51 protein-coding genes, 1 other RNA gene and 1 pseudogene (2 of these 53 running past the window's edge) are annotated in these 57,301 nt (G+C 63.8%); 24 read left to right on the top strand and 29 right to left on the bottom strand.

The genetic code is table 11. The features are described 5' to 3' along the window. The 6 genes from UP09_RS00690 to UP09_RS00715 form a co-directional block, all read right to left on the bottom strand. Window positions 1–116, bottom strand: the 5' portion of a protein-coding gene (locus UP09_RS00690; protein ID WP_044536073.1) for an ABC transporter permease. 646 nt of this gene lie to the left of the window's left edge; 116 of the gene's 762 nt are visible here — the first part of the coding sequence; it begins with the start codon at window positions 114–116; its stop codon lies beyond the left edge, outside the window. Next, window positions 113–1,036: an ABC transporter ATP-binding protein gene (locus UP09_RS00695; protein ID WP_044536074.1), complete on the bottom strand. Its 924-nt coding sequence runs from the start codon at window positions 1,034–1,036 to the stop codon at window positions 113–115. The genes UP09_RS00690 and UP09_RS00695 overlap by 4 nt, the downstream gene beginning before the upstream one ends. A gap of 108 nt (window positions 1,037–1,144) precedes the next feature. After that, window positions 1,145–1,435, bottom strand: a complete 291-nt coding sequence (locus UP09_RS00700; RefSeq protein ID WP_044536198.1) for a type II toxin-antitoxin system HicB family antitoxin — start codon at window positions 1,433–1,435, stop codon at window positions 1,145–1,147. Window positions 1,436–1,468: 33 nt separating this feature from the next. Continuing rightward, window positions 1,469–2,143, bottom strand: a complete 675-nt coding sequence (locus UP09_RS00705; protein ID WP_044536075.1) for an OmpA family protein — start codon at window positions 2,141–2,143, stop codon at window positions 1,469–1,471. After that, window positions 2,143–2,556 carry a hypothetical protein gene (locus tag UP09_RS00710; protein WP_044536076.1) on the bottom strand — a complete coding sequence of 138 codons (414 nt, stop codon included), beginning with the start codon at window positions 2,554–2,556 and terminating at the stop codon, window positions 2,143–2,145. Before UP09_RS00710 ends, UP09_RS00705 begins: the two co-directional genes overlap by 1 nt. 63 nt (window positions 2,557–2,619) lie before the next feature. Beyond that, window positions 2,620–5,259: an ATP-dependent helicase gene (locus UP09_RS00715; protein WP_044536077.1), complete on the bottom strand. Its 2,640-nt coding sequence runs from the start codon at window positions 5,257–5,259 to the stop codon at window positions 2,620–2,622. A 270-nt stretch (window positions 5,260–5,529) separates the two neighbouring features. On the opposite strand from UP09_RS00715, the gene UP09_RS36695 reads away from it, so the two are divergent. After that, entirely contained in the window at window positions 5,530–5,703 is a 174-nt protein-coding gene (locus UP09_RS36695; protein WP_044536078.1) for a DUF1328 domain-containing protein, read from the top strand. Between the two features lie 345 nt (window positions 5,704–6,048). Here the strand turns inward: UP09_RS36695 and UP09_RS00725 are convergent, their stop codons facing one another. Then, window positions 6,049–6,534 (bottom strand): thioesterase family protein, encoded by a 486-nt coding sequence (locus UP09_RS00725; protein WP_156164386.1) that lies wholly within the window; start codon window positions 6,532–6,534, stop codon window positions 6,049–6,051. Window positions 6,535–6,643: 109 nt separating this feature from the next. On the opposite strand from UP09_RS00725, the gene UP09_RS00730 reads away from it, so the two are divergent. Both UP09_RS00730 and UP09_RS00735 read left to right on the top strand, forming a co-directional pair. Then, on the top strand, window positions 6,644–8,068 hold the full coding sequence (locus UP09_RS00730) for an FAD-binding oxidoreductase (RefSeq protein WP_044536080.1): 1,425 nt from the start codon (window positions 6,644–6,646) through the stop codon (window positions 8,066–8,068). Between the two features lie 34 nt (window positions 8,069–8,102). Continuing rightward, window positions 8,103–8,495 carry a hypothetical protein gene (locus tag UP09_RS00735; RefSeq protein ID WP_044536081.1) on the top strand — a complete coding sequence of 131 codons (393 nt, stop codon included), beginning with the start codon at window positions 8,103–8,105 and terminating at the stop codon, window positions 8,493–8,495. Window positions 8,496–8,610: 115 nt separating this feature from the next. Here UP09_RS00735 and UP09_RS00740 read toward each other — a convergent pair whose 3' ends face one another. From UP09_RS00740 to UP09_RS00790, 11 genes are all read right to left on the bottom strand, one after another. Continuing rightward, complete coding sequence (locus UP09_RS00740) at window positions 8,611–10,560, bottom strand: potassium transporter Kup (protein ID WP_245301721.1); 1,950 nt, start codon at window positions 10,558–10,560, stop codon at window positions 8,611–8,613. A gap of 301 nt (window positions 10,561–10,861) precedes the next feature. Next, window positions 10,862–12,550 carry a SulP family inorganic anion transporter gene (locus UP09_RS00745; protein ID WP_044536082.1) on the bottom strand — a complete coding sequence of 563 codons (1,689 nt, stop codon included), beginning with the start codon at window positions 12,548–12,550 and terminating at the stop codon, window positions 10,862–10,864. Window positions 12,551–12,908: 358 nt separating this feature from the next. Continuing rightward, window positions 12,909–13,898: a M1 aminopeptidase family protein gene (locus tag UP09_RS00750; protein WP_245301722.1), complete on the bottom strand. Its 990-nt coding sequence runs from the start codon at window positions 13,896–13,898 to the stop codon at window positions 12,909–12,911. Then, window positions 13,895–14,671, bottom strand: coding sequence for a creatininase family protein (locus tag UP09_RS00755; RefSeq protein WP_044536083.1), 777 nt, complete (start codon window positions 14,669–14,671; stop codon window positions 13,895–13,897). The genes UP09_RS00750 and UP09_RS00755 overlap by 4 nt, the downstream gene beginning before the upstream one ends. 10 nt (window positions 14,672–14,681) lie before the next feature. Next, window positions 14,682–15,467, bottom strand: coding sequence for an HvfC/BufC N-terminal domain-containing protein (locus UP09_RS36165; RefSeq protein ID WP_052832905.1), 786 nt, complete (start codon window positions 15,465–15,467; stop codon window positions 14,682–14,684). Next, entirely contained in the window at window positions 15,464–16,312 is an 849-nt protein-coding gene (gene bufB / locus UP09_RS00765) for an MNIO family bufferin maturase (RefSeq protein ID WP_044536202.1), read from the bottom strand. The genes UP09_RS36165 and bufB overlap by 4 nt, the downstream gene beginning before the upstream one ends. 171 nt (window positions 16,313–16,483) lie before the next feature. Continuing rightward, a complete protein-coding gene (gene bufA2 / locus UP09_RS00770) occupies window positions 16,484–16,741 on the bottom strand; it encodes a BufA2 family periplasmic bufferin-type metallophore (protein ID WP_197082577.1) in 258 nt (85 codons plus the stop codon). Between the two features lie 208 nt (window positions 16,742–16,949). Further along, a complete protein-coding gene (gene bufA2 / locus UP09_RS00775) occupies window positions 16,950–17,213 on the bottom strand; it encodes a BufA2 family periplasmic bufferin-type metallophore (protein WP_044536085.1) in 264 nt (87 codons plus the stop codon). A 313-nt stretch (window positions 17,214–17,526) separates the two neighbouring features. Beyond that, window positions 17,527–19,317: a DUF255 domain-containing protein gene (locus UP09_RS00780; RefSeq protein ID WP_044536086.1), complete on the bottom strand. Its 1,791-nt coding sequence runs from the start codon at window positions 19,315–19,317 to the stop codon at window positions 17,527–17,529. Between the two features lie 100 nt (window positions 19,318–19,417). Beyond that, window positions 19,418–19,882: a DoxX family protein gene (locus tag UP09_RS00785; RefSeq protein WP_044536087.1), complete on the bottom strand. Its 465-nt coding sequence runs from the start codon at window positions 19,880–19,882 to the stop codon at window positions 19,418–19,420. A gap of 137 nt (window positions 19,883–20,019) precedes the next feature. Next, entirely contained in the window at window positions 20,020–20,751 is a 732-nt protein-coding gene (locus UP09_RS00790; RefSeq protein WP_082069915.1) for a cytochrome c biogenesis CcdA family protein, read from the bottom strand. Window positions 20,752–20,953: 202 nt separating this feature from the next. On the opposite strand from UP09_RS00790, the gene UP09_RS00795 reads away from it, so the two are divergent. Further along, window positions 20,954–23,014, top strand: coding sequence for an adenylate/guanylate cyclase domain-containing protein (locus tag UP09_RS00795; RefSeq protein WP_044536089.1), 2,061 nt, complete (start codon window positions 20,954–20,956; stop codon window positions 23,012–23,014). Between the two features lie 110 nt (window positions 23,015–23,124). Further along, window positions 23,125–24,498, top strand: coding sequence for a serine hydrolase (locus UP09_RS00800; protein ID WP_044536090.1), 1,374 nt, complete (start codon window positions 23,125–23,127; stop codon window positions 24,496–24,498). Between the two features lie 253 nt (window positions 24,499–24,751). Here UP09_RS00800 and UP09_RS00805 read toward each other — a convergent pair whose 3' ends face one another. Continuing rightward, a complete protein-coding gene (locus UP09_RS00805) occupies window positions 24,752–25,498 on the bottom strand; it encodes a FadR/GntR family transcriptional regulator (RefSeq protein WP_044536091.1) in 747 nt (248 codons plus the stop codon). Between the two features lie 172 nt (window positions 25,499–25,670). On the opposite strand from UP09_RS00805, the gene UP09_RS00810 reads away from it, so the two are divergent. The 8 genes from UP09_RS00810 (at window position 25,671) to UP09_RS00845 (ending at window position 37,621) form a co-directional block, all read left to right on the top strand. Then, window positions 25,671–26,702 carry a TRAP transporter substrate-binding protein gene (locus tag UP09_RS00810; RefSeq protein WP_044536092.1) on the top strand — a complete coding sequence of 344 codons (1,032 nt, stop codon included), beginning with the start codon at window positions 25,671–25,673 and terminating at the stop codon, window positions 26,700–26,702. A gap of 10 nt (window positions 26,703–26,712) precedes the next feature. Next, entirely contained in the window at window positions 26,713–28,566 is a 1,854-nt protein-coding gene (locus UP09_RS00815) for a TRAP transporter large permease (RefSeq protein WP_044536093.1), read from the top strand. A gap of 12 nt (window positions 28,567–28,578) precedes the next feature. Continuing rightward, window positions 28,579–29,559 (top strand): NAD(P)-dependent oxidoreductase, encoded by a 981-nt coding sequence (locus UP09_RS00820; RefSeq protein WP_044536094.1) that lies wholly within the window; start codon window positions 28,579–28,581, stop codon window positions 29,557–29,559. 161 nt (window positions 29,560–29,720) lie between these two features. Then, window positions 29,721–30,917: an ABC transporter substrate-binding protein gene (locus UP09_RS00825; protein WP_044536203.1), complete on the top strand. Its 1,197-nt coding sequence runs from the start codon at window positions 29,721–29,723 to the stop codon at window positions 30,915–30,917. Window positions 30,918–30,938: 21 nt separating this feature from the next. Further along, window positions 30,939–31,808 carry a branched-chain amino acid ABC transporter permease gene (locus UP09_RS00830; protein WP_052832906.1) on the top strand — a complete coding sequence of 290 codons (870 nt, stop codon included), beginning with the start codon at window positions 30,939–30,941 and terminating at the stop codon, window positions 31,806–31,808. Continuing rightward, window positions 31,808–33,607 carry a branched-chain amino acid ABC transporter ATP-binding protein/permease gene (locus UP09_RS00835; RefSeq protein WP_044536095.1) on the top strand — a complete coding sequence of 600 codons (1,800 nt, stop codon included), beginning with the start codon at window positions 31,808–31,810 and terminating at the stop codon, window positions 33,605–33,607. Before UP09_RS00830 ends, UP09_RS00835 begins: the two co-directional genes overlap by 1 nt. Beyond that, window positions 33,588–34,334 carry an ABC transporter ATP-binding protein gene (locus UP09_RS00840; protein ID WP_052832907.1) on the top strand — a complete coding sequence of 249 codons (747 nt, stop codon included), beginning with the start codon at window positions 33,588–33,590 and terminating at the stop codon, window positions 34,332–34,334. Before UP09_RS00835 ends, UP09_RS00840 begins: the two co-directional genes overlap by 20 nt. 227 nt (window positions 34,335–34,561) lie before the next feature. Further along, window positions 34,562–37,621, top strand: coding sequence for an adenylate/guanylate cyclase domain-containing protein (locus UP09_RS00845; RefSeq protein ID WP_052832908.1), 3,060 nt, complete (start codon window positions 34,562–34,564; stop codon window positions 37,619–37,621). On the opposite strand, the gene UP09_RS00850 is transcribed toward UP09_RS00845, so the two are convergent. From UP09_RS00850 to UP09_RS00860, 3 genes are all read right to left on the bottom strand, one after another. Further along, entirely contained in the window at window positions 37,536–38,213 is a 678-nt protein-coding gene (locus tag UP09_RS00850) for a class I SAM-dependent methyltransferase (protein ID WP_044536096.1), read from the bottom strand. The two genes, UP09_RS00845 and UP09_RS00850, sit on opposite strands and share 86 nt — an antisense overlap. A 15-nt stretch (window positions 38,214–38,228) precedes the next feature. Then, window positions 38,229–38,705, bottom strand: a complete 477-nt coding sequence (locus UP09_RS00855) for a hypothetical protein (RefSeq protein ID WP_044536097.1) — start codon at window positions 38,703–38,705, stop codon at window positions 38,229–38,231. Between the two features lie 304 nt (window positions 38,706–39,009). Beyond that, the gene (locus UP09_RS00860; protein WP_044536098.1) at window positions 39,010–39,540 is read right to left on the bottom strand and encodes a hypothetical protein; all 531 of its coding nucleotides are present in this window, start codon (window positions 39,538–39,540) and stop codon (window positions 39,010–39,012) included. Window positions 39,541–39,721: 181 nt separating this feature from the next. On the opposite strand from UP09_RS00860, the pseudogene UP09_RS00865 reads away from it, so the two are divergent. Then, window positions 39,722–41,021 (top strand): annotated as a pseudogene (locus UP09_RS00865) (MFS transporter). 157 nt (window positions 41,022–41,178) lie between these two features. Next, the gene (locus UP09_RS00870) at window positions 41,179–42,471 is read left to right on the top strand and encodes an MFS transporter (RefSeq protein ID WP_044536099.1); all 1,293 of its coding nucleotides are present in this window, start codon (window positions 41,179–41,181) and stop codon (window positions 42,469–42,471) included. A 6-nt stretch (window positions 42,472–42,477) separates the two neighbouring features. On the opposite strand, the gene UP09_RS00875 is transcribed toward UP09_RS00870, so the two are convergent. Next, window positions 42,478–43,089: a TetR/AcrR family transcriptional regulator gene (locus UP09_RS00875; RefSeq protein WP_044536100.1), complete on the bottom strand. Its 612-nt coding sequence runs from the start codon at window positions 43,087–43,089 to the stop codon at window positions 42,478–42,480. Window positions 43,090–43,245: 156 nt separating this feature from the next. On the opposite strand from UP09_RS00875, the gene UP09_RS00880 reads away from it, so the two are divergent. Both UP09_RS00880 and UP09_RS00885 read left to right on the top strand, forming a co-directional pair. Next, window positions 43,246–44,478: a cytochrome P450 gene (locus tag UP09_RS00880; protein ID WP_044536101.1), complete on the top strand. Its 1,233-nt coding sequence runs from the start codon at window positions 43,246–43,248 to the stop codon at window positions 44,476–44,478. A 188-nt stretch (window positions 44,479–44,666) separates the two neighbouring features. Then, a complete protein-coding gene (locus tag UP09_RS00885; protein ID WP_044536102.1) occupies window positions 44,667–48,398 on the top strand; it encodes an AsmA family protein in 3,732 nt (1,243 codons plus the stop codon). 1 nt (window position 48,399) lies between these two features. On the opposite strand, the gene UP09_RS00890 is transcribed toward UP09_RS00885, so the two are convergent. From UP09_RS00890 to ssrA, 6 genes are all read right to left on the bottom strand, one after another. Then, window positions 48,400–48,753, bottom strand: a complete 354-nt coding sequence (locus UP09_RS00890) for a VOC family protein (RefSeq protein WP_044536103.1) — start codon at window positions 48,751–48,753, stop codon at window positions 48,400–48,402. Window positions 48,754–48,929: 176 nt separating this feature from the next. Beyond that, window positions 48,930–49,202 carry a ribbon-helix-helix domain-containing protein gene (locus UP09_RS00895; protein WP_044536104.1) on the bottom strand — a complete coding sequence of 91 codons (273 nt, stop codon included), beginning with the start codon at window positions 49,200–49,202 and terminating at the stop codon, window positions 48,930–48,932. Continuing rightward, on the bottom strand, window positions 49,199–49,387 hold the full coding sequence (locus UP09_RS00900) for a DUF4169 family protein (RefSeq protein ID WP_044536105.1): 189 nt from the start codon (window positions 49,385–49,387) through the stop codon (window positions 49,199–49,201). Before UP09_RS00900 ends, UP09_RS00895 begins: the two co-directional genes overlap by 4 nt. A gap of 280 nt (window positions 49,388–49,667) precedes the next feature. Next, window positions 49,668–51,107 carry a class II fumarate hydratase gene (fumC, locus tag UP09_RS00905; protein ID WP_044536106.1) on the bottom strand — a complete coding sequence of 480 codons (1,440 nt, stop codon included), beginning with the start codon at window positions 51,105–51,107 and terminating at the stop codon, window positions 49,668–49,670. 165 nt (window positions 51,108–51,272) lie between these two features. Next, a complete protein-coding gene (locus UP09_RS00910; RefSeq protein WP_044536107.1) occupies window positions 51,273–51,803 on the bottom strand; it encodes an SspB family protein in 531 nt (176 codons plus the stop codon). A 162-nt stretch (window positions 51,804–51,965) separates the two neighbouring features. Beyond that, window positions 51,966–52,335, bottom strand: a transfer-messenger RNA (tmRNA) gene (ssrA, locus tag UP09_RS36565). A 77-nt stretch (window positions 52,336–52,412) separates the two neighbouring features. Here ssrA and UP09_RS00915 point away from each other — a divergent pair. The 7 genes from UP09_RS00915 to UP09_RS00945 form a co-directional block, all read left to right on the top strand. Beyond that, window positions 52,413–53,024, top strand: a complete 612-nt coding sequence (locus tag UP09_RS00915; RefSeq protein ID WP_044536108.1) for a chromate transporter — start codon at window positions 52,413–52,415, stop codon at window positions 53,022–53,024. Next, entirely contained in the window at window positions 53,021–53,554 is a 534-nt protein-coding gene (locus tag UP09_RS00920; RefSeq protein ID WP_044536109.1) for a chromate transporter, read from the top strand. Before UP09_RS00915 ends, UP09_RS00920 begins: the two co-directional genes overlap by 4 nt. 86 nt (window positions 53,555–53,640) lie before the next feature. Continuing rightward, a complete protein-coding gene (locus UP09_RS00925; RefSeq protein WP_044536110.1) occupies window positions 53,641–54,141 on the top strand; it encodes a tripartite tricarboxylate transporter TctB family protein in 501 nt (166 codons plus the stop codon). Window positions 54,142–54,148: 7 nt separating this feature from the next. Beyond that, window positions 54,149–55,663, top strand: coding sequence for a tripartite tricarboxylate transporter permease (locus UP09_RS00930; RefSeq protein WP_044536111.1), 1,515 nt, complete (start codon window positions 54,149–54,151; stop codon window positions 55,661–55,663). A gap of 196 nt (window positions 55,664–55,859) precedes the next feature. Beyond that, window positions 55,860–56,654: a thymidylate synthase gene (locus UP09_RS00935; protein ID WP_044536112.1), complete on the top strand. Its 795-nt coding sequence runs from the start codon at window positions 55,860–55,862 to the stop codon at window positions 56,652–56,654. Window positions 56,655–56,661: 7 nt separating this feature from the next. Then, the gene (locus UP09_RS00940) at window positions 56,662–57,147 is read left to right on the top strand and encodes a GNAT family N-acetyltransferase (RefSeq protein WP_044536113.1); all 486 of its coding nucleotides are present in this window, start codon (window positions 56,662–56,664) and stop codon (window positions 57,145–57,147) included. Beyond that, window positions 57,147–57,301, top strand: the 5' portion of a protein-coding gene (locus UP09_RS00945) for a dihydrofolate reductase (protein ID WP_044536114.1). 358 nt of this gene lie beyond the right edge of the window; only the first 155 of its 513 coding nucleotides appear in the window; it begins with the start codon at window positions 57,147–57,149; the stop codon falls past the right edge of the window. Before UP09_RS00940 ends, UP09_RS00945 begins: the two co-directional genes overlap by 1 nt.

Consider the following 57,301-nt stretch of genomic DNA (forward strand, 5'->3'; position numbering starts at 1 on the left):
AACACCACGAAATACAGCGAGGTCGACACCACGGGCGAGACGATGCTCTGCAGCAGCGTGCGCCAGGTGCGCGCCATTTCGAACAGATAGATGGCCCGGATTGCGCGGTAGTTCATGGCGCCCTCACCAGGCTGACGAAGATATCCTCAAGCGAGGATTGCTTGGTATCGAGGTCCGAAATCCGGATGCCGGCGTTGCGGAGATCGCTGAGCAGGCTGGTGATGCCGGTGCGGTCCCCCTTGGTGTCGTAGTCATAGGTCACTGCGCGGCCGTCGCCGGACAGTTCGAGATTGTAGGCGGCCAACGCCGGCGGCACGGCGTCGAGCTTGCTCTGCAGGTGCAGCGTCAGCTGCTTCTTGCCGAGCTTCTGCATCAGCGACGCCTTGTTCTCGATCAGGACGATCTCGCCCTTGTTGATGACGCCGATGCGGTCCGCCATCTCTTCGGCTTCCTCGATGTAATGCGTGGTCAGGATGATGGTGACGCCGGCGGCCTGTAAGCCGCGCACCACTTCCCACATGCCCTTGCGCAGCTCGACGTCGACGCCGGCGGTGGGCTCGTCGAGGAACAGGATTTGCGGCTCGTGCGACAGCGCCTTGGCGATCATCACGCGGCGCTTCATGCCGCCGGACAACGTGACGATCTTGTTGTCCTTCTTGTCCCACAGCGACAGGTCCTTGAGCACCTTCTCGATATGGGCGGGGTTCTTCGGCTTGCCGAACAGGCCGCGGCTGAAGCTGACGGTGGCCCATACGGTCTCGAATGCGTCGGTGTGCAGTTCCTGCGGCACCAGCCCGATCATCGATCGCGCCGCGCGATAGTCGCTGGCGATGTCGTGGCCATCGACCAGGATCTTGCCCTGACTCGGATTGGCGATGCCGCAGATGATGCTGATCAGCGTGGTCTTGCCGGCGCCGTTCGGCCCCAGCAGCGCAAAGATCTCGCCTTTGACGATGTCGAGATTGATGTTGTTCAGCGCCTTGAAGCCGGAGCCGTAGGTTTTCGAGAGATTGGAAACGGAGATGATCGGCGACATGGGTGGTCAATGATGTGGGGGATGGGCGCGCGCGGAACCGCGGGCCGGGGGTTTACGGCAAATAGGGACGGTCGATCCGTTCTGCAATCACCCGGTTGAATAGAAAATCTATTCTGCGGCGTGAGCTCTGACCGGCAATTCGACCAGTGCGACCATGTTGGTCTTCAGGTCACCAGCGACTTCAGGATCGGCTTTCAGCTCCGTCAGTGTTCTCGGGCGTGGCAACTGCTTGCCATCTTGCTCGATGCCTTCGGCATAGAGTTCCAAGGCCTCGGGGGCATTGCGCAGCGCCCCGTCGACGTCATCTCCGGCGGATATGCAGCCGGGTAGGTCCGGGAACCACACGCCGACGGCGTAGTCCGGTCCGGTATCCTCAATGATGGCGACGTAGTGAGCCAAGGTCTGCCTCAATCGGGTTTCCAGCCCGCTCTCTCAGTGCTTCTTCTTCGCCGGCTTCTTGGCCGCGGCGGCCGGTGCCGGATGCGCGGCTGGCTCGGTCTCGGCCACCTTGGCGACGGTCATGATCTGCAGCTGGTTGTTGACCGGCGCGTTGATATGCGCGGGGTCGAGCAATTGTTCCTCGCCGAGCCCGACCGACTGCAGGCGTTTCGGGGCGACCTTGAAAGTGTTGACGAGGATGTCCCTGATGGCATCGGCGCGGCGCTGGCTCAGCAGCACGTTGTTCTCGCGCCGGCCGGTCGATTCGATGTGGCCGACAATCAGGAACGTGTAAGGCAACAGCGATGCATGGTTCAGGGCATCGGCGATCCGCCCGACGGTCTGGTAGGACCCCGGCAGCACGATCGGCGTGTCGACGTCGAACTGGATGTCGACATTGAAGGTCGGCAGATTGGCCAGATCAGGTGCGATCGGCGGTCGTTTTTGCGGCGGCGGCTCGTTCTTCCCGCGGGACTTCGAGCGTTCGGCTGTCTGCTGACGCAGCGCGGGGATGTCGATATCGGCGGCCGTCTCGAAATGGTCCAGCTTGGCGATGACGTCGTCGCGCGTCACCGCCGTTTGCGCATGCGCCGGAACGAGCGGCGTCGCCAGCAGCAGGAGCGTGCCGAGCATGCCGACCTCGCGCAGGCCTCGGATCAGCCTACGCATTACTGATACCCCGCATCGATGATCGCCTGGGTGCAGTTGCGGCTCGCGCCCTTTGCGGTCACGAGGCAGGGCACCGACTTGCTGGTCTCCTTGGTCGAGCCACCGCACACCTTGACGATCTCGCGGGCGCAGGCGTTGGCAACCGTGACGCGCGCCGCGATCCGCTTCTGGATCGCATCGAGCGTCGAGGGATAGCTCGCCTTGCAATCGGCCGATATCACGTCGCGGTTGCGTGACAGGCATTCCTTGAGGCGGCTGGCGTCGAGGTTGACGCCGCGGCAATTGGCGGTGATGTCGGCGCCGCAGCTCTTGGCAAGCGCCGCTGCCGCATCGCCAAAGCTCATCGTCTCCGCGACCGCCAGCGACGGCGCAGTGAGCGCGACGACAAAAAGGAAAAAACCTCCCCGGACCATGCGGCCATCTGAACCCATGAAATCAGCGATGGTCAAGGGCTACGAAGAGAGGAGTGACTTTAGTCACGCCCGCTCCACGAAGCTGTCGACTACCTTCTTCTCGCCGGCCTTCTCGAAGGCGATGGTCAGCTTGTTGCCGTCGATCTTCACCACGTGGCCGTAGCCGAATTTCTGGTGGAACACGCGGTCCTCCAGCGAAAATTCTGACACCGTGCCGGTCGATTTGGCCACCAGCTCGCCCTCGATCACCATCGGGCCGCGCTTGGCCTGTCCGAAGCCGCCCGATGAGCCTGAGGCAGCATTACGCGAACCAGAGGTATCGCTTCGCGAACCCCGGAATGACGACGGCCGCTCCTCGAACCCGCTGCCACTGCCGCCGCGCGCCTGGCCGCGGTTGCGGTTGGCCTGGGCGCGCTGCCAGCCCGGGGTCGAATAGCTCGAGCCGAACGCCTCCATATCGTCGAACCGCGACGCGCCATAGCCGCCGCTGCCGCCCCAGCCGGAGCCGCCTTTCGACTCCGTGATCTCGACATTGTGCGCCGGCAGCTCGTCGAGGAAGCGTGAGGGGATCGTGGTCGACCAGGTGCCATGGATGCGGCGGTTGGTCGCGAAATAGATTTTTGCGCGGCGGCGGGCGCGGGTTATCCCGACATGGGCGAGCCGGCGCTCTTCCTCGAGCCCGGCACGGCCCTGCTCGTCCAGCGTGCGCTGGCTCGGGAACAGGCCTTCCTCCCAGCCCGGCAGGAACACATTGTCGAACTCCAGGCCCTTGGCCGAATGCAGCGTCATCAGCGACACCGCCTCCTCGTCGGCGCCGCCGTCGCGGTCCATCACCAGCGAGATGTGTTCGAGGAACCCTTGCAGGTTCTCGAACTCCTCCATCGAGCGCACCAGTTCCTTGAGGTTGTCCAGCCGGCCGGCAGCGTCCGCCGAGCGATCCTTCTGCCACATCTCGGTATAGCCGCTCTCGTCGAGCACGATTTCGGCGAGCTCGGTATGCGAGGTGACCTCGCGCTGGGCGCGCCAGCGGTCGAACTGCATGACGAGTTCGCGCAACGACCCGCGCGCCTTCGGCTTTAGTTCGTCGGTCTCGACCACGGCGCGCGCCGCCTCGAACAGCGGAATGCGGCGCTTGCGGGCATGGTCGTGCAGCATCTGCACGGTGGCATCGCCGAGCCCCCGTTTGGGCACGTTGACGATGCGCTCGAAGGCGAGATCGTCGGCCGGCGAGTTGATGGTGCGCAAATACGCCAGCGCGTCGCGGATCTCGGCGCGCTCATAGAATCGGGGGCCGCCGATCACGCGATAGGGCAGGCCGAGCGTGACGAAGCGATCTTCGAACTCGCGCATCTGGAACGAGGCGCGGACCAGAATGGCGACGTTGTTGAGGTTTTCGCCCGCGCGCTGCAGCTCCTCGAGCTCCTCACCGATCGCGCGCGCCTCCTCTTCCGAATCCCAGGAACCGGTGACTGTGACCTTCTCGCCGTCGACATCCTCGGTGCGCAGCGTCTTGCCGAGCCGTCCCTCATTGTGTGCGATCAGATGCGAGGCGGCGGCAAGGATGTGGCCGGTGGAACGGTAGTTGCGCTCGAGCCGGATCACCTTGGCGCCGGGGAAATCGTGATCGAAGCGCAAGATGTTGTCGACCTCGGCGCCGCGCCAGCCATAGATCGACTGGTCATCGTCACCGACGCAGCAGATGTTCTTGAGGGGAGCTTGCGACGCCGCATTCTCCGTCATTCCGGGATGCGCCGTAGGCGCAGACCCGGAATCTCGAGATGAGTCCTCTTTACCTCGAGATTCCGGGTTCACGCCTTCGGCGTGCCCCGGAATGACAGCAGAACTGATAGCGCCCGGAATCACCGCCGACAGCGGCACACCCGGCCGCGACGGCGCCTGCGACAGCAGCCTCAGCCACAGATACTGCGCGACGTTGGTGTCCTGATATTCGTCGACCAGGATGAACTTGAAGCGGTTCTGGTAACCCCGCAGCACATCGGGGTTCTCGCGGAACAGCCGGATATTCTCCAGCAGCAGATCGCCGAAATCCGCGGCGTTGAGGATTTTTAGCCGCTCCTGGTAGGTCGCGTAGATCTTGCCACCCTTGCCGTTGCCGAACGAGGCGGCCTCGCCGGCCGGCACCTGCGACGGCGATAGCCCGCGGTTTTTCCAGCTATCGATCAGGCCGGCCAGCATCCGCGCCGGCCAGCGCTTGTCGTCGATGTTCTCGGCCTTCAGCAACTGTTTCAACAGCCGCACCTGGTCGTCGACATCGAGCACCGTGAAGTTGGATTTGAGCTGCACCAGCTCGGCATTGATGCGCAGGATGCGGCCGCCGATCGAGTGGAAGGTGCCGAGCCACGGCATGCCCTCGACCGCCTGGCCCAGCATATGGCCGAGGCGCAGCTTCATCTCGCGCGCCGCCTTGTTGGTGAAGGTCACCGACAGGATTTCCTGCGGCCGCGCGCGACCCTGGCTCAGGATATGCGCGATGCGGGTGGTCAAGACCCGGGTCTTGCCGGTGCCGGCGCCGGCGAGCACCAGCACCGGGCCGTCGAGCGTCTCGACCGCCTCGCGCTGCTCCGGATTGAGGCCGGTCAGATATTGCGGACCCGCGGCCGCCCGCGCACGCGCGGCGATGCCGCCAGCCAGCGGCTGGTGCTCGGGAACGCCGTGACTAGGCAGTTTGCTCGGTTCCGTCATGCGCGAATCGTCTCGGCCCCACGATGGCACCGCGGGATGGTGAAAGGGAGCCTTCTTAGCAGGGATTGAAGGCCATATAGGGCCTCGCCGGCGGTTTTGACAGGTTTTATCCGGCGGCGCCGAACGGCCTTGGCCTGGAATTTGGTTCCTGATTTCAGTGAAAATTTCGCGGTTTCGCGGTCAGGAACCCGCGTTTCCGCTCTGGATTGTTTCAACAGGCAGTGCGCCGGGCATCAACCCGCGCGAGGCAACGAAGCGGAGGTTCTGGTCATGCTGAGCTGGGTCGTCACGTTCTTGGTCGTCGCCCTGATTGCGGGCATTCTGGGTTTCGGCGGTATCGCCGGCGCGTCCATTGAAATCGCCAAGGCGATCTTCTTCATCGCCATCCTGCTGTTCCTGGTGTCGGCGGTGGTCGGATTGGCGCGCGGCCGCACGAGGGTCTAGCGCGGGGCAGCGTGCTTGCGCTGTCTCCGTCATCCTGAGAGGAAGTGAATGTATGACTCAGTGGCTGCGCAACAGATTCAGTGTCGTCCCTGCGAAAGCAGGGACCCATAACCACCGAAGGTCATGGTTGCGCACCACTGGGACGACGAGTCCCTTTCATCACATCCGCCGCGGAGTATGGGTCCCTGCTTTCGCAGGGACGACAGTTGAACAAGCTGTTTGATAGGTGAATCAGAGCAACCCGTCCCCCTGAGGTGCTCGCCCAGCGGCGCAAGTGCGCCGCAAGGCTCGCACCTCCAGCGACAACGGCGAGGCCGTTGCGCGGGGATGACGGCGGTGGGTAAGCTACTTCGAGGGCATCGCCACGTTGCGGCCGATGCCCTCGGGACGCGGCACGGCCGCGTGGCTGCCCAAGATCGCCTGAGCGCGGGCGCGGATGTCCGGCGGAAACGGCGCCACCTTTCGCGCCTGCATGTCCATATGCAGGGACATGTTCTCCGAGGTCGCCGACAGCCAGCCTTCGGTGGCGTGGCGCATCTCCTGGAATGTGTGCAGCCGCTTCTCGTCGGCACCGAGCAGGATGATCGAAATCTGCACGGGATCGCCGAGGTGGATCTCCCTGATATAGCGAACATGGCATTCGGCGGTGAAGGTCGAGCAGTGCCGCTCCTTCATATAGGCCGGGCCGATGCCGAGCTGCAGCCACATCTCGTCGATGGCGCGGTCGAACATCACGTTGTAGTAGGCCATGTTGAGATGGCCGTTATAGTCGATCCATTGCGGCTCGATCTGCATCACCGAGGATTTGAACGGGGCTGATGGAAGCGGCATCTCCCTGGCGGCAGTCACGTCAGTCATTATCCGTCCCTGTTGGTTCGATAGGTTCTTGACCCCTTATACAAGCTTTGCCACGGTCGGTTAAAGCCGGAGGAAATTTGACGTGGCGACAACGATTTCGAGCAATCTGACACGACCTGAGCCGCAGGCCCTGAAGGGCGCCATCGATGCGCTGGCGGCGCGGTTCGGCAACCGGCTCGTGACGTCGCTGGCCGTGCGCGAGCAGCATGCCCATACCACCACATGGCTGCCGACCCAGCCGCCGGATGCCGTGGTGATGGCCCAGGACACCGCCGATATCCAGGACGTGGTGCGAATTTGTGCCAAGCACGGCGTGCCCGTGATCGCGTTCGGCACCGGAACCTCGCTGGAGGGGCAGGTCAACGCGCCCGCGGGCGGCGTCTGCATCGATCTGCGCGACATGAACAAGGTGCTCGAGGTCCATGCCGAGGATCTCGACTGCGTGATCCAGCCGGGCGTGACCCGGAAGGCGCTCAACGAGCATCTGCGCGACCAGGGCCTGTTCTTTCCGATCGATCCCGGCGCCGACGCCTCGCTCGGCGGCATGACCTCGACCCGCGCCTCCGGCACCAATGCAGTGCGCTACGGCACGATGCGCGAGAACGTGCTGGCGCTCAAGGTGGTGCGCGGCGACGGTGAGATCATCACCACGGGCACGCGGGCGAAGAAATCCTCGGCCGGCTATGATTTGACGCATCTGTTCGTCGGTGCCGAAGGCACGCTCGGCATCATCTGCGAACTCACCATCAAGCTGCGCGGCATCCCTGATACGATCGCGGCGGCGGCGTGTTCGTTCGAGACGGTGCGCGGCGCCTGCCAGGCCACCATCCTCGCCATTCAAACCGGAATTCCCGTCGCGCGGATCGAACTGCTCAACGCCGAGCAGGTGCGCGCCTGCAATGCCTATTCGAAATTGACGCTGCCGGAGACGCCGCTGCTGCTGCTGGAATTCCACGGCAGCGAGGTCGAGGTCGCCGAGCAGTCGAAGAATTTCCGGGACATCGCCGCCGAATGCGGCGGCGGCGACTTCAGCTGGACCACCAAGCCGGAAGACCGCACCAAACTGTGGCAAGCGCGGCACGACGCCTATTGGTCGGTGAAGGCGCTGCGCCCCGGTGACCGCATCGGCGTCGTCGCGACCGACGTCTGCGTGCCGATCTCGCGGCTTGCCGACTGCGTCACCGAGACCGAGGACGATCTGAAGCGGCTCAATCTGCTGTCGCCGATCGTCGGCCATGTCGGCGACGGCAATTTTCACTGCTCGCTGGTTTGCGACATCGACAACGCGGACGAGATGGCGCGCGGCGAGGAGTTCATGCACCGCCTGGTCGAGCGCGCCCAGGCGATGGGCGGCACCTGCACCGGCGAGCACGGCGTCGGCCAGGGCAAGCAGAAATATCTCAAGGCCGAACTCGGCCCTGAAGCACTCGACGCGATGCGGGCGCTGAAGCGCGCCCTCGATCCGCAGAATATTTTCAATCCCGGAAAGATCGTCTCTTCTCTCTGATTCATTTGCGATCTTCCGGCCACAGGACGTGGCGATGGTGTGGTTCAGCAAGGCCAAGCATATCGAGGTCTGGGACGAACCCGTCGCGGAACAACTCGGCGACATCGAGGCTGCGCAGAAGATCCGTGCGATCTGCCACACCGCCGCCGATAGCGCCGAGAAGGTCGGCACATCAGAGGGGCGCGCGCCGAAGAAACTTCAGGTCGACCGCGACCGCTACGAGCGCGCCGCCAAGGCCGCGATGGCGATCGCGATGAAGATTTCAGACGAACTGGTGCGCGACTCCGCGGTGCGCGAGATCGTCGGTCTCTGCATGAAGGCCCACAACATGAAGACGGCCCGGGCGCTGTTCCGTGCGATTCATTCTGGCTCAATCAAGGCCGAGGTGCTGAAGGAGCATCCGACGCTGGAGGGCGAGGCGGAGTGAGTTGGTCCGGCTATGGCGTGTACTCATGAATTCGTAACGTCCGTTTACCCTCGAAAGCGGAGGTTGAAGCCGACATGTGTGCATGTCGGCCCGGGCCACAAGCGATTCTTGCCGCTCAGGCCTCGACACGGAAACCGACTTCGATCACCGCATCGTGCGGGATTTTGAAGAAGTCGGGCGCGCGACTGGCGATCCTGTTAAGGAACGTGAACAGCGCAAAGGTGAAAGGATCCATCGACGATCCAGTTTCGCGGCGCACGATGGTCTCGTGCGCGAGATAGTAATTTTTGTGGTCGAGATCGCCGTCGAAGCCGAGCTTGTTGCAATTGATTAGGGTCAGCGGGATATCCGGCGTCTGCATGAAGCCGAGCCGGACCTGGATGCGATAGAAGCCGTGGCCGAGGCGATGCACGGAATGGCGTTCGCCGAAGGGCACGCGCGGCCGGCGATCAGAAGCAAAGGTGAGTAGCACCACCGTTTGGTGGAGCACGCGGTTATGCTCGATATGGCGGAGCAGCATCGGCGAAGCGCCATGCTCGACCTTAGTGAGCCAGACACCCATGCCGGGCGCGCGGCCGATCACCGCTTTGTCTGCATAGTCCAGAAATTCCTTCAGCGGCATCGACATCTCTTGCAGCCGGTGTCGTACTGCGGAGGAGCCCTTGCGCCATGACAGCATCAGCGCTGCGATCAGCGTGCCGACGAGCAGTGGAAACCAGCCGCCCTCGACGATCTTCAGCGAGTTGGACACGAGGAAAGTGGAGTCGATCGCACCGAAGATGGCGATGACGGGAATTGCGAAGCTTTGCGACCATTTCCAGCGCGATACCGCGACCCGATAGAGCAGGATTGTGGTGATTAGCATGGTGCCTGACACCGCGATGCCATAGGCCGCAGCAAGATTGTCCGACGAGCGGAACAACACCACCGTCAACAGCGTGCCAGTCATTAACAGCCAGTTGGCCGCGGGCACATAAACCTGGCCTGCCTCATCGAACGAGGTCGGGGTGATGCGCGCCCGCGGGCATAGCCCCATCTGCATCGCCTGGCGCGTCAGCGAAAACACGCCGGACACCAGCGCCTGCGAGGCGATGATGGTGGCGAGCGTCGCCAGCCCTACCATCGGGATCAGCGCCCAGCCAGGGACAAGCTTGTAAAAGGGATTATCGGCAGCGGATGGATCGGCGAGGATCAGCGCGCCCTGCCCAAAATAGTTCAGCAGCAGCGCCGGCAGCACCAGCGCAAACCATGCGCGCCGGATCGCAGCCGCTCCGACGTGGCCCATGTCGGCATAGAGTGCCTCGCCACCGGTGAGCGCGAGGAAGACGGCGCCGACAACGACAAAGGCGACCTTGGGATCCCCGAGCAGGAACTGCACTCCCTCAAGCGGATTGACGGCACGCAGGATTGCCGGTGCGGCGATGATGTTGACCACGCCAAGCAGGCCAATCACGGCGAACCATGCCACCATGACCGGGCCAAACAGCTTTCCGATGCTCTCGGTCCCGTGACGCTGAATCACGAACAGGCCGACCAGGATCGCGATCGTGGCCGGCAGGATGAAATGCTCGAAGCTGGGCGCGACTAGCTTAAGGCCTTCCATTGCCGAAAGTACGGAGATAGCTGGCGTTATGACGCCGTCCCCATAAAGAAGAGAAGCACCGATCACGCCGAGGAGGACCAACAAGGGAAGTTTCGCGCCGTCCCCAACCTTATCCGCCGCGACCAGTGACAGCAGCGATAAGATGCCGCCCTCGCCTTCATTATCGGCGCGCAGGATCAAGACGACGTATTTCAAGGAGACCATGGCGATCAGCGCCCAAAGAATGAGCGATACGATTCCGGTCACCTCGGCTGCGGCGGGAGCCGGGTGGCCGAGCCCAGTAAGCGCCATCTGGAAGGCATAAAGTGGGCTCGTTCCGATATCGCCGAAAACCACGCCAAGTGCGGTCAGGGCCAAAAACCATGGATTGCCCGCATGATGCAGGTCTTTCGCCTGGTCGAGCGTGGGCTCCGGATGGTCGAAACCGAGCCCTCTCACCGAACGATCGATCAAGTCGCTCAAGGCTGCACCTCGCACGGTGGACGGAATCTACCTCTGCAAAATGCAAGCGCCGTGCCGGAACACTCCTCAGGACTGGCAGTAACGGATCGAGCTCGAACAGTACGGCTTAGTCGATGTCCGCTTTCACGGCTTTCGGCCGAGAGTGGGTACGCATTTGCTCTGACGTGAAAGCGACCCAATCACGGCCTGGACGTCACTGAGATCGACACGCGAGTCGGCAACGGGTCAAAGCCAGAAAAATCCTAAGCGGAGCACAAGACGTGCGCTCTGCTCCCGAGAGCCGACGTTATGAGCACACGATCTAAGCCTGCCCGCCCAGCGCGCGCACGGCTTCATCGACGCTGTGGAAGACGTGGTCCCTTGGCAGAACCTCGTAGAGATTGAACCGCTCGAACGCATCCTGTGCGCGCGATGATTCGAGCCGCGCGACGGCGACCGTAACGCTGTCCTCGCGGCATTCGCGGAATAGGTCATGCAGGCACTGCGCCGCGGTGAAATCGATCTCGATCATGCCGCTGGCCTCGATCACCAGCAGCCGCGGTTTTGGCGTCGATGCGCCGATCGCCTTGAGCACTGCGCCGTGAAAGCCTTCGGCGTTGAGGAACGACAGCGGCGCCTGCAGGCCGACGACGGCGATGCCCGGTTTCGGCTCGCCTGATGTGTGCGGGCCCGACGGCCACCAGATCGTGGTGCCGGGGACATGGACGAACTCGACCACCCGGCCCCGCGTCGTGGTCCAGATGCCATGCAGCAGCGACAGCGCGATGCCGACGGCGACGCCCTGCTCGATCGGCAGCACGATGATTGCGGCTGCTGTCGCCACCACCAGCAGGAATTCGTAGAATGACTGGTGGAAGATCGCGACGATCTGCTTGACGCGGATGATGCGCAACGCGACGAACAGCAGGACACCGCCGAGCGCTGCGTCCGGCACGTGCTGCAGCAGCGTCGCGCCGAACGCCAGCAGCGCCAGCACGATTCCCGCAGCAACCAGCCCGCCAAGCTGGGTGCGGCCGCCGGTCTCCGACACGATGCCGGTGCGCGGGGGGCTGGCATTGACCGGGAAGGCGCCGAACAGGCCGGCGAGGAGACTGCCGGCGCCGGCGCCGAGGAAGTCGCGGTCGACATCGGCCGGCTTGTCCGGATCCGACAGGAACGACCGCGTCGTCGCCGCCGTCTGCACCATCACGACAACAGCGATCAGGATCGCGAGCGACGACAGCTTCACCCATCGCTCCGGGGCAACCACGGGAAGCGACGGCGTCGGCAGCGTCCCCGGCACGGTGCCGACCACTTTCACGCCCTTGCTTTCGAGATGCCAGGCGATCACAGCGATGGTGGCCGCGACCAGGCCGATCAGCGCGCCCGGAATCCGCGCGCTGATCTTTTCCGATCCGGCGACCAGCGCCAGCACGCCGAGGCCGATCACCAGCGTGTAGGGGTTGGTCTTGTCGATCTCGCCTGCGAGAACGCCGAGCTTGTAAAGCGTCGGCCCGTCCGGCGAGGCGAGGCCGAGCACGCCGGGCAGTTGCGAGACCAGGATGTGGACGGAGATGCCGGCGAGGAAGCCGACGGTGACCGGCGTCGACAGCAGATTGGCGATCCAGCCGAGCTTGAACAGGCTGCCGGCAACCATGATCGCGCCGACCATAAGCGCCAGCGCCATTGCCAGCGACTGATACTCGGGCGTGCCTGCGGTTGCCATCAGCGCTAGGCCGCCGGCGAAGATCGGCGTGATCGTGGAGTCAGCTCCGCAGGACAGGAAGCGGTTGGCGCCGAACATCGCAAAGCCGAGCGAGCCCGCCATGAAGGCGAAGAAGCCGATCTGCGGCGAGAAGCCGCCAAGCCGCGCGGTCGCCATCTGTTCGGGGATCGCAATCGCCGCCAGCGTCAGCCCGGCGATCAGGTCGCCCGGCAGGTCGCTCGGCCGGAAGCCGGCAAGCGAACGGAAGATCGGCCATTTGGCGCGCGGTGTATGATCCCTGGCCATCGATTTCGAATCTCTTTCGGCGTCTGCTGCGGTGAGAGGAAATAGTCCGCCATCGCACGGCCAAAATCCAGCTAAGTTCCGTGTGTGTGGCCGCGAAGGGCGGTGGCCAGAGCATGACGAGATTAGGTTGAAGAGCCGCCGCGAAGTCTGTGCTCCCTCTCCCGCTTGCGGGGGGGACGAGGGACGCCTGCATTATTTCGGAATAATGGAATAATACCGCTGAGTTGCCCGACGTGTCAAGTTGCCGTGTCGAACGCCGGCAGCGTGGCTACTTTGCATGGGGTTGTTTTCGATATTTTGGCAGCGCGCCCCTGCGATAGCCTGCCGCGAGACCGATTCAACCCGACTTCATCATGCTCTATCGCGCGCGCGGTTCGGTGATGGCCTTGCGGATCGCGGCGAGCGGCGCGCTGTCGTCGAACTCGAGGGTCTCGCCCTGCGTCTTCAGTCCGAGGTCACGCCACAGCGCGGCGAGATCGGGCGTCACCGGCTTTGGTCCCATTTCGTTGTGCATGCGCGTCAACACGTCGGCGCCGACAGCCTTGTCGGCGGTCGCAAGCACCCGATCGATCGACCAGTCCTTCTCGTGATTGCCGCCGGCGGCGAGCACGCCGCGCATCGCATCCTGCAGTCCGAGCCGGTTGCCGGTGCGTTTGCGGATCTCGATATCCGCGAGCAGGCAGAACATCGCGCCGCCCCAATATTTCCGGCCCCAGGTGTCGGTGTTGTCGAGCCCCTCATCGCCGGCCTGCGACAGGCCCTTCGGCATGTCGCGCATCATCGCCTGCCAGATCTCCCGTGCGGCGAGGTCGCCGGCCTGGACCCGCGCAATCGGCTCGATATAGACGGCGAGGCCTTCGGACAGCCAGCCGTAACGATCGTCGAGGTCGGGCAGGGCGGTGTGCACCATCTCATGCACCATCACCCAGTCGCGCTTCAAATCGTCCTCGTCGGAGGCGCGGCCAAGCATCACGCGGATCGCAGCGCCACGATAGCCCCAGGTGGTGCCGCCACGGACGCGCGGGCCGTCGACGGGCACGAGCAGCAATCGCAGTGAATCGACAGGGAACCGCCCGTAATAGGTCGACACGGCTTTCGCCGACATCTTCACCCAGTCCAGGATTTTCTCCTTCGGCAGCGCGATGTCGCCGGGTGCGAAGCCGACATGGATGGTCGCGCCTGACATGTCGAGGTCAGTCTTCGGCAGTCGGTCGAAGGCGTCGTAAGGCATGCGGTCGCCGCGCATGAATTCGGACTGCGCCTCGACGTGCCAGGACACCACGCCGATCAGCAGTGCGGCAATCAGCATGGCTGCGGCGATCACCCGATATGTTGGAATGCGCTTCATCGCGACACGCTGCGAGACGTCGGCGCCGCGCGCTCGGCCAGCGCCGCGGCGACCTGTTCGTGAAGATCGTCGAGCAACGCGGCCAGCAGAACCTCGCCCTTGGCCCGCGTCGCCAGCGTCGGATCGCCGTAGCTGCCGGAGCGGCTGTAGTTCGGCGAGTTTGTATCCGATGGCGTCAGGCGGCCGGGCACTTCATGCCGGATGGCAGGGCTTGCCTCGGCACGTGCCATCTCGACCATATCAGGGGCGATCGCGAGCATCAGCGAGGTCTCGAGCTCGTCGGCATGGCTGCCATAGCTCTGCTGGCAGAGCGTCTCCGCGGCGTGCACATAGCGCGGCCCTTCATAGATGCGCAAATGGTGCACCTTGCCGCTCTCGAGGCGGCTCAGCGCCCGTTCGGCCGGCGCCAGCGTGCTGATGCCGGTGTTGAGCACGAACAGGGCCTTGCAGCCGCTGCCCAGGATATCGGCGGCGATCTCGTGGATCACAGCCTCGAAGGTGGAGCCCGACAGGCTGGCGCTGCCGGCATATTCGACGAAGGCGGGATAGTAGCCGTAGGTGACGGTCGGCCAGATCAGCGCGTCGATGCGCTGGGCCAGCCGTGCGGCAAACCATTCGGCCTGCAGGCGGTCGGTGTTGAGCGGCAAATGAAAGCCGTGTTGTTTGGCTGCGGCGCCAATCGGCAGGATCGCCGGGTGACCTGCCGCTATCCGGCGCGCCACCTCGTCCCAGGTGAGGCGCTCGATGAAGTGGCTGCTGATGTCGGCGCCCATGCCGGGCCCTCTATTCGCGGACGGATGCTGCCGTCAGGAGTCCTGCCGTGATCCAGCCGTGCAGATAACCGGCGCCGCGCGCGGCCGCGCCGTCGGGATCGTCGTAGGTCGCAAGCATTTCGCAGAGCACACCGAACGGAATGCCGTTTGTGGCCTCGTCCCACATCATGGCTTCCTCGGTCGGCAGCTCGCGGAACATCGGCGTGGTGTCCTGGCGCCAGATCAGCGTGCGATACGGCTCCGCAAGCGTTTCGGCTTCAGGCGGCGCCTCGTCGTTCTTCAACGCCATCCAGACCGCGGCCGCATTGGTCGAGAGGTCGATCCTGGCCGCGCTCGGATGCGGTTCGAACACCAGATCGTTCCACATCTCGGGCGCGAAGCCGGCCATCGCTTCCAGCGCCAGCACGGTACCTTCCTTGGCATCGAAGGCATCGTTCAGCGCCTGCTCCAGCGCAGCGAGATCGGCCAGCACGGGATGATCGCTGTAGGGCGCGTTGGATCGCAGGAAGTCCGGCAACGCTTGCGAGAACCAGCGCAGGTTCGGATGCTGCGACGGCCGCGCCTTGACATAGGCATGGCCCATCTCGTCAAACGTCTCGTCGCCGAGATAAAGATGCAGCAGCTCGTGGTCGTTGCGCATGGCCTCGACCAGCCGCGAGCCATAGGCATAGCGATAGACGCCGAACAGCGTCCCGCGCTTCTCCCGGGGGCTGTCGAGGATTTCGGCCAGGATCTTGTCGTCGCCGGTCAGGATGCCGTGCTGGAAGTCGCTCTGCTGGCGTGCGAAGTCGCTCATCGCGCCGGCGCGCCCGCGGGCAGCACCTGCTCTGCGATCTCGCGCGTCCTGACGACTTCGACCATCAGCTCGTCGAGCGGCGGGATGTTGTCGTCGCGCTCGATCATGGTCGAGACTCGCCCGAACCGCTTCAGTGCCGCGACATAGAGATCCCAGACGTCCTCGCACACCGGATGATCGTGGGTGTCGATGATGTGCGTACCCATATGGCTGTGGCCGGCCATGTGGAATTGCACGACGCGGTCCGCAGGGATTCCGTTGAGGAAGGTCAGCGGATCATAGCCATGATTGAAGGCGCTGACATAGACATTGTTGATGTCGAACAAGAGCCAGCAGCCCGAGCGGCGCGACAGCTCGGAGAGGAATTCCCATTCCGTCATCTCGGAATTGTTGAACTGCACATAGGTCGAGACGTTCTCGAGCACGATGGCGCGGCCGAGAAAATCCTGCACCAGTTGCACCCGGCTCACGACATGATCGAGCGCTTCCTGCGTGTAGGGGATCGGCAGCAAATCGTGCAAATTCTTGCCGTGCACGCCGGTCCAGCACAGATGGTCTGAGACCCATTTCGGCTGCACGCGTTTCGCGAGGTCTTTCAGGCCCTGCAGATATTCGAAGTTCGGCGGCGCGGTGGAGGCGATCGACAGCGAGACGCCGTGCATCACGACCGGATAGCGCTCGCAGATCTGATCAAGGATGCGCAGCGGCTGGCCGCCCGGCAGCATGTAGTTCTCGCTGATCACCTCGAACCAGTCGATCGGCGGATTGCCGTTGAGGATCTCGTCGTAATGTTGCGCGCGCAGGCCGAGGCCGAAACCGAGGAACGGCGGCTTGGCTGATTGCATCGGACGCGCGCTGTGCGCCGTCGATGTGTCGGGCAATCGGCTTGCGACGTTCATGGCGTCTCCGCGCTGCGGGCGCCGTGACATCGGCGCCTGACTTGCAAAACGTTGATTGGTGAAACTATCACGGAAACGGGGCCCGGCCTACACCGGGCCCCGCTTGATCCGGTGCGTTTACGCGGGCTCGAACTTGCCCTTGGCGGCGTCGCACTTGTCCTTGGTCATGGCCGAGAAGCCCTGACCCTTGCAGGCGTTCTGACCCTTGCAGGCATGATTGCCGCCCTTGCAGGCGCTCTGGCCCTTGCAGGCATTGGCGCCGACGCAATGGCCTTCGCCGGCGGCATAGGCCGTGGTCAACATGGTGGCTCCGGCGAGGAACAGAGTGGCTGCAGCGGCGGCGATCGCGGCTCCAGACCTGGAAGTAACCTTCATGAGCATCTCCTCTGGAATAACATTGAAGGTGCGCCGCCCGCTGGCCGCGACAGTTCCGGCCAAAGGCTGCACCCAGCGTTAGCTACGCGCGCGGTGCGCATTGGTTACATCGCGGGCGAGCTTTATTTTAGAATTTATTTTCGTGGCGGCTCGCAAAGAAGAAGGCCCGGCGGCAGCGCCGGGCCTTCGTTGCATCGATCCGGGACAATCAGCCCTTGACGTAGGCGCCGCCCGACGCTGCGCACTTCTTCTCTGATGTCATCGAGAAGCCGGTGCCCTTGCAGGCGTTCTGGCCCTTGCAGGCATTGGCGCCGCCCTTGCAGGCGCTCTGGCCCTTGCAGGCGTTGCCGGCCATGCACTTGCCCTGGGCAGCGCTCGCTGAAGTCGTGGTGGTCGTGACCACCGCGCCGGCGAGGAACAGGGTGGCAGCAGCGGCTGCGAGCGTCGCACCGGACTTGGAATTCAACTTCATGACGATCTCCTCGATGGTTGTTTGAACACTGAGTGTGACGCTGTGGGCATCCGACGATCGTTCGATCCCAGACCACAACGAGTGGACATTCGGAAAACAATCAGATCGCAGCGGCGGTCGGAGGACGGTGCTTCCGCGGTCTGAATGCTCTTCCAAAAACAGCTACGGGACGTCAGGTGATTTGGTTACAGAGTTTCAAAAGAAAATTTTGTTTTGGCCGGTTGGACAACCCGTTCATGTTGAACCCCGCGGCGCCGGGAGTATTTCATTGCGTCCGGGCGATGTACATGCTGCGTTGCACAACCGGATTGAATCAGTTCTGGGCTGCGCGCGCCGGCTTCAGCTTGGCCATCTGCGCGACGTTCGCCTGCAGTTCTGCCGCATTGAACGAGGGAAACGAGCAGATGCGGTTGCTGCAGGCAAAGGCCGCGGGCTCGCCGAGGTCGGGATATTCGACATCGGGATTCGGCAACTTGCCTTCGCGCGGGTCGAACCAATCGAGCCGCTTGTAACGGTCGGGCAGGGCGCGGGCGATGGCGTGAAGCGCCTGCGCGCGGCTGTCATCCTTGTGTCCGACGATCGTCATATGCGTCGGCTCGACCGCCAGCTCCTCATCGGCGAGCAGCACGCCGGGCAGCGGCCGCTGCATGTCTGATGCCGCAGCGCTGAGGTAGCGCATCGCGTGCGCGGCCTGTTCGCGATAGGCCTCGGTGCCGTAGTAGCGATTGAGCATGTTCATGAAGCGCGCGAGAAGGATCTGGTCGTCGATCAGTTTTGCGGGTTTTGCAAACACGCCCGCTTTCCCCTCCGATGTCTTCGAGGTGAAGAAGCCGCCGGCCTCGTCGCGGAAGGTCGCGGCGAAATCCCCGGCCTTGGCGGCCGAGGTCAGCCAATCGCGGTTGCCGGTCGCGGCGTAGAGATCGAGGAAGGCCTGGCCCATCGCGACGCTGTCGCCGAGGAACGGGCCGCCGCGATCCTTGTCGCCGTGGCGGAAACCGCCATCCGGCAGCGCCCGATTGGCGAGCACCCATTTGGCCGACCGCTCGGCGATCGCCAACACCTTCGGATCGTTGGTGACGTCGTAATAGGCCGCCAGTCCCGAGATCGCCCAGCCGTTTTCGCGAGCATAGAGGTTGCTGTCGATGCGGGGCAGGCCGAGCTTGCGGCGCTCAGTGTCCGGCAGCGCGTAGTATGCGTGGCCGTCGACATCGTGGTTGAGATCGGCATCCTGGCTGACATAGAAGGCGCCGTCAGGGCTCAGGAGGAAACTCGTGAGATAGCGCTCGACGTTGCGCGCCGCCGCGAGATGTTTCGGGTCCTTCCACAGCGCATAGGCCTGGCTGTATTGCCGCAGATATTGCGACTGGAACGACATGATCTTCTCGAAATGCGGATGGCTCCAGCTGCCGGCCTCCGAGTACTGGAACACGCCGCCCCACACCGGATCGATCAGCGCCACCGCGGCGTCCAGCGTTTGCCGTGCGCGCTTGGCGGCAATGGCATCGCCGGCCTCGGCGCGGGTGAGCGAGAGGTCGAAACTGTCGGCGTCGATATATTTCTGGTTCTCGCCCCAGCCGCCGAGCTTGTCGTCATAGGACTCGTCGAAATTCTTCGTCAGCTCGGTGCGCTGCTCCTTGGTCAGGAAAGCGGACGTCGTCGGCTTGACCTCGAAGGCCTCGCCGACCGACGGGCCCGGCGAGGGATCGTCGATGATGGCCTTGAGCAGCGCCTGCATCCGCTCCGGCTCGATATAGCCCCTGATCTTCGCGATCTCGGTGCCATCAGGCGCGAACACGATGGTCGCCGGCCATCCCCAATCGCCATAGCGGCTCGACAGATCCGGATTGGCGTCCTGGTCGACGCGGACCGGGAGATACTTCGCCGACAGCAATTCCTGCACCGTCGGATCGGCGTAGGTGGTCTTCTCCATCACGTGGCACCAGTGACACCACACCGCCTCGAGATCGAGGATGACGAAGCGCTTTTTGGCCGTGGCGTGCGCGAACAGATCGTTGTTCCAGTCGCCCCATGCCGGCCCGTCGGCCCCGAACGCGGGCGAAGCGGTCAGCGCGGCGAGCATTGCGATGGTGCGGACGAGTTTCATGGCGGCTCCTGGAGCACGAGGCGTTGGGAGCTACGCGCCCGCCGGGATCGGGGCTCGCGATGTCACGGGATTGTGAGCCGCCGTCTCAGGTCGACTCCCCTCAGGTCGATTCCTTCGGATGCCCTGTTGCGTTCACCAGCAGGCGATCCAGCGAGGCGGCGCCGGGGCCTGCGATCGCCAGCCACATGAAGGCGGCGAAGTAGGTCATCTCCTCGAAGCCGAACAGCGTCTCCAGCGAATCGACGTCGCCCCATTTCGCCGACTTGATCGCGACGAGCATCACCACCGCCAGCATCGCGGCGGGGATGCGGGTGAACAGGCCGAGGATCAGCATCACGCCGCCGAAGCATTCGACGCCCGATACGAACGGCGTGAGGATGTGGGGGAAGGGAATGCCCCAGTCGACGAAGTTCGCGGTGACCTGCGCGAGGTTGGTGAGCTTGCCCCAGCCGGCCAGCATGAAGGTGTAGCCGACGATGATCCGCATGATCAGCGGCCCGGCCCAGGAGAAATACGCCGCGATCCGCGCCGGCAGCAAAATCAGCAGGTTGACGATGAAATTCATGGGAAACCCCTCTCGAACATGTCGTCACGCGGCCTGCGCCGGCGTTCAGGGCGAACGCGCGTCAATCGGCTCGAGCCGAAAGCTACGGCCGCGTCATGGGAGGAGTTTCGTTCAAGTGAGGCGCTTGTTACAGCGGCTTAGCCGATATTTTGCAGCGCCGGGAAGGTTTCCAATAGCCAAACGCTGACAGTCGACACGCTGCCGGTCAGGAAGGCGATGCCGGTGATCACCATCAGCACGCCCATCGCGCGCTCGACGTTGTGGAGCTGCCGCTTCATCCGGGCGAACAGCGAGGAGAACTGCTCGACCAGGAAGGCCGCCAGCAGGAACGGGATGCCGAGTCCCGCCGAATATACCGCAAGGAGCCCGGCGCCCCTGGTTACGGTGGCCTCTCCCGCGGCGATCGAGAGGATCGCGGCCAGGATCGGCCCGATGCACGGCGTCCAGCCGAACGCGAAGGCCAGGCCCATGACATAGGCGCCCCACAGCCCGATCGGCTTGGGCGCGGTCAGCCGCCCTTCGCGCATCAAGAGCCCGATCCGGGTCACGCCGAGGAAGTGCAGGCCCATGATGATGATGACGATCCCGGCCAGGATCGAGAGCTCGGCCGACCAGGCGCGGATCAGGCCGCCGACAAAGGACGCGCTGGCGCCGAGCGCGACGAACACGGTGGAGAAGCCGAGCACGAACATCAGCGCCGCAATCATCACCGCGCGCTTGGAGGCCGCCGTCGCCCCGTCCTGGTTGACCTGCTCGATGGTCGCACCGGTCAAATAGATCAAATAGGGCGGCACCAGCGGCAGCACGCAGGGCGACAGGAAGCTGACAAGGCCGGCGATCAAGGCCGCCGGGATCGAGACGTCGTGCATCAGTGAGCCTTTGAGGGTAACTGTCCTGTCTTGGCGTGTACGCAGTCAACAATCCAGAAGTTTCGTTATTGGTCGGTTCAACTATGGTCACAGGCCCGTGTCCGTAGTCCCGGCTTGAGTCCCGACTTGCGTCCGCGCCGGCGAAACAAAATGCGGATATGTTCCGTAATGCGGTAGAGATACCGCGAAACCGGGTTATCCAATGCGCATCGGCATCCGCAGTGCCATCTCCGCCCTCGTGCTGACCTCGATCGTGGTCAGCGCCGTCGGCGTGCATCTGCTGTGGTGGCGCACCGCACAACGGGTCAGCCAGACGTTGGCCGACACCATTAACGACCAGATCGTCTCCGCCGTAGGCGACGAGCTGCAGTCGATCACGACCGAAGCGCGATCGTCGATGATGGCCGTGCGCACGCTGCTGGCCGGAAAAGTGTTCGAGGCGCGTGACGCCGAAAAGCGCGAATTCGTCTTCAAATCGCAGTTGCTGTCTGAACCGACCATCTCCTGGGTCGCATTCGGATGGCCGGACGGATCGTTCTTTGCCGGACACAAGCTTGGCGACGCCGTGATCGAAATGTTCGAGATCACGCCCGACGCCAACACGTCTGATGCGAAGATGCGGCGCGACCGCTACGAATTTGTCGGCAATGACCTGCGGCTCAAGAGCAGCCAGATCGAGGACACCAAATATCGGGTCGCCGATCAGGAATGGTTTCGCGTATCCATGGAAACCAATGACGAGCACTGGTCCACGCTGACGACGCTTCCCAGCGGCGAGCGGCTGGCGGCGGCGTTTGCTGCGCCGATCGACGTCGATCAAAAGGCCACCGGCGTTCTGTCCATCATCATCGAACTGACGCGGGTTTCGAATTTCCTGTCGCAGCTCACGGTCGGAAAATCCGCCGGCGCCTTCATTCTGGAGCGCGACGGCAGCGCCGTGGCGTCCCCCGATCCGGACGCCAATGAACTCAACGCACTGAAAACCGATCATCCGCTGTTTCCCGTCGCAGTCGATGCAATGCGGCAGGCCGGGAGTGCCTACAATCCGAACGAAGGACAGCCGTTTCACACCCAGGTGACACGGGATGGCAAGGCCTACAAGGCCGTGCTGACGCCGATCTCGTTCCCGGGCTGGTCGCTGGTAACAGTGGTGCCGGAGTCGGAGTTTCTTGGTCCCGTACAATTGACCATTCGGAAATTGCTGATCGGCCTGGCGATCCTGATCGTCTTTGCCGGGCTGGTATCGGCATGGCTCGCCCAGCGCCTGATCGCGGCGCCCCTGATCAAGGTGATGGGCGAGATCAGGCATGTCGAACGCTTCGATCTGGACAAGGTGGAGCGGCACCCGTCGCGGCTGACCGAAATTGAAAACCTGTCGGGGGCGATCGGGGATATGGCGCAGGGGCTCGCCGCGTTCCGCAAATATATCCCGGCCGATCTGGTCCGGCGGCTGGTCAGCGACGGCAACGGTGCGCGGCTTGGCGGCGCGGTGCGGCCGATGAGTGTGATGTTCATCGATCTCGCCGGCTTCACCGGCATGTCGGAGCGGTCGGGCGACCGCATCATCCCGCTGCTGTCGCGCTATTTCGATGCCGTCTCGGGCGAGATCCAGAAGCAAGACGGCACCATCGACAAGTTCATCGGCGACGCCGTGATGGCGTTCTGGGGCGCGCCTTCGGAAAATCTCGGTCATGCCGTCGATTGCTGCCGGGCGGCGCTCGCCTGCCAGCGTGCGGTTGCACAGGCCGGCCTGGTCGACGACACCGGCGAGGCGATCAGGATCCGCATCGGCATCAATTCCGGCGACATGCTGGTCGGCAATATCGGCTCGGAGGTGCGGCTGAACTACACCGTGATCGGCGACGCCGTGAACATCGCAAGCCGCCTCGAGAGCACTAACAAAGTCTATGGCTCGACCATCATCATCGGCGAGGCGACGCGGCGGCTGGCGGGCGATCGCATTCTGGTCCGCGAGCTCGACCGGCTCGCGGTCTACGGCCGCGCCGGCGGCTTGCAGATCTTTGAACTGATCGGAATGGCCGATCAAAGCGCAACGCCTCCCGATTGGGTGACATCCTACGAAGCCGGCCTCGCAGCATGGCGCGCCGGTGATTTCACCGCGGCGATAACAGCGTTCGAGAAGACCCTGGCGCTGCGCGGCGGGGATGCCGCATCAACGCAGATGATCGCGCGCTGCCAGCATCAGCTCGCCAATCCCACGGATGCGGATTGGGACGGCACCAGTGTGGCGCGGACCAAGTAGGCCGTCGTCAAATCTGTCTCTTCAAGTGTTGTTGATAGCACGTCGCTCCCTTGCCACCACCGCGGACGGCCTTACAATTCGAGGCGGTGCATCCGCCTGCCGGGAGAGCCATGGTGATTGCGCGTCGGGACTTTCTTCTCGGAACGATCGCGAGCGCGGTCTGTTCGGTGCGGGCGTATGCCGGCTTCGCGCCGGATGAGGACATCAGAAATATCCTGCGGGATCGCGTCGATCGAGCCCGCCAAAGCCTCGGCATCGTCGCCAGCGTATTCGATTCCACCGGCCAGAAAACGGTGGCCCATGGCCACAGCGGCGCGGCCAACGATCGGGCGCTGGACGGCGACACCGTGTTCGAGATCGGCTCGATCACCAAGGTCTTCACGGCGTTGCTGCTGGCCGAGATGGTGACGCGTGGCGAGGTCGCCCTCGACGATCCGGCCGCGAAATTTCTTCCCACGGATGTGAAGATGCCGGCCCGCAGCGGAAAGCAGATCACATTGCTGGACCTTGCGACCTATTCATCCGGCCTGCCGCGCGTCCCCGACGGAATACCGGCCGACGGTGACAATCCCTATGCGGCCTACACCGTCGAACAGCTCTACGCGTTTCTCTCCGGCCACACCCTGCGCTTCGATCCGGGGACGCATTACGAATATTCCAATCTGGGATTCGGCCTGCTCGGGCATGTGCTCGCGCTGCGGGCCAACATGAGTTACGAGGACCTTGTGGTGTCGCGGGTCTGCGCGCCGCTGGGGCTGGCGGATACGCGGATATCGCTGACCGCCTCAATGCGCGAGCGCCTGGCGCAGGGGCATCTCTCCAATCTCAAGCCGGCCTCGAACTGGGATATTCCCACGCTTGCCGGTGCCGGCGCGCTGCGATCGACCGCCAACGACCTGGTCAAGTTCATGAATGCGACCTGCATGGCCGGCGCTGGCGCACCGCTGCGCCCGGCGATCGATCTGCTGCTGCAAACCCGCCGCCCAACGAACGTTCCGAGGTGGGAAGTCGGCCTTGGCTGGTTCATCCTGTCGGCCAACAAGGATGAGATCGTCTGGAAGGACGGCATGACCGGCGGATACGGCACCTTTGTCGGGTACTCCACCTCGCTGCGCTCCGGTGCGGTTGTGTTGTCCAACACGGCAAATTCCGTCAACGACATCGGGTTCAACCTGGCTAATCCTGCGAGCAAACTCGCCCAATATCCTCCGGAGGTGACGGTCGATCCTGCGATCCTTGCGGCCTACGCGGGCGTCTACCAGTTGGGACCGAATTTCGCGCTGACGATCCGCGCCGAGTCGGAAAGGCTGTTCGTGCGCGGGACCGGACAGCCCGAGTTTGAATTATTTGCCGAGAGCGAGAACCGCTTCTTCATGCGGATGGTCGACGCGCAGGGGATATTTCTGCGCGACAAGGATGGAAGGGTCGACCGGCTGCTCTGGCATCAGGGCGGCAGGTATCAGTATTGCCCGCGGACACCTTGACCGGGGTCGAGCACGATCATTGACGAAATGCAAAGCTCGGACAAATCAATGTCGCGAGAATGCGAGTGTATGACTCACAAGTGTTGCCACACACGCGCTGTCGTCCCGGGCTTGACCCGGGACCCATAACCACAAATGCTGATTGCTGCGCGACGCTGTGGCCCCAGCTCATCTAACAACCCAATCCTGTGGTTATGGGTCCCTGCTTCCGCAGGGACGACGGTGGGGGAGGGCAGTGCGCTTATCACGATCATCACCGCTTGCGCGCAGGCCGCGGCGCCGTCGTCTCGAATTCGCGGCCGCGAATCCGCACCAGATCGTCGGCGGAATGCGCCAGCAGCACGACCGTCGTCTCGCGCGCGGCGTCCGCGTCGCCCGCGGCAATCGCATCCAGCACGGCGCGGTGCTCGATCAGGGCGCGCGGACGGTGCGAGCCGGTCGCAGCGATTGCAAAGCTCTGGCGCAAGGTGATCTCGAACATCTGGGCGATCGGCCAGAAGAACTCGTTGCGGGTCGCGAAATAGATCGCCTGGTGAAAGGCGATGTCGGCGACGACGAACTCCTCGTTGATTTCAGCCGCGTCCATGCCGTCACAGCCGGCGCGGATGCGCGCGATATCCTCCTCGCTGGCCTGGACCGCGGCAAGCGCTGCGGCGGCCGGCTCGACCGCGGTGCGCAACTGAAACAGTTTTGCCAGATACTGATCCATATCCGATGTCTCGAGGTGCCAGCGCAGCACATCGGGATCGAGCTGATTCCACTGCTCGGCTGGACGGACACGCGTCCCGCTCTTCGGCCGCGACTCGATCAGGCCCTTGCCGGTGAGGGTGCGGATCGCCTCGCGCACCACGGTGCGGCTGACATCCATCATCTCGCAGATCTGCATTTCCGGCGGCAGCGTCTCGCCGATGCCGATCTCGCCGCGGACGATGCTGCCGCCGACCCGGTCGGTGACCTGGCTGTGCACGTTCCGACGCAACACGTTGGAGGTCTGGAACATCGGGGAGCCTCGTTGCGGTTGGTGCGTGCGTCGGCAGGCCGCGCCCTTGCACAATCCGGTTGCGGACTTGCGCAACCGGATTTGTTTTGTCATACATTATGACAAATAGCCTGCCAAGCTCGCTGCAATCAATGCGACGGGCAACAACAATGCGTTCCTGGGGAGGAGCACCATGATGTCGAAGCGCCTGAGCCGCCGAATTGTGTTGCAGTCGTCGGTCGGAGCCGGCGCGTGGCTTGCCGCCGCACCCGTGCTGATCGGGCGTGCCGAGGCTGCGACCATGAAGATGCGATGTTCGTCGTCGCTGCCCAACGATCTCAAATTCGCCAACGGCCGCGTCTACTACGACAATCTCGTCAAGCAGATCAAAGCGAACGGGCTCGGCGAGCAGATCGACGTCACCTTCTTCCCCGACAACCAACTCGGCCAGGAAATCGACGTCATCAATTCGGTGAAGCTCGGCGTGATCGACCTGATGGTCTCGGGCTCGTCGATCTCGGCCAACCTCGTGCCGCTGGTCGGCACCTTCGACCTCGGCTACCTCTTCTCGAGCTTCCCGCAGCAGACCAAGGCGTTCGACGCGGGTGCGGCGAAGCCGATCGAGGATGCGCTGCTCAAGGGCGGCAATATCCGCATCATCGCCTGGGCTTACAATTTCGGCGCCCGCAGCGTGCTGTCGAAGAAGCCGGTGAAGACGCCGGAGGATCTCGCCGGGCTGAAGATCCGTACCCTGCCGAACCCGATCATCACCGAATGCCTGCGCCTGATGGGCGCGGCGGCGACGCCGCTGGCGTTCGGCGAGATCTACACGGCGCTGCAGGCCGGTGTGCTCGACGGGCTCGAGCATGACCCGCCGACCATCCTCGCCAGCAAGTTCTACGAGACCGCAAAGAACTACGCGCTGACTCAGCATATCTTCTCGCCGCTCGCGGTCTATTTCAGCGACACGACATTCAATCGCATGGACCCCAAGCTGCGCGAGGGCTTCCTCGACGCCGCTAAAAAGGCTGCGATCGATACCCGCGTTCACGGCCTTGCGGTGGAGAAGGAAGCGCTGGCGGCGTTGGTGGAGAAGGGCGTCACTGTCGTGGAATGCGACAAGGAAGCGTTCCGCAAGCGTGTGCTGCCGCAGACCGACAATTTCATCAAGGCGCGGCCGGAGGCGAAGGCCGTCGTCGACATGATCCGCGCGACCCAGGCCTGAGGCCGTCGCGATGTCAGTCGCCGCAGTCGCACCCGGCACCAGTTATCGGATCACGGCGCCGCTGCTTGGCTTGAGCGACGCGATCGCCGCGATCCTGCTCGCCGCCGATTTGGTAGTGGTCTGCGTCTCGGTGCTGGCTCGTTACCTGTTCAATGCACCGGTCGAGTGGTCCGACGACGTCGCCCGCGGCCTGATGGTCGGGTCGAGTTTCTTCGGCGCGGCCAGCGCGCTGGCGCGCAGCGAGAACCTCGGCGTCGCCTTCTTCGTCGACATGCTGCCCGGAAGCGCGCGGCGTGTCGTCGATGCCGTCGGCGCGCTGCTCGTCACCATCGTCGCCGGTTATGTCGCGTTCAACGCTCTCAAGATGGGCTGGCTGACCACCGGGCAGACATCGGGCTCCGGCCTGCCGCTGGAATGGACGTTCTATCCGATGGGCGTCGGCGCGCTGTTCATGACGATCTTCGCCTTCGAACTGTTCTGCAGCCGGCCGCTGCGCGACATGATCGCAGGCATCGTCGCGACCGGGGTGATCGCCGGCGTCTATCTGGCCTGGGACGCATTTGCGCCGTCGTCGGTGCCGTCGTCGCAAACGCTGATGCTGGTCGGCTTCTTCGTCACGCTGGTCGGTGGATTGCCGATCGGATTTGCGCTGGCGCTGGCGGCGCTGATCTTCCTCTGGGTCGAGGGCACGCTGCCCGGCGTGATCTTCGCCCAGCAGATGGCGCGGGGCATCGACAATTTCGTGCTGCTGGCGATCCCGTTCTTCATCCTGGTCGGCTACCTGATGGAAGCCAACGGCATGTCGGTGCGGCTGATCGAGCTGTTGCAGCGTGGGGTTGGGCGGATGCGCGGCGGGCTCAATGTCGTGATGGTGATATCGATGGTGCTGTTCTCGGGCATCTCAGGCTCGAAAATGGCCGATGTCGCGGCCGTCGGCTCGGTGCTGATCCCGGCGGCGCGGCGCTCGCGGCAGAACCCGGGCAGCGCGGTGGCGTTGCTCGCCGCGTCGGCTGTCATGGCGGAGACGATTCCGCCCTGCATCAATCTGATCATCCTCGGCTTCGTTGCCAACCTCTCGATCGGTGGATTGTTCGTCGCCGGCATGCTGCCGGCCGCGCTGATGGCGGTGGCGCTGATCGCGGTGTCGATCATCTTCGGCAAGCGCCCGGCGGTAGTCAGCGAAGCCGAACCGCGCGCGGCGGTGTCGGGCCTGTGGACCGGTGCGATCGCCTCGTTCGGGCTGATCTTCATGATCTTCTTCGGCTTCAAGAGCGGCTTTGCCACCGCGACCGAAATCTCGGCCTTCGCCGCGGTCTATGCGATTGCCGTCGGCAGCCTGCTGTTCCGCGAGCTTGGCGTGAGGAGCCTCGCGCACTGCTTCGTGCAATCGGCGACGCGCTCGGGGCTGGTGCTGTTCATCGTCGCGGCGGCGCAGTCGCTCGCCTTCATCCTGACACTGCAGCAGGTGCCGCATGCGGTCGGCGAGTTCATGCTCTCGGTCTCCGGCAGCCATGGCGTCTGGCTGTTCCTGCTGTTGTCGATCGCGGTGCTGATAGTGATGGGCTCGGTGCTCGAAGGTGCCGCGGCGCTGATCATCTTCGGGCCGCTGCTGTTGCCGGTCGCGGTCAAGCTCGGCATTGACCCCCTGCATTTCGGCGTCGTGCTTGTGATCTCGATGGGGCTCGGGCTGTTCGCGCCGCCGCTTGGCCTCGGGCTCTATGGCGCCTGCCTGATCGGCAATGTGCCGATCGAGCAGACCATCAAGCCGATCTTGGGCTATCTCGGCCTGCTGCTGCTGTGCCTGCTGGTGATCGCCTTCGTGCCCGCCATCAGCACGGCGCTGCCGCGTGCGCTGGGTTACTAGGAGAGTGCGATCGTGAAAGTGCTGCTGGCCCACACCCCGCAGATGCGCCGCGACTATTATGGCGAACAGAGCCTGAGCGGCCTGCGTGGGGTGGCTGATGTCAAGCTGCATGAGGGCGACGTGGCGCTCGACGCGGCAGCCCTGGTGAGCGCCGCTGCTGATGTCGACATCATCGTCGCCGACCGCATGACGCCGGGCCCCGGTGAGATATTTCCGCTGCTGCCGAAACTGCGTGCTTTCGTGCGCTGCGCTGTCGATATCCGCAACATCGACGTCGAAGCTGCATCCGCCGCTGGCGTGCTGGTGACGCAGGCAAGCCCCGGTTTCATCCAGTCGGTCGCCGAGCTCGCGGTCGGCTTCATGGTCGACCTGTCGCGCGGTGTCTCGCGCGCTACCGCCGACTACCATGCGGGGAGGAGCCCCGACGTCGTGATGGGCCGGCAGCTGGCCGGCAGCACCATCGGCATCATCGGTTATGGTGCCATCGGCCGCGCTCTCGCCGAGATCGCAAAGGTGCTCGGCATGAAGGTGCTGGTCGCCGATCCCTTCGCCATCATCGACGACGCCGCGATCCGGCACCTGCCGCTCGACGATCTGCTGGCGCAGGCCGACTACGTCGTCTGTCTTGCGGTCGCCAATGCGCAGACCGAGAATCTGATCGGGGAGGCGGCGCTGGCGCGGATGCAACGGAACGCGTTCTTCATCAACCTGTCGCGCGGCAATTTGGTCGACGAGGTCGCGCTTGCGGCCGCTCTGCGCGACAACCGGATTGCCGGGGCGGCGATGGATGTCGGCCGCGCGCTCGACCAGATGCCGTCACCGGAGCTTGCGCAGCTCTCCAACGTCATCGCGACGCCGCATGTCGGCGGCCTGACGCCGCAGGCAATCGAGCATCAATCGTCGGAGACCGTGCGCCAGGTCGCAAAGATCATTGCCGGTGAAATTCCAGTCGGTGCCGTCAACGCCGATCAGTGGACGCGGCGGCCAAAGTGATGAACGCAGGTTGCGAGTCAATGCGTGGATGGGGGCTGGACAAGGCGTTTGGGTCAGGCTCAAACTTGGGTTGACCGAAACCGCAGCCATTGAAGCCGTGGATAATGAACAAACGGACGTCCGCGATCAACGACGGGCGCCCCAAAGAGGGAGTGCATCACATGGCCGTTTCACGCCGTGACGTTTTGTTGGGCAGCGCCGGCGCACTCGGCGCCGCATCGTTCTCTTTCCCGGCGCCTGCGATTGCACAGACCGAACCGATCAGGATTGGCTGCCTCGCGGCGATCACCGGTCCGAGCTCGGCACCAACCGTCGGCTTCAATCGCGGCGTCAATTTTGCCGTTGACGCCATCAACGGCGCCGGTGGGGTGAAGGGCCGCAAGATCGAACTCGTGATGCGCGACACCCAGGGCGATCCGACCAAGGCGGTCAACGCCACCCAGGAGCTGATCAGCCAGGCCAAGGTTCATGCGATCTGGGGACCGCTGAATTCGGGCGAGGCGCTGGCGACCACGCCGATCATGGCGCGCGCCAAGATGCCGGACCTTCACCCCTGCGTCGTCGAGACCCTGATCGATCCGGTCAAGTTCCCCAATGCGTTCCGCATCGCGCCATCAAACAGCCAATGGGACGATGCGGTGCGCAATTATTGTCTCAAGATACTCAAGGTGAAGAAGGTCGCAGTCATCGGTGACACCACCGGATACGGCGTCACTGCGGTTGGCGCGTCGGTCACGGCCTTCAAGAAGGACGGCGCCGAGGTGGTCTATCAAGCCAATGTCGATTCGACCCAGCCTGACATGACGCCGGATATGCTGCGTGCCAAGAACGCCGGCGCCGAGGCGATCGTGGTCTGGAGCGTCTCGACCGGCATGGAGGCGCGCATGTTCAACACCCGCGCCGCGCTGAACTGGGACGTTCCCTTTGTCGGTCATCCCTCGCTGGCGTCGGGCGAGCTCGCCAACCTCGTCGCCAAGCCGGAGAACTGGAACAAGGTCTATGCGATCGGCTACAAGAGCTGCAGCTATGACAGCGCCGGCAAGCTGCCGTCGAAGAGCGCGGATCTGGTCGCGCGCCTGACCAAGGCCAACGTCGCGCTGAACGACACGCTGCTGTGGTGGATCGCGGGCGGCATCGATTGCATCGAGCTGATTGCCAAGGCGGTTGCGGAAAGTGGCTCGACCGACGGCGCTGACATCATCAAATACTGGAATACGCTGTCGACCTATCCCGGCTATTTCGGCAACTTCCATTTCTCGCCGACCGAGCATAATGGCTACCTGACCGAGGAGATCGTGATGTCGGAGGCCAGCACCGCGAAGAACGGCACCTTCGCGCTGGCGCCGGGATACACCTAAGTCACGGGGAGGGCGCAGCCGATGCTCGCCTCGATGCTCACCTCGATTCTTGCATCCGGTCTCGCGGCCGGCGCGATCTACGCGCTGGTCGGCGTCACCTACAACACGATGTTCTCGACCTCGCGGGTGATGAGCTTCACCGCCGGCCAGCTCGCCATGTTGGGCGGCGTGTTCGGCTCGATGTTCACGCTGAAGCTGGGCCTGCCGATTGCCATAGGCTTCCTGCTGACGCTTGCTTGCTGCGCCGTGATCGGGGTCATCACCGAATTCGTCGCGGTGCGCCCGGTACTGAAGAATCTCGACCAGCACCTCTATGTGCTGTCGACATTGGCGGTTGCGCTGATGATCCAGCAGATCACCGCGATCAAATGGGGCACCGAGCCGCAGCCGTTCCCGCGCGCGGTTGGGCTGGGTGAGGGGGGCCTCGACGAGAAATTCTGGCTACCGGTTGTGGCCTGCGCCGTCACGATTCTGGGCCTCGAATATCTCTACCGCCGCACGCTGGTCGGTCGTGCCTTCCTGGCCATCGCGGAAGACAATTTTGCGGCGCGAGCGCTCGGATTGCCGGAACGCAATCTGCGGGTCGCGAGCTACGCGCTCGCCGGCGTGGTCGGCGGCATCGCGGGCTTCTCCGGCGGGCAATTGCTGCTCGCCTTCTTCGCCAATGGCGCGCTGCTGAATTTTTACGGCTTCGTGCCGGTGGCGCTCGGCGGGCTCGGCAACAATCGCGGGGCGATCATCGGCGGGCTGGCGCTCGGCCTGTTCCAGCAGGCCGCGAACTTCCTGGTCGGCGGCATCTTCTCCTCGGTTGCGGTGTTCACGCTGTTCATCGTGGTCTTGCTCGCCGCGCCACAAGGACTGTTCGGCGCGTCGACCGCGCGGAGAGTGTGATGACCGCGCTCACTGCCACTCCGTCCCGGACCGGCAGCGGCGCCTGGCGCGCGGCCTTGCCGCACATCGCGCCGTTCCTCGGTATCCTCGCGCTCGCATTGCTGCTGCCATTCGTCAGCAACGACTATTGGGCGCTGATCGGCACCCGCATGGCGATCTACTGGGTGCTGGTATCAGGCCTGAACCTGGTCGTCGGGTTCGCCGGTCATCTCGCGATCGGTTATGTCGCGCTGCTGACGCTTGGTGCCTACACGACGAGCGTGCTGGTCGCGGGCAATGTGATGCCTGCGATTCCGGTGTTCGCCGCGTTGCCGGTCGCAGGCTGCATCGGGGCGATTTTCGGCGTGATCGTCGGCCTGCCGGCGCTGCGGCTGCGCACCTTCTACTTCGCTATGTCGACGCTCGGCTTTGCCACCATCGTGACCCAGATCGCGCTGGCCTGGCAGAGTGTCACCGGCGGCGGCATCGGCATCACCGGTCCCGAATTCCCGGAGCCGTTCAACACGCCGTGGGGTTTCTACGGCCTCTGCATCGCATTCGCGGCTGTTACCACCTGGATGAGCGCCAACATCGCGCGCAGCCGGTTCGGCCGCGCCCTGATCGCGGTGCGCGATGCCGAAGTCGCCGCCGAAGCCACCGGCATCTCAAAGCCAAAGATGCTGGTCGCGATCTTCCTGTTCGCCGGTGCGCTCGCTGCGATCGCCGGCGGACTGTTCGCGACCTTGCAGACCTATATCACGCCGGATGCCTTCACCTTCGATCTCTCGGTGCTGTTCTTCATCGCGATCCTGATCGGCGGCCGCGGCTCGATCCTGGGGCCGATGCTCGGCACCATCATCCTGACCATCTTGCCGGAGATTGCCGCACCTCTGGCGGCATGGTCGACATTTCTCTACGCCGTGCTGCTGCTGGTGATCGTGCTGGTGATGCCCGGCGGCATCGCGGCGCTGCTCGATTTCCGCAACCGCCGCCCGCTCGCGAGCAACCGCGCCATCGTTCCGCGGCCGGCTGTTCTCGCCGACATCGTGCGCCGCCGGGCCGGCGGCAAGGCGCTGAAGCTGCGTGGAATTGCGCTGAGTTTCGGTAATGTGAAAGCGATCGACGGGCTCGATCTCGACGTTGCGCCCGGCCAGATCCACGGCCTGATCGGTCCGAACGGCAGCGGCAAGACCACGACGCTCAACGTGATCTCGGGCTACTACGCCGCGAAAGCCGGCACTATGACGCTCGGCGATGAGGTGCTGCCCGCGGGCCAGCCCCTGTCGCGCGCCATCAGCGGCATCGCACGCACCTTCCAGACACCGCGCGTGATCGGCGAGGCCTCGGTGCTTGAGAACGTCATGATCGGCGGATCGATCGAGGGCAGGGCGACCTTCGTCGAGGCGATGCTTGCTTTGCCGCGCAATAGCGCGGACGAACGCTTGCTTGCCGCCAAGGCGCGGGCGCTGCTCAGCGTCGTCGGACTGGAAAGCCTCGCCGACGTGCGCGTCGATCGCCTGCAGCACAGCGAGTTGCGCTTCATCGAGATCGCGCGGGCGCTGATGCTGGATCCGGATTTCCTGCTGCTCGACGAGCCCGCAGCAGGTCTTTCCAATAACGAGATCGCGCGGCTGGCTGCGCTGATCAAGGCGGTCTGCAGCCGCGGCACCGGCGTGCTGCTGGTCGAGCATCATGCCGATCTGATCTTCGACATCTGCCATCAGGTCACCGTGCTCAATCTCGGCCGCACGCTGGCGGCGGGAACGCCGGCGGAGATTCGTATCCACAAGGAGGTCGTCAGTGCCTACCTCGGCGGCTGAACCTCTGCTCGCGGTGCGCGCGCTGGAATCCGGCTACGGAAAAATCCGCGTGCTGCACGGCATTGATCTCACCATCGCCGCCGGCGAGGTTGTTGCCTTGCTCGGTCCCAACGGCGCCGGCAAGACCACGCTGCTGCGCGCGATGTCGGGGCTGCTGCCGGTCACCGCCGGGCGTATCCGGTTCGATGGCCGCGACATGACCAATGCCACGCCTCGCGATGCCGCGCGCGCCGGCCTCGTGCATGTGATCGAGGGCCATCGGGTCTTCACGCAGATCTCGGTCACCGACAATCTGCTGCTCGCCGGCTACGACCTGCCGCGCGCCGAACGCAGCGGGCGAATCGAGGAGGCACTGTCGTTCTTCCCGGAGATCGCCGAGAAACGCCACGAGCGTGGTGGCGCGCTCTCGGGCGGACAGCAGCAGATGCTGACGGTGGCGCAGGGCCTGGTTCGCCGTCCCCGGCTGTTGATGCTGGATGAACCCTCCGCCGGCCTGTCGCCGGTGCTGGTCGACCGCGTCCTCAATGTCATCGACCGGCTGCGCCAGCAGGGCACCGCCGTGCTGCTGGTCGAGCAACTGCTGGAAAAGGCGCTGGCATCGGCCGACCGCGTCTATGCCCTGGTGCAGGGCGCAATCGCGCTGGAGGCGCCGACCGGCGAAAGCGACCTGCCGTACCGGCTCGAGCGCGCTTATTTCGGGCACGAAAGCCATGCGCTGGGGGATTGAGCGCCTTATCCCGGCCTCGCTTAAAGGTAAGGCTTGGCGTTGGACGCCGATTCTGGCTTCATAGGCTCATGTGACCGGCCTCCCGATCGTGCCAGGGCGTGCCGGAGTCTGTAAACGGACAGCAGATCGGGAGGGTGGTGTTGATGCTGTGCCCGGCCTGTCAGACTGAGACCCTCGGGGAAGATGGCGTCTGCCGGTCGTGTGGCCTCAGCTTTACCGCCGTCTGTGTGAATTGCCAGCATGCCAATCTCGAATCCGCACGGTTTTGCGGTGCCTGCGGTGAGCGCCTGGTCCAGGTCCAGCCGGTTGGCGAGCGCAAGGTCGTCACCGTGATGTTTGCCGACATTGTCGGCTCCACGGAATTGATCGGGGACAACGATCCCGAGCTTGCCCTTGATCGCCTGCCGCCGGCGCTGGCGCGGATGGGCAATGCGGTCCAGCAGTTTCACGGCACCATCATGCGCAGCATGGGCGACGGGCTGATGGTGATCTTCGGCATCCCCCATGCCCAGGAGGACCATGCGCTGCGTGCCTGCCAGGCGGCACTCACCATGATGCAGTCGTCGCGGGACAACGACATCGTGCTGCGCGTCGGCATTCATTCCGGGGAAATCGTCGCGGGCGTGCCCGACAAGTTCACCAAAGAGCAGAGCGTCTACGGCGCCGCTGTACATCTTGCGAGCCGGCTTGAGCATATGGCCCAGCCTGGCGACATCTGCATCACCGAGTCGACGTTCAAGCTGGTGCAGTCGTTTTGCGACGCGCATGCCCTGGGCCATCAGGACGTGAAGGGATTTCCGCGGCCGATCGGTATCTACCGGCTGGTCGGCATGACGCCGGCGCGCGCGCCGTTCCGTGATGCCGTCGTCGGCAGCTATCGGGGGCGCGACGCCGAACTTGCCATCCTCCAGCAGGCGTTCGCCGGGGCCGAGCAGGGCGCCGGCAAGGTGATCGGGATTTCGGCGCCGCCCGGCATCGGCAAGAGCCGCCTGTGCTTCGAATTCGCCCGCAGCGCCAGGGAGCGTCTGGTGCCGGTGCAGGAGGCAAGTGCATCGCCCTACGACCATTCCGGCCCGCTGCAGCCGCTGCTGGAATTCTTCCGCAACTTCTTCCGGATCGCCTCGAGCGACGATGCGGAGGCGGCGCGCACCAAGATCGCGGAACGGATCGCGTCCTCGGTCCCGCATTTGATGGACGACGTGGCGTTGCTCGCCGATTTTCTCGGCATCCGCGACCCGCAATCCCCGGCGCCTGCGATGGAGCCAAAGACGCGGCACACGCGGCTTGTCAATCTCGTGGTAAGCCTCGTGCGCGACGGCACGCGCACGCCGTCGGTGATCATCATCGAGGACATCCACTGGCTCGACGAGGCGAGCATCGAGTTCGTCTCGGCGCTGGTGAATGTCGCGCATGTCAGCCGCGCCCTGATTATTCTCACATACCGGCCGAGCTATCATGCGCCGTGGCAGGAGGGGCCGGAATTCAAGGAGATCCGGCTCGTCGAACTCCATGATGAGGATATTTCCGCCTTGATCGAAGATGTGATCGGCGATCATCCATCCACCGGCGCAATTTCCGGCAGCATTGTCGAACGAAGTGGCGGGAATCCGTTCTTCGCGGAGGAATTGATCCGGTCGCTGATCGATGGTGGCGATCTCACCGGCAGGCCTGGCTATTACGAGACGTCCGGGCAGGTATCGCCTGAGACACTGCCGGCGACGGTCCAGACTGTGATCGGTGCGCGCATCGACCGCCTTGCGCCGATGGACAAGGAGGTGCTGCAGATCGGCGCTACGATTGGACGGGAATTTCCACTTTCGGTGCTGGCCGAAGTGACACGCACGACCTACACCGATCTCGTTGGCATTCTCAGCCGATTGTCGCAGCTTGAGTTGATCCAGGCGGGGGCCAGCGAGACTGAGCAGGTTCGCTTTGCCTTCCGCCATCCGCTGATCCAGGAAGTTGCCTACGCCATGCAACTGCGCACACGCCGCGTCGAGTTGCATGCCGCGGTGGCCAGGGCGCTTGAGCGCTTCCACCACAATCAGCTGAGCGAATATGCCGACCCGATCGCCCATCATTTCGAGGCGGCGAAGGATTATGCGCCGGCGGCCGCCTACACCGCGCGCGCTGCGGCCTGGATCGGCACCACCAATTCGCGCCTGGCGATGAAGTCGTGGCTGAAGGTCCGCCGGCTGCTACAATCGCTGCCTTATTCGTCCGAGACCAACCAGCTGCGCATGCGTGCATCGCTGCAGATCGTGGCTCTTGGCTGGCGCGATGGTATGACTGTCGACGAGGCCGCGCCGTTCTTCAAGGAAGCGCTCGATATCGCGCGGGATTTGAAGGACTCGGTCTCGGAGGTGTTGATCCTCGCCGCCTTTGGCCGAATCTCCACCTGCACCGGCTCGGCGGATGAATACGCAAAGCAGGTGTTGCAGGCGATTGATTTGTCCGACAGCACGGACCTCAGCGTCCAGGCGATACTGCTCGTGTTCCTCTGCCAGGCCTACGGCCACGCCGGCAAGCTGCGGGAAGCGCTCGCGGCCGGCGATACCGCCCTTCGCCAGATCGACAACATCCGGAGATCCCACGAGGCGGTGATCGGATTCAATGTGAAGCGCTGGGCTGAGAGCCTGCGCACGCGGATATTGGCGCGGATGGGCAGCTTCGACATTGCACGCAACTGCATTGCGCAGTTGATATCGAGCGAGCAGGAACACCCCGATGCGGCCATCCAGTCAATACCGCACCATGCCGGCGCCGAATTGGCGTGGCTGATGCACGACCGGGAGCTCGCCGGATTTCATAGTCAGCGCATCGACGAGATCGCTGCTACAAGCAGCATCCCTTACCTCGCGGTCTATGCGAATGCGTTCCGCGGGCTTGCGCTGTCATTATCCGGAGATCACGTCGGGGCGATTCAGAAGATTGAATCAGCCATTCACCTTGCGCGGGAGGTTTTTGCCGGCCTGGAATACGAAAGCGACATGCTGGCGTTCTTGGCGGAAATCCATCTTAGGAATGACAGTCCTGCCGCGGCCTTCCGCGCTGCCGAAAACGCCATCGCGGTCGCGGCAGAGCGGCGATCGCGCCTTGCGGAGTGTCGCGCCACGCTGGTGCTGGCACAGGTGGTCAGCGCAGGAAGCGTACAGCATCCGGGATATCGGCTGAGTGACCTGCTGGCCCGCGCCCGGGACCTTATCGAGGAGACCGGCGCGCGGCCTTTCGAGAGCCTGTTCCCGCTCGCGCAGTCGTCGGCGGGGTCTTGCGGACAAGAAGCGTGAATTCCCGAAGTCCGTAGCCGGTGATCAACTCCACGCGGCCAAACCGCTCGCAAAGCGGCGTCCAACGCTCCGGCGTGGTGCGATACAGCCCCGCTTCGGCAGGGGCCTCATCGCGAGGCAACATGAAATTGACGGCAAAACCAATCCGGCTGCTGGCCTCGAGATCGGTGAGGATCGCCTCGACATAGACTTCCCATTCGCCGACGGGATGACCGAGCCGGACGTTGAAGGTGCCGCTTGTGAGCGAATAGTCGGCGAGTGCGCCGCACTGCGAACCCTCGGCGAACACGGCCTGCGTGTTGCCGGCCCAGCGGGTGCGGGCGGCCGCGATCATCGCCGGCGAAATGTCGATGCCGCGATAGGTCACCTTTGCATCGCCATGCCGCATGGCCAGGAATTCCAGCAATGCGCCGTAGCCGCAGCCGAAATCGTTCAGGCTGAATGTTTGCCCGAAATCGCATAGCTTCACGAGCTGCACGAAGCGCAGATACTGCGAGAGCACGTTCGGCCAATCGACCCCGAGCGGGGTCGGGCCGTGACGCTCCAGCGTTCCGGAATAATAATCGCGAACCTTGGCGTGCAGTTCGAGCATCGCCGAGGTTTCACGCTATTTCTTGCGCTTGCCGGCCTTCGGGTGGTCGGCCCCGATCGTTGGCATCGAGATCGTAAGAAAAACCAAAGGGGAAAAACTCAGGACGCGATCGCCGGCCGTCACCTTCACGACGCCCTTCGGTTGGTCCCCAGAGTGCGAGGTAAAGAACACCGACAACGGCTTGCCGCTCTCGAGATTGCCTTGCAGCGACGCGATGATTTGATCGTGTCCATTCAGCTTCGACGGCTTGCCGTCGACTGACGCGCCCGCCTTCTTCAGCAGATTCAGATATTTGAAAAACCCCTCGCGATCCTCTTCGCCAACCGGCGCAATATTGAGCAGCCCGAAGGACATCCGCAGCGTATGCTGCGGCGAGAAGACCTTGAACTCCTTCTGAAACTGGACCATTTCGCCCAGGGCTTCAGCAATAAATCGGGAATTCATCTGTTGTAGAAGATCCGGGACGTAACGGTCGGCAACCAAACTGCCCATGGTATTTCTCCCCAAAAAGCCATGATAACCCGATTCCCCGCTTTCGGCGAGATGTCGGCGGATGGCTGGCTCACGGTACAATCACCAATTCGCGCCGCTGTCTATGAACTGCTTCACAGAGTTGGCCGTGCATGATGCAAAGGCGACGCTTTTCGTGAGCCGCCCGTCCGGTTGGCTTCTTGTCCGTCCCATTCTCAGGCTCAACGGCCGCTTGAAGTCAACAAGCTTCAACAGCTGCACGAGGCGCAGACATTGCGACGCAGCGCTTGGCCAGTCGACTCCAAGCGGAGTGGGGCCATGACGCTCAAGCGTTCTCGACCAGTAGTTCCTTACCTTGGTCTCCAATCAATGCATCTACAACGCCCCTGCTGCCGGCCTTCATCTTGTATGCCTCGGCAGAAATCATGGGAAATGAGATCGTGAGGAAGCTTTCGCTCGAAAAACTCAGCACTTGTTCATAGGAAATTCGCACGGTTCCTTTTGTTCTCCCACTTGCGTGGTTGGTAAAGAACACCGGCTTTGGATTGTTGCTCTCCAGGTTTTGCTGAATGGACAGCATGATCTGATCGTGCCCGCTTGTCGCCGTTGGTGTCCCGTCAAGCTCAGCTGCAGTCTTCTTCAGTCGATCGAAGTAAATCATGAACCCGTTACGATCCCTTTCTTCGACGGGAGCGATGCCGAGGAGTGCGAATGCACTTCTCAGCGTATGTTGTGGCGAAAACACCTTGAATTCCTTCTGAAGCGCAATCATCTCGGTCAAGGCATCTCCCATGAACCTGCGGTTTATCTGCGTCAGAACGTTCGGGACATAGCTGTCGGCGCACAAGCCACCCATGCTGCTCTCCTCTGAAGATTAGCAAACCCATTTTTTACAGGGCGTTAGAAAGAGTACTTTGCTCCGACGAAAAGTCAACTATAGGTAGAAACGGCGGGCTGTGAAATCTTTGATAACAATGTGGGCATGATGGCTAAGGTATCGGCGTTGACGCAGCGTCGGATTGTTCTGTCGGGATCACATGTTTGAACGACTCCCCTTTTTCTACGGCTGGATCATCGTCGCGGTGACCTTCGTCACCATGGCGATTGGCGTCAACGCGCGGACGGCGTTCTCGCTGTTCTATCCGCCGATCCTTAGTGAATTCGGCTGGGAGCGCGGCGTCACGGCCGGCGCGTTCTCGTTCGGCTTCGTGGCGTCGAGCATTGCGAGCCCGCTGATCGGCCGGTTGATGGATCGCCATGGTCCGCGCGCGGTGATGGAGCTCGGTGTGCTGCTGATGGGAGCGGGGCTGTTGCTGGCCCCGCTGACCTCACAGCCATGGCATCTCTATCTCACCATCGGTGTGCTGGTCGGCGCCGGCAGCGTTTGCCTCGGCTATTCCGGCCATTCCCTGTTCCTGCCGAACTGGTTCATCCGCCGTCGCGGGCTCGCGATCGGGCTTGCCTTTGCCGGTGTCGGGATCGGTTCGGTGACGCTGCTGCCGTGGGTGCAGCACATGATCGAGCAGACCGGCTGGCGCACTGCCTGCGCCGCGATGGGGATCGTGGTGCTGGTCGTGCTCGCGCCCGATCAACCTGCTACTGCATCGGCGGCCCGAGGACATCGGGCTGCAACCAGATGGCGATGCTGCGCCGACGGCGACATCGGCCAAACCGGCCTCCAACATCGTCGATCCGGTTTGGGCCAGCACCGACTGGACGCTGCCGCGCGCGTTGCGCACCGCGCGGTTCTGGTGGATCGCGGTCGGCTATTTCTGCGGCTCGTACGTCTGGTACGCGGTGCAGGTGCACCAGACCAAGTTCCTGCTCGATATCGGCTTCAGCTCCAGCGTCGGCGTCTGGGCGCTCGGCGTTGTCAGCCTGCTCGGCATTCCCGGCCAGATCTGTCTCGGGCATTTGTCCGATCGCGTCGGCCGCGAATGGGTCTGGGCGATTGCCTGCTTCGGCTTCGCGAGCTGCTTTGCCGCGCTGGTCGCGCTGAAATTCTGGCCGATCATGCCGCTGGTCTATCTCATGGTCTTCACGCAGGGCGCGCTCGGCTATGGCGTCACGTCCGTGATGGGGCCGGTCGTGCTGGAGATCTTTCAGGGCAAGCGGTACGGCAGCATCTTCGGCACCGTCATGCTCGCCCAGCTGGCCGGCGGCGCTGCGGGACTGTGGGTGACCGGCCAGCTGTATGATCTGTCGGGCAGCTACACGGTGGCGTTCACGGTCGGAATCGCCGTGAGCCTGCTGTCGGCGATCGCGATCTGGCAGGCCGCACCGCGTAGGGTCCGCGCGGTCGCAGGGCAGATCCACAAGATTGTGAGCGTGGCTTGAGATCAGGCGGTGCAGCTGGGTCACGGTACAATCACCAATTCACGCCGCTGTCTATGAATTGCTTCACAGAGTTGACCATGCATGATGCAAAGTCGACGCCTTTCGTGAACCGCCACGTCTGGTTGGCTTCTTGTCCATCCCATCCCACAGTGCTTCCATGCGACCTCCCTTCTTCTACGGCTGGATCATCGTTGCGGTGACCTTCGTCACCATGGCGATCGGGGTCAACGCGCGGACCGCGTTCTCGCTGTTCTATCCGCCGATCCTCAGCGAGTTCGGCTGGGAGCGCGGCGTCACCGCCGGCGCATTCTCGTTCGGCTTCGTGGCGTCGAGCATTGCGAGTCCACTGATCGGCCGGTTGATGGACCGCCGCGGTCCGCGCGCGGTGATGGAGATTGGCGTCCTCTTGATGGGATCGGGGCTGTTGCTGGCGCCGCTGACCTCGCGGCCCTGGCATCTCTATCTCACCATCGGCGTGCTCGTTGGCACCGGCAGCGTCTGCCTCGGCTATTCCGGCCAGTCGCTGTTCCTGCCGAACTGGTTCCTCCGCCGCCGCGGATTGGCGGTCGGGCTTGCTTTTGCCGGGGTCGGGATCGGCTCGGTGACGCTGCTGCCATGGGTGCAGCACATGATCGAGCAGACTGGGTGGCGCACCGCCTGCACCGCGATGGGCATTGTCGTGCTGGTCGTGCTGGCGCCGATCAACCTCTTGCTGCACAGGCGGCCCGAGGATATCGGCCTGCAACCCGACGGCGATGCCGCGCCGACGGCGACGTCGGCCAGACCGGCTTCCAACATCGTCGATCCCGCCTGGGCAGCGACCGACTGGACATTGTCGCGCGCGCTACGCACCGCACGATTCTGGTGGATCGCGGTCGGCTATTTTGGCGGCCTGTACATCTGGTACGCGGTGCAGGTGCACCAAACCAAGTTCCTGCTCGATATTGGCTTCAGCTCCAGCGTCGGCGTTTGGGCGCTCGGGGTGGTCAGCTCGCTCGGCATTCCCGGCCAGATCTGGCTCGGCCATCTGTCCGACCGCATCGGCCGCGAATGGGTGTGGGCGATCGCCTGCTTCGGCTTCGCGATCTGCTTTGCTGCGCTGGTGGCCCTGAAATTCTGGCCGATCATGCCACTGATCTATCTGATGGTCTTCACGCAGGGCGCGCTCGGCTACGGCCTCACCTCCGTGATGGGGCCGGTCGTGCTGGAGATCTTCCAGGGCAAGCATTACGGCAGCATTTTCGGCACCATCATGCTCGCCGCGCTGGCCGGTGGGGCTGCCGGACCGTGGGTGACCGGGCAATTGTATGATCTGTCGGGCAGCTACACGGCGGCGTTCATCCTTGGCATCGCCGTCAGCCTGCTGTCGGCCATTGCGATCTGGCAGGCCGCGCCGCGCAGGGTCCGCGCCGTCGCAGGGCAGATGCACAAGATTGCCAGCGCGATGTGAGCAGGATCAGGCGGGCGCAACCCCGATCGCCCGCTGCAGATCGGTGATCGCGCGCAGGAAGCTGTCGGATGGCGTGGTCTCCGGATCGATCAGGCGGTGCAGCCGGAAACCGTCTTCCAGCGCCAATACGATCGCACCGGTCCATTCCGGGTTGATCACGCCGTTCCTGCCGGAATTTCTCAGCGTGGTCGCGACGATGTCGGTGATCAGCTTGCGGCGCGCGCGCAGCCGCTTGGCGAGCTCGGGCCGGCGCTTCTCGGCGCGCGCCACGAACAGGATCATCTCCATATGCAGGAGAGGCGAGCGGCCGAGCGGATCCTGCCGGCTGCGATCCATCGTCCTGAGCGCCTCGAGGAAATCCGGAAGGTTCTTGTGCCTGTCGAGCAAATCGAGATTGCGCCGGATCGATTGCTCGACGTGGTCCTCGAGCATCGCGATGATCAACTCGTCCTTCGTTTTGAAGTTCGAATAGAAAGCGCCGCGGGTGAAACCGGCCGCGGCCGCGATCGCCTCGATGCTGGCGCCGCCGATTCCCTGGTCCTCGAACACCCGCGCCGCCGCCTCGAACAGCTTCTCGCGGGTGTCGTCCCGTGTCGGTCTGGTTCGAACCCTTGACATCCGCGGATTTTAGGGCAGAATGCAACTCAATACAATAGTGTATCGAGTTGCATTTGACCAGATCAAGATGGCCGGCCCATTGAGGACTAGCCCTGAGGATGACACCAAGGCGCGCCAGGGTGCAGACACCGGCGCAGCAAACGAGCGAGGGTCACCATGAACGAGCATGTTCAGTCGGCGAGCAGCGAACCGCTTTTCAATCCACTGGCGCCCGAATTCATTCGCAATCCCTATCCGTATTACGAGCGGTTGCGCACCATGGACCCGATGCACATCAACGCGCACGGCGCCTTCGTCGCCAGCCGTCACGCCGAGGCGAGCCTGGTGCTGCGCGACAAGCGCTTCGGCAAGGACTATGTCGAGCGCAGCATCCGCCGCTACGGCCCCAAGATCATGGACGAGCCGGTCATGCGCAGCATGGGCCATTGGATGCTGCAGCAGGACCCGCCGGACCACACCCGTCTGCGCGGCCTCGTCGTGAAGGCCTTCACCGCGCGCCGGGTCGAGGACATGCGCCCGCGCATCCAGCACGTCGTCGACGAGACGCTCGAGCGCATCATTCCGCAGGGGAAGATGGACCTGATCGAGGATTTCGCCTTCCGCCTGCCCGTCACCATCATCTGCGACATGCTTGGAATCCCCGAGGAGCATCGCGAGGCTTTCTACAATGGCTCGCGCGACGGCGGACGCCTGCTCGAGCCGGTGCCGATGACGCCGGAAGAAATCAAGCAGGGTAACGCCGGCAACGCGATGGCCGCGATGTACTTCCACCAGCTGTTCGAACTGCGTCGCAAGCAGCCCGGCGACGACCTCACCACGCAACTGGTGCAGGCCGAGGAAGACGGCCAGAAGCTCACCAACGAGGAGCTGACCGCCAATATCATCCTGCTGTTCGGCGCCGGCCATGAGACGACCGTGAACCTGATCGGCAACGGCCTGCTCGCGCTCTATCGAAACCCGGACCAACTCGCGCTGCTCAAGGCCAATCCCGGCCTGATCACCAATGCGATCGAGGAGTTCCTGCGCTACGATTCCTCGGTGCAGATGACCGGCCGGGTCGCGCTGGAAGATATTGAGGATCTCGGCGGCAAGCGCATCCCGAAGGGCGAGAGCGTGCTGTGCCTGCTCGGCTCGGCCAATCACGACCCGGCGGTCTATCCCGACCACCCCGAAAAGCTCGACATCGAGCGGCCGAATGTGAGGCCGCTGTCGTTCGGCGGCGGCATCCATTTCTGCCTCGGCGCCCAGCTGGCGCGGATCGAGGCCGAGATCGCGATCTCGACCCTGCTGCGCCGGCTTCCGGACCTGCGGCTCGATGACGCGGAGAATCCGGAGTGGCGGCCGACCTTCGTGCTGCGCGGGTTGAAGAGCCTGCCCGCGAGCTGGTGATCGCTCGATCTTTCGGGCGCGTCGCGGTCCCGCCGCGCACGCGCTGTTGAGCGGAAAACGCCGTCCGGCCTGAAGTCACAGCAGCAAAGCTGCTGTGACTTCGCCATACTTGTCTCTATATATTGGGCTGCTCCGGTTCAGGCTCGGCGTGGGCACGCTGCCGCGGAGCGGGCTCAAAGGGAGACACCGTGCAGACGACGCTGCTCGGCCTGGCAATCGCCTTCATCCTTGCACTGGTCGCCGCGCTGGTCGGTCCGTACTTTGTCGACTGGAACCAGTTCAGGCCGCAGTTCGAGGCGGAGGCGAGCAAGATCATCGGCGCGCCGGTCCGCGTTGCCGGCGATCTCGACGCGCGCCTGCTGCCGGCGCCCTCGCTGCGGCTGAAAACGGTTACCGTGGGCGGCGCCAACGACCTCGGCAAGGTCCGTGCCGCCAAGCTCGACGTCGAGTTCAGCCTGAGCTCGCTGATGCGCGGCGAGGTGCGCGCCACCGAACTCACCATCAATGGCGTCTCGCTCGATCTCGGGCTTGATCCGAAGGGGCGGATCGACTGGCCCGCCTCCAGCGGTGCCTTCAATCTGGCGTCGCTTGCGGTCGACCGGCTCAATCTCACCGGCCGCCTCGCGCTGCACGATGCGGCGAGCCGCGGCACGCTCGAGCTGAGCGACATCGCCTTCAGCGGCGACGTTCGCTCGCTCGCCGGCGCGATCCGCGGCGACGGCAATTTCATGTTCGACGGCAATCGCTACCCGTTTCGGGTCTCGTCTGGCGTAGGACCCGACGGCAACGGCACGCGCCTGCATCTCAGCGTCGATCCGGGCCAGCGCCCGATCTCGGCCGATCTCGACGGCGTCCTGACCTTCGAGGCGCGGGCGCCGCGGTTCGAGGGGGCGGTGACGCTAGCCGGCGCGCCTGGCCAACGCGGTAGCGGCGATCAGCCGGCATGGCGGATCGCGGCCAAGGTCAAGACCGACTATTCGGCGGCCCGCCTCGACCAGGTCGAGGTGAGCTACGGCGCCGAGGACCGCGCGCTGAAACTTGCAGGCTCCGGCGATATCCGCTTTGGCGCGGCGCCGCTGTTGCGCGCCTCGCTCTCGGCGCGCCAGCTCGACGCCGACAAATTCGCCGCCAAGGATGCGAACAAGGATGGAAACAAGGACGGCAAGGACGGAAATGCCGAGCCGGCACGCGTGCTGCCGGCGTTGCGCGCATTCGTCTCGGGCCTCCCACAGAGCCCGATCCCGGCGCAGGTCGAACTGGCCACCGAGCAGGTCATGCTCGGCGGCCGTCCGCTGCAGGACATCTCGGCCGAACTGCATTCGGACGCCAAATCCTGGACGGTGCGCCGGCTGGAGTTTCGCGCGCCGGGCTCCACGCGGGTCTCGATGAGCGGCGCCAGCGCGCAGGCGGGCGCGTCCAACAGCTTCAAGACCGCGCTCGATATCGAATCGTCGGATCCCGACGCGCTGATGACCTGGCTGCAGGGTCGTGGTGACATGGCCTATCGCAGCCAGAAGCCGCTGCGGCTGCGCGGCGACGTCACGGTGTCGCCGGCGGGCTTTGCGATCGACGCCATGAAGGCAGAGATTGAGGGCGGCGCGGTCGAAGGTCGTGTCGCGGTCTCGCATCGCGAGGCGAGCACCGGATCGAAGGTCGAGGCGCAGTTGAAGGCTGATCGGCTCGACCTCGACGCGACCGCGGCCTTCATCCGTTCGCTGGCCGGTCCGCAGGGCGAATGGCCCGACGAGGCAAAACTCTCGCTCGATATCGGGCGCGCCATGTCCGCGGGCCAGGAATTGCGGCCGCTGGTGGCGAAGTTCGCCTATAGCCCGAAGGACATCGTGCTCGAGCGTGTGCAGATCGGCCAGCCCGACAATGTCACGCTGGACGGCAGCGGCAATTTCGACCGCATCAATGCGACCGGCAGACTGGCGATCGATGCGACCGCCGCGTCGCTCGGCCGGCTTGCCGCGATTGTTCAGCCGTTCGCGCCGTCATTCGCCGCGCGGCTCGGCGGCGTCCGGGCGGATGCCGGTCCTGTCCGCGCAAAGCTTGCGCTCGATCTCACCAAGGGCAAGGGACAGGCTGCCGATAGGAGCAATGCGCAAGCGACGCTCGATCTTGATGCGCCTCAGGTGAAGGGACGCACCATGATATCGGCGACGCCGCCGACCGCGGCGATCCGCGCGCTGGATCTCGACGCGATTGGCCGCAGCGACATTGCGGCGGAGGCCAAATTCTCGGCCGGCGAGGGAAATGCCCTGCTGGCGTTGCTGGGCCTTGATCGTGCCATCGCGGCCGGTGCCGGCCCGGCGCAGTTCGAGGGCACCGTGAACGGCGCGTGGCGTGCGCCGTTGCGGCTGAAAGCCAGACTCTGGGGCGCCGGACTTGATGCGGATGCCGATGGCACTGCCGAGCCATGGGCGAAGGACGCCAAATCGAGCGTCAGCCTGCGCGTCCGCAGCGCCGACATCAGTCCGCTGCTCGATCTGAAACCGTCTGATCAAGCCGGAAACATCCGCCTGTCGTCGCGCGTGACGCTGGCAGGAGACAGACTGACCTTCGACGATCTCGACAGCATCGTCGCCGGCTCGCGGCTGCGTGGGCGGCTGGCGCTGACGCTCGCCGACGAGAAGAGCATCGAGGGCGAACTCGGCCTCGATCAGATCGCGCTGGCGCCGGTCTTTGCGACAGCGATCGGCGCAGCGGGGCATGATGCGACCGAGCCGCTCGGCGCGGGGTTGACCTGGGGCTGGCGCGGCAAGGTCACGTTCGAGGCGCTTCGCGGCGCGCTGCCGGGCGGCGCCGAACTGCAGCCGGTCAGCGGCACCATCAAGTCCGACGGACAGTCGCTGACCTTCGATGGCATCAAGGGCAAGATCGGCGGCGGCGAGGCGACCGCCACCGTCGACGCACGGCAAGGCGCTAATGGACTTGCACTGAATGCGAACGTTCAGCTTTCCGGCGTCGACGGTTCCGCGCTGCGTTATCGCGGCCTGTCGATGCCCAAGGGCCGCGCGTCGATGCAGATGACCGTGTTGAGCCAGGGCCGCAGTGCCTCCGCCTTGACGGGCGCGCTCTCCGGCAGCGGCACCGTCACGCTGGACGGGGTGACGCTTGCGGGTCTCGATCCACGGTCGTTCGAGGTCGCGATCCGCGCCAGTGACTCCGGACAGGCGACCGACGACGTCAGGCTGAAGCAGATCGTCGAGCCGGTGCTGGCGGGCGGCACGCTGTCGATTCCGTCCGCGCAGATTCCCTTCAACATCCGTGACGGCCGCCTCCGCGTCGGCGCCACCACGCTGGCGGCCAACGGCGCCAATGCGACCGTATCGGGCGGCTACGACATTCCGGCCGACCAGGCCGACATTCGCGCCGCGCTGGCATCGACGCTGATCGGCACGGCCAATAATCGTCCGGAGATCCAGGTGCTTGCGGTCGGCACGCCCGACGGACTGACGCGCAGCCTCGATATCGCGGCATTGTCGTCTTGGCTTGCGGTACGTGCGATCGACCGCGAAACAAGGCGGCTCGACGCGATCGAGCGCGGTGAGCCGCCGCCACCGCCGGAGCCGATACCGGCGACGATTCCGCAACCCAGCGAGCCCGCGCCCGAGACGCCGAACGCCAATTCGGCGCCGGTGCCTCCTGTGGAGGTGCCGCTGCCGCGCCGCGTGCCGCCGAAGCCGAAGATCGTGGCGCCACGTCCGCCCCTCGTCCCGCCGGTGGCCACAGCGCCTGCGGTTGCGCCTGCCACTGCGCCTCCTGCACCGATCGCGAGTCAGTCGCAGGTTGCACCCTTGCCGCCGCCGATCGAGGTCAAGCCGCTGCCGGGCGCCGTGAGGCCGAAGCCGCGTCCGCCCCTGTCACTGACGCCGCAGGTTGCCAATCCACCGCCGCGGCCGGCGATACAGAATTAGCTTACGGCTGGTGCTGGAGAATATTGACGAGCTTGCCGAAGGGATCGCGGACGAAGAAGCGCCGAACGCCCCACGGCTCATCCGCCGGTCCGTATTCGATCGCAATGCGGGCCGCCGTCACGCGACGAAGCGCATCGTCGAGATCGTCCACCTCAACCGAGAGATCAGGCACCGGCGTTCCGGAGCCGCCTTCGGACGCGAAGCTGATTTGAACCCGCATCGTTTCGGACGAGCCGTAGGTCGCAATCCAACCGAAATCCATCAGCGGTTCGAGTCCGAGGATGTCCTGATAGAATGTCTTCGCTGCCGCCACGTCAGTGGCGGCAATGTTAGCGACGATGCGTTTGACTTTCATGCTGATATCCGCGCCACAACACGATCGCCTGCTCTATAGCATGGCGGCGATCGGTCGCGGGAAGCGGAGAGGCCGCCAGAGCGTTTTCCAGCGAAGTGGCCGCCGGTTCGTGTGAGGAAAACGCGTCAAAACAAAAATCCAGAGCCCGTTCCGATTCCATCGGAACGGAAAGGGCTCTAGGCCTGCTGACGCGTATCGACGGGCTGCAGCCTTGCTTCCGGCACGGCCGGTGTGGCGCGCGAGCGGAAATAGTCCAGCACGAAGAGGCGGATTGCGGAGGAGAGATTGCCCTGCTGGCGATTGCTGTCGATCTCGCCGACCAGTTCCGACAGCGTCATGTTTCGCAGACCGGAAATCTCTTTCATGCCGTTCCAGAACGCCTCTTCAAGGCTGACGCTGGTCTTGTGTCCGGCGACGACAATCGAACGTTTGACGACGGGAGATTTCATGATGCGTCTCCACCGTCGATGCGATGTTGCTCAAGCTGACGAGCGTTGTGCTCGGCGAGATGTTCATCGCGCGCGCGTTCAGACTTGGTGCGACCAAATAGCGCACGATTTGTTTCGGCCTGCTTCGCCACTTGTTCGCGCTCGCCCCGCTTCTTGAATCGTTTCAGATTGACCACGTCGCCCATGCTCGTCCCTCATCGTCCCCTTATACGAATTGGTGATGCATCGTGACGAACGCAAGAGTGGTCGCGCTGCGCGCCTGGCTCGATATCCATCCAGAATCCCCGTTTGATGCCTCGTGATAGCATCAAAGAATCAGTTTCGCTCTGCGAAAACTTGACATCTGTCTTGCTGTAACATGCGTCAGCGCGGAGCCGATAGATGACCGGCCTTAGTCTTTAGGCGTTATGATCTATAATTATATCACGCAGGTTGTCTGCAATTGTCCGGACAATGATCATGCACTCAGCCGGGGTGTGTCATTTTGTCCGGCTGCACGAGCCGATCGAATTCATCTGCAGATACAAAGCCGAGCCGCAAAGCTTCTTCCTTCAGCGTCGTTCCGCGCGCATGCGCAGCCTTGGCGACCTTGGCCGCATTGTCGTAGCCGATCTTCGGCGCGAGCGCCGTCACCAGCATCAGCGAGCGCTGCATCAACTCGCTGATGCGCTTTTCGTCGGCGCGTATGCCGACAACGCAATGCTCGGTGAACGAGCGGACGACATCGGCCAGCAGTTGAATGGAATTCATCATACAATATGCCAAAACGGGCTTGTACACGTTGAGCTCGAAATGACCCTGGCTGCCGGCGATCGTGATCGCAGTCTCGTTGCCGAACACCTGGCAGCAAACCATGGTCACCGCCTCGCATTGGGTCGGGTTGACCTTGCCCGGCATGATCGACGAGCCCGGCTCGTTCTCGGGCAGGATCAGCTCGCCGAGGCCCGAGCGCGGACCGGATCCGAGGAAGCGGATGTCGTTGGCGATCTTGAACAGACCGGTCGCCACCGAATTGATCACACCGTGAACCAGCACATAGGCGTCGTTCGAGGCCAAGGCCTCGAATTTGTTCTCGGCGCTGGTGAACGGCAGCCTGGTGATCTTGGCGACGTGCCTGGCAAAGGTCTTGGCGAATCTCGGCTTCGAGTTGAGGCCAGTGCCGACCGCGGTGCCGCCCTGCGCCAGCGGAAACAGATCCTTCACCGCCACCCGCAGCCGTGCGATGCCGCTCCCGACCTGCGCGGCGTAGCCCGAGAATTCCTGGCCGAGCGTCAGCGGCGTTGCATCCTGGGTGTGGGTGCGTCCGATCTTGACGATCCTAGCGAACGCCTTCTCCTTCTTGCGCAGCTCGCGATGCAGTTCGGTCAGCGCCGGAATCAGATCGGCGATGATCCGCGTCGCCGCCGCGATATGCATTGCGGTCGGGAATGAATCATTCGACGACTGGCTCATGTTGACATGGTCGTTCGGATGGATCGGCTTCTTGGCGCCTAGCTCGCCGCCGAGCGTCTGGTTGGCGCGATGGGCGATCACCTCGTTGAGGTTCATGTTGGTCTGGGTGCCGGAGCCGGTCTGCCAGACCACCAGCGGGAAATGATCGTCGAGCTTGCCATCGATCACCTCCTTGGCGGCGCGAACGATCGCGCCGGTGCGGCGTGCGTCGAGCAGGCCGAGATCGCGATTGGTCTCTGCGGCCGCGAGCTTGACGATGCCAAGTGCGTGAACGATCGCGATCGGCATCCGGTCATGGCCGATCTTGAAATTCTGCCGCGAGCGTTCGGTCTGCGCGCCCCAGTAACGGTCGGTGGGCACGTCGATCGGACCGAAACTGTCGGTTTCGCTGCGGGTGGTGGTTTTGGCAGTCGTTTTGGCGGTTGTTTTGGAACGTGTCGTTGATCGAGCCATGGATGGTTTCCGTGCGTCACAAGAGCGTGATCCCGCAATGGGCCGGTCGTCGCGCGAAAGCTCATGCTCATGCAGAAGATAGTCCGGGATGACGATCTGTCATCCCGATCTTCGCAAGCACCCTACAAGGTCGAGGTTTGATCTGCGCTTAGATTATTTCTTGGATTATTTCTTGCGGAAACGATCGAGCCGCACCACTTCGGCGCCTTCGCTGGGCTTCGCCGGCTCGTCGTCGGTCTCGGCGGCCCTGGTCTCGGCCGCTGCCCGGAGCGGGGTCGCGGGGAGGGAGGTGGCCGCAGATGCAGCCGGCACTCTGGCCGGGGACTCTTCGACCGCTGCGTCCGACACATCGAACAGCAGATCGAACGGCGCGGACGGATCGAGGAAGCGCGTGACCGAGGCGAACGGCACGGTCAGGCGCTCGGGAATTCCGCCGAACGACAGGCCGACCTCGAACCGTTCCTCCGTCACCACCAGGTCCCAGAACTGGTGCTGCAGGATGACGGTCATTTCCTCCGGATATTGCGCCAGCAGCCGCGGCGAGATCTTCACGCCGTCGGCGGTCGACAGGAAGGTGATGTAAAAATGGTGCTCGCCCGGCAGGCCGTGTTCGGCGGCGTCGGTCAGAACCCGGCGCAGCACCCCGCGCAGCGCGTCCCGCGCCAGCACGTCATATCGGATGTGATCGGTCGCCATGGTGATCCTGTCGCTTTCGAAAATAGTGCCTGGCTCGGCGGCGCCGGACCGCCCGACTCGCCCCTTTGAGCCATGCTACCCTGCCGGGAGCCGGAAATCAGCAGGGGCGGCGCCGGAAATGTGGGCGGGAAGCGCCGGGTCTGGAATCCGGGTCTGGAATGAAGTGGAGGCTTCTGTTGCCAGGTGCCTCCGAACCCCGCCTAACGGAGCTTAACCCGTTAGGACTTTAAGTGTGGTCTTTCAAACTGCGTTACGCAGCCTGAGCAACCGGAGCAAAGTTGTCGTTGGCAACTATTGCATTAGCCCGATAACGGCGGAACCATACCGAGAAAAAACACGCCCTTTACGCCCTCGTCGATCCTATTTCGCCCCCGCCGAAAGCCACCCCATGATCGGTCGGTCAGGATGGGTTTTGGTGGAGGCGCCGGGTACCGCCCCCGGGTCCGAATGGTTTATTGCGACGGCCATTTATTTCCATAGCCGGCGAACCGGCACCCCCAATATAGGCGGCAACGCTGGAGAAAAATAGAGCCGATTCAGGGCTCTTGAGGTGTGAAAACACGCCGATTTGGGTTGGTCTGCGTCGTGCGGTCGTCCTAGATTTTGTTTATGCCTCCGGATTCGCAGCCGGTTGCCGTCCCGGCGCCGGACGTTCCCCCGTCATCTTCGCCCAGCCAGCCCGGCCTGTCCGAGCTGTTTTTTGCCTTTGCCAAGATGTCGCTGGCCGGCTTCGGCGGGGTACTGGTCTGGGCCCGGCGGGGCATTGTCGAGCAGCACCGCTGGATGACGGCGGAGGAGTTCAACGAGACCTTCGCGCTCTGCCACTTCCTGCCGGGGCCGAATATCGTCAATCTGTCGGTCGTGTTCGGCTCGCGCTTTCGCGGCATCGCCGGTGGCGTTGCTGCCTTCGCCGGCCTGGTCGGCCCGCCGATGGTGATCGCCACCATCCTCGCCGCGCTCTATGTGCGCTACGGCGAGATCGATGCGCTGCGTCGCACGCTCGCCGGCGTGTCCTGTGTCGCGGTGGGCCTCCTGCTCGCCGTCGTCTTCAAGATGATGACGCCGCTGCTCAAGCGGCGCGACGTCACGGGCCTCGTCGTCATGCTCGCGGTCTTCGTCGCGATCGGGCTGATCCGATGGCCGCTGCAGCTCGTGCTGCTGGTCGCGATCCCGCTCAGCCTTGCGATCACGATTCTGACGCGCCGCAAGGTCAAGGCATGAGCACCGAGTCCAACCCGATCGCCATGCTGGTCTGGACCTTCGGCTTGATGTCGCTGTTTGCGGTCGGCGGCGCCAATTCGGCGATCCCCGAAATGCACCGTGCCGCGGTCGACGTGCATCACTGGATGACCGACAAGCAGTTCGCCGACGTCTTCGCGATCGCGCAGCTGTCGCCGGGACCGAACGTGCTGATCGTGACGCTGATAGGCTACTCTGTCGCAGGCGTCACCGGTGCCTTGGCGGCAACGCTTGCGATGTGCGGTCCAACCGCGCTGCTTGCCTATTATGTGAGCCGTTTCCTCGAACGCTCGCGTCACGCGCGCTGGCCTGCGCTCGTTCAAGCGGCACTGGTTCCGCTGTCGATCGGCCTGATGGCGGCGAGCGGGCTGATCCTGGCGCGGACATCAGACCAAAGTTGGATCGCGGCGCTGCTCACCATTGTCGCAGCCGCGCTTGCGTTTGCGACGCGTGTCAATCCTTTCTGGCTGCTGCTTGCTGGCGGCATTCTGGGTTTTGCTGGCGTTGTCTGACGAAAATCGCTAGCAAGTCCTCAGGCCAGCATCACGAGCCATCAAATCAGAACGGGTGGGCAAGCCTGCCGTGGGGGAGTGAAATCATGAGCGATACGCCGAGCGAGGCGCCGGTCAAATCCATCCTGCCAAAATGGGTCCGCGGTCCGCAGGATTTTGTCGGCGGGATCGCCTTGATGGCGATCGCCCTGTTCGCCCTGTGGGCGTCCAGCGACCTGCAGGGCATGCACGGATTTTCGTTCGGCGCCGGAACAGTGCCGCGCATGTTCGCGGTGCTGCTGTTGCTGCTGGGCGGCGTCATCGCGCTGATAGGAGTCCTCAACGACGGCCCGCAGATCGGGACTTATGCTTGGCGCGGGCCGCTCTTCGTCATGCTGTCGATCGTATTCTTTGCACTGGCGATCAGGCCGCTCGGTCTCGTCGTCTCCGCCTTCTCGTGCTTCCTGATCGCGGCGCTCGGCTCGCATGAGACGAAATGGCTCGAGGCGATCATCGTCGGCGCCTGCCTGACGCTCGGCTGCGCGCTACTCTTTCCCTATGTGCTGGGACTGCCGATGCCGATGTTCCCGCGTTTCCTGATCCAGTGAGGGCGTGATGGACCTCTTTGCCAATCTCGCCCTCGGTTTCGGCGTCGCCCTGACCCCGATCAATCTTCTGCTGTGCCTGATCGGCGCGCTGGTCGGCACGTTGGTCGGCGTGCTGCCGGGCATCGGCACCATCGCCACGGTGGCGATGCTGCTCCCGATCACCTTCGGCCTGCCGCCGGTCGGCGCCCTGATCATGCTCGCGGGCATTTATTACGGCGCCCAATATGGCGGCTCGACCACGTCGATCCTGGTCAATATTCCCGGTGAAGCGACATCGGTCGTGACCACGCTCGACGGCTTCCAGATGGCCAAGCAGGGCCGCGCCGGCCCGGCACTCGCGATCGCCGCGATCGGCTCGTTCTTCGCCGGCTGCGTCGCGACGGTTTTGATCGCTGTACTAGGTGCGCCATTGACAAAACTCGCGCTGGCCTTCGGGCCTGCCGAATATTTCTCGCTGATGGTGCTGGGCCTGATCTTCGCGACGGTGTTGGCGAAGGGGTCGATCCTGAAAGCGATCGCTATGATTGTGTTCGGGCTGCTGCTGTCGATGGTCGGGTCCGACATCGAGACCGGCGCCTCGCGCATGGCGTTCAACGTTCCCGAGCTCGCCGACGGCCTCGGCTTTGCGACCGTCGCGATGGGCGTGTTTGGCTTTGCGGAAATCATCCGCAACCTCGACGCCGGCGCCGAGATGGACCGCGATCTGGTGCAGCAAAAGATCACCGGGCTGATGCCGACCAAGAAAGATTTGAAAGACTCGTTCCCTGCGATCGTGCGCGGCACGATCCTGGGGTCGATTCTCGGCATCCTGCCGGGCGGCGGCGCGGTGATCGCGTCGTTCGCGGCCTATACGTTCGAGAAGAAGATCGCCAAGGATCCGTCGCGCTTCGGCCGCGGCGCGATCGAAGGCGTGGCGGCGCCGGAAAGCGCCAACAATGCGGCGGCGCAGACCTCGTTCATCCCGCTGTTGACGCTCGGCATCCCGCCGAACGCCGTGATGGCGCTGATGGTCGGCGCGATGACCATCCATGGCATCGTACCGGGCCCGCAGGTGATGCAGAAGCAGCCAGAGCTGGTATGGGGCATGATCGCCTCGATGTGGATCGGCAATCTGATGCTGATCGTCATCAACCTGCCGTTGGTCGGCATCTGGGTGAGGCTGTTGCGGGTGCCATACCGGCTGATGTTCCCTTCGATCGTGATCTTCTGCGCGATCGGCATCTATTCCATCAACAACGCACCGGTCGATGTCGTCCTCGCCGGCGCGTTCGGACTGCTCGGCTATTGGCTGATCAAGCACGATTTCGAGCCCGCGCCGCTGTTGCTCGGCATGGTGCTCGGACCGCTGATGGAAGAGAACCTGCGCCGGGCACTCTTGATCTCGCGCGGCGACTGGAGCGTGTTCGTCTCGCGGCCGCTGTCGGCGGTGTTGCTGGCGATCGCAGCCGGTCTGCTGGTGCTGGCGATCTTGCCGGCGCTGCGCGCCAAGCGCGACCAGGTGTTCGTGGAGTCGGAGAGCTGATCGCGCGGCGGTCGGCAAGTTAAGCAACGTAATCAAGTGGATAGGCAAGGGGCGGAACGCCAGTTCCGCCCCTTGTTGTTTGCGATTCCGTGATCATTTTTCGGGGTATAATCAGCGCAATCAACCGAATCGGCGTGTCGACCGGCGGCCCAGGCCGCTAAATTGGCAAACTCCGACAAACCCCGAAGCCAGCGCCATGAACCAGTATCACGATCTGCTCGAACGCATCCTCGCCGACGGCGCCGAGAAACAGGACCGTACCGGCACCGGCACGCTGTCGATCTTCGGCCACCAGATGCGCTTCAATTTGTCGGCCGGATTCCCGATGCTGACCACCAAGCGGCTGCCGCTGAAGGCAATCGTGCACGAGTTGTTGTGGTTCCTCGCCGGCGACACCAACATCAAATATCTCAACGACAACGGCGTCACGATCTGGGACGAGTGGGCCGACGCTAATGGCGATCTCGGCCCGGTCTACGGCTCGCAATGGCGATCATGGCCCGCGCCTGACGGCCGCAGCATCGACCAGATCGCCAACGTTATTGAGATGATCAAGCGCAACCCGGATTCGCGGCGGCTGATCGTCAGCGCCTGGAACCCGGCTGAGGTCGACAAGATGGCGCTGCCGCCGTGCCACTGCCTGTTCCAGTTCTATGTCGCGAACGGCAAATTGTCATGCCAGCTCTATCAGCGCTCCGGCGACGTGTTCCTCGGCGTGCCCTTCAACATCGCCTCCTATGCGCTGCTGACGATGATGGTGGCGCAGGTGACGGGGCTGAAGCCCGGCGACTTCGTGCACTCGCTCGGCGATACGCATCTCTATTCGAACCATCTCGAGCAGGCACGCCTGCAACTGACCCGGCCGACGCGGCCGCTGCCGACCATGTCGATCAATCCGGATGTGAAGGACATCTTCGCGTTCCGCTACGAGGATTTCAAACTCGAAGGCTACGATCCGCATCCGCATATCAAGGCAGCCGTCGCGGTATGAGCGATTGATGTCTCTCACCATCCGCCGCGCGCGGCCCGATGAGGCCGGACTGGTGTTCTCGCTGGTCCGCGAACTCGCCGAATACGAAAAGCTCTCGCACGAGGTTCACGCCAGCGAGGCCGACATCGCCGACGCGTTGTTCGGCACCAACTCGCGGCTGTTCTGCGATATCGCCGAGTGGAACGGCGAGCCCGCCGGCTTTGCGGTGTGGTTCGTCAACTTCTCCACCTTCGCAGGGAGCCACGGCATCTATCTCGAGGATCTGTTCGTGCGCCCGGCGCTGCGCGGCAACGGCATCGGCAGGGCATTGCTCATGCACCTCGCCAAGCATTGCCTCGCCAACCGCTGGTCGCGCCTGCAATGGGCGGTGCTCGACTGGAACGCGCCGTCGATCGCGTTCTACAAATCGCTCGGCGCCGAGCTGATGGACGAATGGACGATCTGCCGCGTCTCCGGTGCGGCGCTCACGGCGCTGTCGGAAGGAGCGCGCTGATGGAGATCGTGCTGATCGTCGCAGCCGCCGAAAATGGCGTGATCGGGCGCGACAATACGATTCCGTGGCGGCTGAAATCCGACCAGCAGCGCTTCAAGGCGATGACCTTGAACAAGCCTATCGTGATGGGACGAAAGACCTTTGAATCCTTGCG

Origin of the sequence: Bradyrhizobium sp. LTSP885, from assembly GCF_000938305.1 — a bacterium.
In the GTDB taxonomy this organism is placed as follows: Bacteria; Pseudomonadota; Alphaproteobacteria; order Rhizobiales; family Xanthobacteraceae; genus Bradyrhizobium.

What these genes read in the sequence shown, in the direction of transcription:
- bufA2 (WP_197082577.1), bottom strand. Translation starts at nt 16,741, where the DNA reads ATGAAGGTTACTTCCAGGTCTGGAGCCGCGATCGCCGCCGCTGCAGCC.
- UP09_RS00890 (WP_044536103.1), bottom strand. Translation starts at nt 48,753, where the DNA reads ATGAAAGTCAAACGCATCGTCGCTAACATTGCCGCCACTGACGTGGCG.
- UP09_RS00930 (WP_044536111.1), top strand. Translation starts at nt 54,149, where the DNA reads ATGGACCTCTTTGCCAATCTCGCCCTCGGTTTCGGCGTCGCCCTGACC.
- UP09_RS00710 (WP_044536076.1), bottom strand. Translation starts at nt 2,556, where the DNA reads ATGGTCCGGGGAGGTTTTTTCCTTTTTGTCGTCGCGCTCACTGCGCCG.
- UP09_RS00780 (WP_044536086.1), bottom strand. Translation starts at nt 19,317, where the DNA reads ATGAAACTCGTCCGCACCATCGCAATGCTCGCCGCGCTGACCGCTTCG.
- UP09_RS00830 (WP_052832906.1), top strand. Translation starts at nt 30,939, where the DNA reads ATGCTCGCCTCGATGCTCACCTCGATTCTTGCATCCGGTCTCGCGGCC.
- UP09_RS00915 (WP_044536108.1), top strand. Translation starts at nt 52,413, where the DNA reads ATGCCTCCGGATTCGCAGCCGGTTGCCGTCCCGGCGCCGGACGTTCCC.
- UP09_RS00855 (WP_044536097.1), bottom strand. Translation starts at nt 38,705, where the DNA reads ATGGGCAGTTTGGTTGCCGACCGTTACGTCCCGGATCTTCTACAACAG.
- UP09_RS00705 (WP_044536075.1), bottom strand. Translation starts at nt 2,143, where the DNA reads ATGCGTAGGCTGATCCGAGGCCTGCGCGAGGTCGGCATGCTCGGCACG.
- UP09_RS00860 (WP_044536098.1), bottom strand. Translation starts at nt 39,540, where the DNA reads ATGGGTGGCTTGTGCGCCGACAGCTATGTCCCGAACGTTCTGACGCAG.
- UP09_RS00850 (WP_044536096.1), bottom strand. Translation starts at nt 38,213, where the DNA reads ATGCTCGAACTGCACGCCAAGGTTCGCGATTATTATTCCGGAACGCTG.
- fumC (WP_044536106.1), bottom strand. Translation starts at nt 51,107, where the DNA reads ATGGCTCGATCAACGACACGTTCCAAAACAACCGCCAAAACGACTGCC.
- UP09_RS00715 (WP_044536077.1), bottom strand. Translation starts at nt 5,259, where the DNA reads ATGACGGAACCGAGCAAACTGCCTAGTCACGGCGTTCCCGAGCACCAG.
- UP09_RS36695 (WP_044536078.1), top strand. Translation starts at nt 5,530, where the DNA reads ATGCTGAGCTGGGTCGTCACGTTCTTGGTCGTCGCCCTGATTGCGGGC.
- UP09_RS00800 (WP_044536090.1), top strand. Translation starts at nt 23,125, where the DNA reads ATGGTGATTGCGCGTCGGGACTTTCTTCTCGGAACGATCGCGAGCGCG.
- UP09_RS00920 (WP_044536109.1), top strand. Translation starts at nt 53,021, where the DNA reads ATGAGCACCGAGTCCAACCCGATCGCCATGCTGGTCTGGACCTTCGGC.
- UP09_RS00790 (WP_082069915.1), bottom strand. Translation starts at nt 20,751, where the DNA reads ATGCACGACGTCTCGATCCCGGCGGCCTTGATCGCCGGCCTTGTCAGC.
- UP09_RS00925 (WP_044536110.1), top strand. Translation starts at nt 53,641, where the DNA reads ATGAGCGATACGCCGAGCGAGGCGCCGGTCAAATCCATCCTGCCAAAA.
- UP09_RS00695 (WP_044536074.1), bottom strand. Translation starts at nt 1,036, where the DNA reads ATGTCGCCGATCATCTCCGTTTCCAATCTCTCGAAAACCTACGGCTCC.
- UP09_RS00750 (WP_245301722.1), bottom strand. Translation starts at nt 13,898, where the DNA reads ATGAAGCGCATTCCAACATATCGGGTGATCGCCGCAGCCATGCTGATT.
- UP09_RS00745 (WP_044536082.1), bottom strand. Translation starts at nt 12,550, where the DNA reads ATGGCCAGGGATCATACACCGCGCGCCAAATGGCCGATCTTCCGTTCG.
- UP09_RS00735 (WP_044536081.1), top strand. Translation starts at nt 8,103, where the DNA reads ATGGTGTGGTTCAGCAAGGCCAAGCATATCGAGGTCTGGGACGAACCC.
- UP09_RS00815 (WP_044536093.1), top strand. Translation starts at nt 26,713, where the DNA reads ATGTCAGTCGCCGCAGTCGCACCCGGCACCAGTTATCGGATCACGGCG.
- UP09_RS00900 (WP_044536105.1), bottom strand. Translation starts at nt 49,387, where the DNA reads ATGGGCGACGTGGTCAATCTGAAACGATTCAAGAAGCGGGGCGAGCGC.
- bufA2 (WP_044536085.1), bottom strand. Translation starts at nt 17,213, where the DNA reads ATGAAGTTGAATTCCAAGTCCGGTGCGACGCTCGCAGCCGCTGCTGCC.
- bufB (WP_044536202.1), bottom strand. Translation starts at nt 16,312, where the DNA reads ATGCAATCAGCCAAGCCGCCGTTCCTCGGTTTCGGCCTCGGCCTGCGC.
- UP09_RS00940 (WP_044536113.1), top strand. Translation starts at nt 56,662, where the DNA reads ATGTCTCTCACCATCCGCCGCGCGCGGCCCGATGAGGCCGGACTGGTG.
- UP09_RS00810 (WP_044536092.1), top strand. Translation starts at nt 25,671, where the DNA reads ATGATGTCGAAGCGCCTGAGCCGCCGAATTGTGTTGCAGTCGTCGGTC.
- UP09_RS00825 (WP_044536203.1), top strand. Translation starts at nt 29,721, where the DNA reads ATGGCCGTTTCACGCCGTGACGTTTTGTTGGGCAGCGCCGGCGCACTC.
- UP09_RS00795 (WP_044536089.1), top strand. Translation starts at nt 20,954, where the DNA reads ATGCGCATCGGCATCCGCAGTGCCATCTCCGCCCTCGTGCTGACCTCG.
- UP09_RS00875 (WP_044536100.1), bottom strand. Translation starts at nt 43,089, where the DNA reads ATGTCAAGGGTTCGAACCAGACCGACACGGGACGACACCCGCGAGAAG.
- UP09_RS00880 (WP_044536101.1), top strand. Translation starts at nt 43,246, where the DNA reads ATGAACGAGCATGTTCAGTCGGCGAGCAGCGAACCGCTTTTCAATCCA.
- UP09_RS00725 (WP_156164386.1), bottom strand. Translation starts at nt 6,534, where the DNA reads ATGCCGCTTCCATCAGCCCCGTTCAAATCCTCGGTGATGCAGATCGAG.
- UP09_RS00895 (WP_044536104.1), bottom strand. Translation starts at nt 49,202, where the DNA reads ATGAAATCTCCCGTCGTCAAACGTTCGATTGTCGTCGCCGGACACAAG.
- UP09_RS00785 (WP_044536087.1), bottom strand. Translation starts at nt 19,882, where the DNA reads ATGAATTTCATCGTCAACCTGCTGATTTTGCTGCCGGCGCGGATCGCG.
- UP09_RS00935 (WP_044536112.1), top strand. Translation starts at nt 55,860, where the DNA reads ATGAACCAGTATCACGATCTGCTCGAACGCATCCTCGCCGACGGCGCC.
- UP09_RS00835 (WP_044536095.1), top strand. Translation starts at nt 31,808, where the DNA reads ATGACCGCGCTCACTGCCACTCCGTCCCGGACCGGCAGCGGCGCCTGG.
- UP09_RS36165 (WP_052832905.1), bottom strand. Translation starts at nt 15,467, where the DNA reads ATGAGCGACTTCGCACGCCAGCAGAGCGACTTCCAGCACGGCATCCTG.
- UP09_RS00870 (WP_044536099.1), top strand. Translation starts at nt 41,179, where the DNA reads ATGCGACCTCCCTTCTTCTACGGCTGGATCATCGTTGCGGTGACCTTC.
- UP09_RS00805 (WP_044536091.1), bottom strand. Translation starts at nt 25,498, where the DNA reads ATGTTCCAGACCTCCAACGTGTTGCGTCGGAACGTGCACAGCCAGGTC.
- UP09_RS00755 (WP_044536083.1), bottom strand. Translation starts at nt 14,671, where the DNA reads ATGGGCGCCGACATCAGCAGCCACTTCATCGAGCGCCTCACCTGGGAC.
- UP09_RS00910 (WP_044536107.1), bottom strand. Translation starts at nt 51,803, where the DNA reads ATGGCGACCGATCACATCCGATATGACGTGCTGGCGCGGGACGCGCTG.